Source organism: Nocardioides sp. GXQ0305 (assembly GCF_050880345.1).
In the GTDB taxonomy this organism is placed as follows: Bacteria; Actinomycetota; Actinomycetes; order Propionibacteriales; family Nocardioidaceae; genus Nocardioides.
Window position 1 is genome coordinate 669,505 of sequence record NZ_JBNYXG010000002.1, and the last position, 56,573, is coordinate 726,077.

Genomic DNA, 56,573 nt, shown 5'->3' on the forward strand with positions numbered 1-56,573 from the left:
GGTGGTGCGGACCGCGATGGTGGTTCGCGCCGGGGAGGTCCTCCGGCTCACGCTCGACGAGCTGCAGTCCGCCTTCTCCCTCGACAGCGGTCTGCGCGACCTGGTCGTCCGGGCGTTCCTCGCCCGTCGCGCCATGCGATTCGAGCTGGCGGCTGACATGCGCATCGTCGGTCGAGCCGCCTCGCCGGAGGTCCGGCGACTCCAGTCCTACGCCGACGCCCACCGGCTCACCAGCGTGGTCATGGATCCCGAGAACGATGACGACGGCCACCCGTTCCACGACCTGGCGGGAGTGGGGCCGGAGGACCTGCCCGTCGTGGTGACCAGGGCAGGTGTCGTACTGCATCGCCCCGACGACGCCGAGCTGGACGAGGTGTTCGCCGCCCGGTGACGGCTCGCAGGCGGGGGCCGGTACCCACTCCGTCGTCTGCCCGCTCTCGGGCCGGAGCTGCCTACCGGGTGCCTGCCGCTACGCCTCGGTAGCGGTCGGCGACGACGTCCTGCTGGTCGACCGGGCTGCCCTGCTCGATCGTCCACGCGAGGCGCACGAGGCCGGCGTGCGACCAGACCAGCGGGGTCGCGGCGCGGGTGCCCTCGCCGGCGGGGCAGCAGCTCTCCCCCGTCGGGGGCCGGCCGTCCCACACCTGCTCGGAGATCATGTCGCTCTCCCCCGCGGCGGCCGCCATCGTCGCGAGGTACGGCGCGCCCTCGTCGCCGGCCGTCACGGCGTACTCACCGCGCTCGCCGGTGAGCAGCGGCCAGCCACGGCCGAGCGTGGTGTTCGCGCCGGGGTCGGTGATCTCCCACTGCCCGCCGTCGCGGGTCTCGCCGTAGCCGTCGTGGCTGAACCGGCGCCAGAACTGGCCGTTCGGCGTCGTGAAGCCGAGCTCGTCGTCGATCACCGGGAGCGTCGAGACGACCTCGGGGTCGTCGGGCGCGGTGATCCCGTAGCGCACCAGGTCGAGGAAGCTCGGGTCGACGACCTCGCGCTGGTCGATCGACTCGGGGCCGCCGTCACCCATGGGGTAGGGGCTGGCGGTGTCCGGCCTGCCGTTCTTGGTGAGCCGCAGGAAGTAGGGGTCCTCCGACAGCGGGCCGTTCGTGGTGACCGTCCAGCCCTCGACCTTGCGCTGCCAGCGGTCGGCCTTCTCCAGCCAAGTGCGCGCGAGCGCCCGGTGGCCCCGGTCGCGCGCCATGTCGGCCGCGACGACCAGCCCCGAGATCTGGGCGGCGATGGAGTTGGGCGAGTAGCCCGACTGGTTCTCCCAGCGCTCCTGCGGCGAGTACGGCGCGCGCCGACCGGTCTCCTCGTCCCGGAACCCGACGAGGAACTCGGCCGCCTTCCGCACGCCGCGCCAGGTGCGGCCGTCGTCCTTGCCCACGAGGCCCGCCAGCACGATCGGCAGCGCCACCTCGTCGAGCTGGAGCTCGCCCCACACGGGCGTCCCCTCGACGTCGGAGTTCTGCGGGAACGACCCGTCCGGCTTCTGCTGCACCCCGAACAGCCAGTCGACGGTACGACGGGCCGCGGCCCGGTCGCCCATCGCCCACAGCGCGGTGCCGAACTGGTAGGAGTCGCGGGACCAGACCAGGTGGTAGGCGCCCGACGGCGACGAGAGCCCCTCGACCTCGTCACCCCACACCCAGGGGGCGGAGGGCGAGGCGACCAGGGCGCCGGGGTTGAGCTTGTCCTCGGCGGCGGCGAGCACCAGGGCGGACGCGAGGTACTGGTCCGCCACGCCGGCCGCGCTCGCAGGAACGTCCGCGAGCCGGTCGAGGTAGCCGTGCCAGCCGGCGTCGTACGCCTCCTGGGTCGCGGTCCAGCCGTCCGCGCGTGTCGCCCGCGCGTGGTCGACGGCCGACGGCACCTCGCGGCCGAGCCCGAGCGAGAGCGTCGCCTCCTGCGCCCCCGGCTGCCCGGTGACGCCGCCGAGGCGTCCGAGCTGGACGACGTTGCCCGGGCCGGCCGCGTCCCGGCGGCGGCCGAGCTCGTGGTCGTCGGCCAGGTCGCGCCACGGGTCGCTGTCGGTCCCGGCGAGGCCGTTGCTGCGGGCGCCGAGCCGCGGCTCGGTCACCAGCGACGAGGCGACGCTGCCGTCGCTCGCCACCAGGCGACGGCCGCGGCTGCGCGCACGGTCGTCCATGCCGTCGTTGGTGAGGGCGGGGTCGTGCAGCGCCCACAACTGGTAGGAGCCGCCGTCGAGCGACTCCAGCCGCACCCGCACCGTCACGCTGTCGTGGTCCGGCGAGGTGACGTACTCCTCGGTGAGCCGGTAGCGACCGTCCGGATCGGTGTTGACCTGGGTGAACCGCAGGCTCCGCGGGTCGGGACGCTCGACCGTGGACTCGGTGTGCCGCGAGGTGCGGTCGGTGAAGGTCTCGCCGTCGGTCACCACGAGCTCGAGGCTGCGCACGCTCGGCGTGGAGAGGTCGGGGTAGAAGACCTCGCTCATCCGGCCGTCCTGCAGCGTGAACCACACGTTGCTGGAGCGGTCGCGGGCGGTGCCGAACCCGGTCTTGTCGGCCTCCGTCCAGGTCGACTTCGTCCCCCGGTCGCCGGGTCTGGCGGCGGCCTCACTCCCGGACGCGGTCTGGGTCGACAGGACGAGGAGGCCGGTGACGGCGAGGGCCGTCACCCCCGAGAGGAGCCGAGAGGTCATCCGGGCACCGTAGCAACGTGCTCCGGCAGGCGGCACCCGAGACGGCCCCCCGGGCGCCCGGGGGGCCTGTGCCGGTGACCGCTCGACCTCGGTCCCCGGCGGGATCATCGTCCTCGCCGGAAGCCCGGTCGGCCACGGATTTACGCGGCGTACGGCGTCAGCGCTGGTCGGAGGGAACGCCCCGGACGCCGGCGTCGGTGAGCCGGGCCTCCTCCAGCGCCCGCGCCTCGAGCTCGGCGCGCCGGGTCTGCTCGATCATCTCCCGGGCCTCGTCGTAGGCGCCGGGGCGGGAGACCAGGTCGGCGGCCCCGCCCTGCAGCCGCGCCAGCGCCGATCGCGCGAAGATCTGCTGCTCCGTGGTCGTGCGCTCCGACCGGCCGCGGCCGACGAAGGAGATCACCCAGTGCAGGAAGGCGGTGACCCGGCTCTTGAAGCCGGTGATGTAGATCAGGTGCAGCGCCAGCCACATCAGCCACGCGACGACCCCGGTGAGCCGCAGCTTCCCGATCATCGCCACCGCCCGGAACCGGCTGATGATCGCCATCGAGCCCTTGTCGAAGTAGTGGAACGGCGGCTGTGGCGGCCGCCCCCGCAGCCGGCCGTCGATCTCCTTGGCGGCGTACTTCGCGCCCTGGATCGCCACCTGCGCGACGCCGGGGAGGTTGTCGAGGGCGATCATGTCGCCGACCACGAACACCTCCGGGTGGCCGGGCAGGGTCAGGTCCGGGTTGACGCCGATCCGCCCGGCCCGGTCCAGCGGCGCGCCGGTCTGCTCGGACAGCGTCCGGCCCAGCGCGCTGGCCTGCACGCCGGCGGCCCAGATCTTGGTGACGGCGTCGATCCGCTCGACCCGGCCGGCCTTGAACTTCATCTCGATGCCGCGCTCGTCGACGTCGGTCACCATCGCACCGAGGATGACCTCGACCCCGAGCTTCTCGAGCTCCTGCTTGGTCTTCTCCCCCAGCTTGTGGCCGAACGGCGGCAGCACCTGCGGGGCGGCGTCGAGCAGGATCACCCGGGCGTGCTGGCTGCGGATGGCGCGGAAGTCGCGGCGCAACGTCCGCCGCGACAGCTCGGCGATCTGCCCGGCCATCTCGACCCCGGTCGGCCCGGCCCCGACCACGACGAAGGTGAGGTGGTGGTCGACCTCGTCGCCGCGGGACGCGCCCAGCTCGGCCATCTCGAAGGCGCCGAAGATCCGTCCACGCAGCTCCAGCGCGTCGTCGATGGTCTTCATGCCGGGGGCGAACTCCGAGAAGTGGTCGTTGCCGAAGTAGGACTGGGTCGCCCCGGCCGCCACGACGAGGGAGTCGTACGGCGTCACCGTGTGCCGGCCCAGCACCGTCGAGGTGACCTCGCGCCGGGCGAGGTCGATCCCGGTCACCTCGCCGAGCAGCACCTGGGCGTTCTGCTGGCGGCTGAGCACCTCGCGGGTCGGGGGTGCGATCTCGCCCTCGGAGAGGATGCCGGTGGCGACCTGGTAGAGCAGGGGCTGGAACAGGTGGTGGGTCGTCTTGGCGATCATCGTCACGTCGACGTCGGAGCGGTGGAGCGCCTTGGCGCCGAACAGGCCGCCGAAGCCGGAGCCCACCACCACCACGCGGTGACGTCGGGGGGCGGCGGGGACGGTGTCGGGGGCGGCGTCCATGAGTCCATTGTCCCGCCTCGTGCCCGCTCACGAAACCGTGGCGCCGGTCGGCTTCCTCACACCGCGTGGGGCTCGTGTGTCGTAAGTTGGGGCCCATGTCCGACCCCCGACGTGCGCGGGTCAGCGCTCTGTCGTGCTGCTCGAGGGGTGGCCTGTGCCCCTGAACAGGCCGGCACTGTCGGTGCCCTCGGTCCCCCACAGCGTGCAACAGGCTCGCCGGTGGGTGATCGACGCGATCGAGGACATCGGTCGACCCGAGCTGGTCGACACCGCCGAGCTCGGCGTCTCCGAGCTGGTGACGAACGCCGTCCTGCACGCCACGGACCCGATCTCGGTCCGGGTCCGCGGCACCCAGGAGCACCCGCGGGTCGAGGTGCGCGACGGCTCGACGGAGCCCCCGGTGATGCCCGCGGACCTCACCGCCAGCCTGCCGCCCGACGAGGGCGAGCTGCTGCTGACCTTCGGCCGCGGCCTGGACATCGTCGCCCGCTGCGCCGACGCCTGGGGCGCGGAGATCGAGGACAGCGGCAAGGTGATGTGGTTCGCTCCTGCGGCCACGCCCCGCGACGAGGGCGTTCCCGGCTCCGTCACGGGCCTTCCGGAGCCACCGGCCCGGGCCACCCGGGACACGGTCCTGGTCAAGCTCCTGGGAGCCCCGATCCGCGCGCTCGCCGAGTTCGAGGCCCACTACCGCGAGCTGCGCCGCGAGGTCAGGCTCCTGGCACTGGCCCACGAGGACAAGTACCCGATCGCGAAGTCGCTCGCCGACCTGTTCGGGTCGCTGCAGCGCGAGGTCCAGGAGGGCCTGGACGCCGAACAGCTGCGCAAGGCCCGCCAGGACGGACAGGAGGCGGTCGACCTGGTCGTCCCCGTCTCCCCCGCCCAGGCCGAGACCATGGGCAGGTTCGTGGAGCTGCTCGACTTCGCCGACGACTTCTGCCGCCAGCAGCAGCTGCTCGCGCTGGCGCGCACCCCGCCGCAGGTGCTGTTCCAGACCTGGTTCTTCACCGAGTTCGAGCGTCAGGGCTCCGGCCGCAGCGCCCGCCCCTGGGAGGCCGTCGCCAGCTCGGTGTGAGCTGACACCGCCGGGCGGGGGCCCTAGGCGTAGCCGAGCTCGTGGAGCCGGTCGTCGTCGATCCCGAAGTGGTGGGCCACCTCGTGGACGACGGTGATCCGGACCTCGTCGGCGAGCTGCTCCTCGTCGTCGCAGAACGCGAGCAGGGGGCGCCGGTACACGAAGATCCGGTCGGGCAGCTCGAGGGTCGGCTCGCCGTACCGCTCGGTCAGCGCGATCCCCTCGTAGAGCCCGAGCAGGTCGGGGTCGTCCGACGGGGCGTCGTCCTCGACGAGCACCACGACGTTGCGGATCAGGTCGGCGATCTCCCCGGGGATCCCGTCGAGCGCGGCATCGACGAGCCGCTCGAACTCCTCCCGCCCCATCTCCACCGGCACAGCGCCAGCGTAGTGACCGGCCCCGAACGACGAGCGCCCGCGGACCGTGACGGTCCGCGGGCGCTGGTGGCGACCCCGACGGGACTCGAACCCGCGGCCTCCGCCGTGACAGGGCGGCGCGCTAACCAACTGCGCTACGGGGCCTCGATGTGCACCAGGTGCGGCCTCCCCGGAGGGAAGCGGTGCGACTCTAACCTACCCGCGGCACCGGCTCCCAATCGAGGCGAGGGCGGCGCCGCCGGAGCACCCCGGCAGGATGCGAACGCGCGTGTCGACGCGCGCTGAACACCCGCTCATCACGTGATCGCGGGTCGCTGGTGGGCGCTGCTGTGAGCCCGGACGACCTGAGCGGCCCCCAAACTTCATCACTTCGGATGAGGTTGCCGTCTCTCGCGCTGGGCACCGAGGTGGTGCGCCAGACGGGGTCCTGTGTCCTCACGCACGACACGGGGTCTGGTCTGGTCTCGGGGGGTGATCCCGTCGGTCGGGGGGCGGCGGGGCCGACCACGCCGGCCGCCCGTTCTGGAACGGCCGCAGGTACGACGAAAGGCCCCCAGCTGAACCTGTGGGGTGGTCAGCTGGGGGCCGTCGTCGTCCGGCTTCGTCCCTGCAGGATCGCGGCCTCCGGAGGACGGGTTACGCTCGTGTGGCGCGCGGCTGGTCAGGTCACGCTCCTGCACAGGCCGTGCTGGAGGGTGGTGGTACAGGTGAAACACTTCCGCCGATGGGGTGCCGTCTACCTGCTCCTCATCCTGTTCCTCGGCTCCTGGCTGGGGCAGTTCTTCACTCAGCTGATGCAGTTCCGCAGTGAGCAGCAGACCCACGGGGAGCCTTTCGTGTGGGCTGACTTCTGGGCTCACTTCCTCGCCAGCACCTTCGAGAACTGGCAGAGCGAGTGGTTCCAGCTGATCTTCCAGGCGATCCTGCTGCTGGGCGCGAAGCACTGGCTCTTCCAGGCCGACGCCGAGGACCTGGAGAGGATGGAGAAGAAGGTCGACGCCATCGCCGAGCGCCTGGGTCTGGATCCCGACGAGGCAGTGGAGCCGGACCCGGTCCGAGAGAAGAAGGTCTGAGCGAGGAGACCCCGCGACAGCACCCCCAACGGGATGCGAACCCGTGCTACCGCCGTGCAGCGGAGCGCGGGGTCCGACCCCGCGACAGCACCCCCAACGGGATTCGAACCCGTGCTACCGCCGTGAAAGGGCGGGGTCCTGGGCCGCTAGACGATGGGGGCCGGACTGCCCGGACAGCATAGGGCGACCGGTCTCGGGCGTCCCAATCCGACGGCTCCCCGAATAGGAGGCGCCGGAACCGCTCGGGTATGGTTCCCCTCGCTGTCCGCCCGGCGGGCCGCACCCGGCCAGGTAGCTCAGTTGGTACGAGCGTCCGACTGAAAATCGGAAGGTCGGCGGTTCGACCCCGCCCCTGGCCACCGCAACGCGACCCCAGGGCCGTACCCGTCAGGGTGCGGCCCTGAACTGTCCCGGACCACGCCCGACCCGCACCGTCGAGTCGCTGCGGTCAGCGGTCGCACGAGGGATGATGGACCCATGATCTCGGACCCGAGGCTGTTCCGGTACCTGGCCGAGGCCGGTACCGATGGTCTCTGGCTGCTGGACGGCGAGGGACGCACCATCTGGGCCAACCCCCAGATGGCGCGCCTCCTCGGCCGGACGCCCGAGGACATGGACGCCCTCTCCGCCTACGACGTCCACGACGAGACCGGCAAGGCCCAGTTCGCGGCCCACCTGGCCGAGGCCCGCGCCGGCGCCCCCGGTCACGACGACCTCGAGACCATGTACGTGCGCGCCGACGGCCGGCCGATCTGGCTGCTGGCCAGCTGGCGACCGGTCTTCGACGACGACGGCGAGGTGGTTGGCTACCTGCACCGGTTCAACGACTACACGGAGCGGCACGAGCTGCTCGACGCGCTCCGTGACCGGGAGCGCTCCCTCGCCGAGGCGCAGTCGATCGCCAACATCGGCAGCTGGTCGTGGGACGTGGCCGACGATCGGGTCGCGTGGTCGGAGCAGCTGCACCGGATGTTCGGGGTGCCGCAGGAGGAGTTCGGCGGCGACTACGAGACGTTCATCGGGATGATCCACCCGGACGACCGGGACGGCGTCCAGGCCTCGATCGGCAGCGTCTTCGAGGGCGCCGACGAGTTCGAGTGGAGCGGCCGGATCGTCCGGGGCGACGGGGAGGTCCGCTGGTGCCGCGGGCTGGGCCGGGCCGAGCGCGACGCCGACGGTCGGCTGCTGCGGATGACCGGTACCGGCCAGGACGTCACCGAGAAGGTGCTCGCCGACCACGAGATCCGCGAGGCCACCCGGCGGCTCGCGCTGCTCCGCCAGGTCGCCGTGGTCGCCAACCAGTCCACCGGCCTCGTGGAGACCCTGCTGCGGGCGGCCGAGGCGGTGAGCACCACCCCCGGGTGGGACGCGTTGTGCGCCTTCCTCCCCGAGCACGACGACTCCGGCCTGGTCCCGCTGGTGCTCACCCGCGACGAGCCGCCGCTCGGGGTCGTCGCCGATCCCGGGCTGGCGGCCGAGTGCCACCGCACCGGCGAGGTCCTGGTCGCTCCGGCACCCGGCCACGAGGAGAGCCACTGCCTGGTGGCGCTCCCCATCGCGCACCGGGCGGGGGTGGCGTGCGTGGTGGTGGTGCTGGCCGACGAGGTGCCGCCGGACGCCAACTCCCGCGACATGATCGAGCAGATCGCGGCGATCCTCGGCCAGGTGGCCGAGCGGGAACGGTCAGCGGTCGAGCTGGCCGAGGCCCGCGACCAGGCGATGGAGGCGTCGCGGATGAAGTCGCAGTTCCTCGCGACCATGAGCCACGAGATCCGGACGCCGATGAACGGCGTCCTCGGCCTCACCGACCTGCTGATGCGCACCGAGCTCGACGAGGAGCAGCGCGCCCTGGCCGGCGCCCTCCACGGCGCGGGAACGACGCTCCGGGGGATCATCAGCGACATCCTGGACCTGTCCAAGATCGAGGCCGGGAAGCTGGAGCTCGAGCTGGTCGACTTCAGCGTCCGCAGCGTGCTCGAGCAGACGGTCCCGCTGTTCGCCGGCCAGGCCACGGAGAAGGGGCTCTCGCTCACCACCGAGGTCGCGGACGACGTACCGACCTACCTGCGGGGCGACTCGACCCGGCTGGGTCAGGTGATCGCCAACCTCGGCTCGAACGCGGTGAAGTTCACCGACTCCGGCGAGGTGCGGATCGTCGTGGAGGTGCTGGCCGAGGACGCCGGCCACACCGAGCTCGTCGTCACGGTCGCCGACACCGGACCGGGCATCCCTCGGGACGCGCAGCAGCGGCTGTTCGACGCCTTCCACCAGGTCGACCCGTCGACCACCCGGCGCCACGGAGGGACCGGGCTCGGACTCACCATCGCCCGACAGCTGGTCGCGGCGATGGACGGCCGGATCACGGTGGACAGCGAGCCAGGCCGCGGCAGCACGTTCCGGTTCAGCGCCCGCTTCGCCCGCGCCGCCGGTGACCCGGGCCGCGCCGTCCGGCCGGCCACGGGATCGCCCCCGACCAGGCCGTCCCGACCCCGGGTGCTGGTGGTCGAGGACAACCAGGTCAACCAGATGGTCGCGGTCGGCATGCTCGAGCACGCCGGGTACGACGCCACGGTGGCCGCCGACGGCGTGGAGGCGGTCGACGCCCTCGCCGACGGCCACGAGTTCGCCGCGGTGCTCATGGACTGCCGGATGCCCCGGATGGACGGCTTCGCCGCGACCCGGGCCATCCGGTCCCAGGAGGCGCCGGGCCAGCGGGTGCCGATCATCGCGATGACCGCGTCCGCCCTCGAGGGGGAGCGCGAGCGCTGCCTCGACTCGGGCATGGACGACTTCCTCACCAAGCCGGTCGACTCGACCCGGGTGGAGCGGGTGCTCCACCAGTGGATCGCCGTCGCCGACCCCCCGGCCGGCGACGGTACCGAGGTGCCCGAGGAGACCGTTCCCGACGTCGTCGACGTCGAGCGGTTCGACATGCTGCACTCGATGGTCAAGGAGGGCGTCAGCCTCTTCCAGCGCAGCTCGGGCAACTTCATCGCCCACGCGCACGACCACCTCACGGCGATCCGGGCCGCCGTGGACGACGCCGACGCCGAAGCCCTCAGCGCGACCGCCCACAAGCTCAAGGGCAGCGCCCTCAACCTCGGACTGCCGCGGGTCGGGCACGCCGCCGCCGAGCTCGAGGAGCAGGGACGGGCCGGTCGGCTGGAGGTCTCGCAGGCGGCGTACGCCGACCTCGCCCTGGAGATGGAGCAGGCACTCGTGGCGCTCGCCGACGCCCGCGCCAGCCGCGCCTGACCGCTCCTCCCACCACCGGCCGTGCCGGCTTCGAGGAGGGTCCCGGCACGGCTACGCTTTCCCCACGGGACGCGCCACCCCTGTGTCCCCGTCCGCACCCGCCACCACCCACGTGGCCCCGCGACAGGAAGTGGTTCCATGCCCAGCACCCCGGTCGACGTCTTCGAGCTCGGCGCCGAGCACGAGCAGGTCGTGTTCGCCAACGACCCGGCCTCCGGTCTCCGCGCGATCATCGCGATCCACTCCACCGCCCTCGGCCCCGGCCTCGGCGGCACCCGGTTCTACCCCTACGCCTCGACCGACGACGCGCTGCGCGACGTGCTCAACCTCTCGCGGGGCATGTCCTACAAGGCCGCGCTGGCCGGCCTCGACCTCGGCGGCGGCAAGGCCGTGATCATCGGAGACCCGGCCACCCAGAAGACGGAGGCGCTGCTCCGGGCGTACGGCCGGTTCGTGCAGTCGCTCAACGGGCGCTACTACACCGCCTGCGACGTCGGGACGTTCTCGGAGGACATGGACCACGTCGCGCGGGAGTGCTCCTTCGTCACCGGCCGCACCGTCGCCCACGGGGGCGCCGGCGACAGCTCGGTCCTCACGGCGTACGGCGTGTTCCAGGGCATGCGCGCCGCCGCCGAGGTCGCCTGGGGCGCCCCGACGCTGGCCGGCCGCACCGTCGGCGTCGCCGGCGTCGGCAAGGTCGGCCACCACCTGGTCCGCCACCTCGTCGACGACGGAGCAGCGGTCGTGGTGACCGACCCGGCCCAGCCGTCGATCGACCGGGTGCTGCGCGAGTTCCCGCAGGTCCGCGTGGCCGCCGACACCACCGCGCTCGTCGCCGAGGAGCTCGACGTCTACGCCCCCTGCGCGCTCGGTGGCGCGCTCACCGACGAGGTCGTCGAGACGCTGTCGGCCAAGATCGTGTGCGGGGCCGCCAACAACCAGCTGGCCCATCCGGGTGTCGAGAAGGTGCTGGAGGAGCACGGGATCCTCTACGCCCCCGACTACTGCGTCAACAGCGGTGGGCTGATCCAGGTCGCCGACGAGCTCGAGGGGTTCTCGTTCGAGCGCGCCCAGCAGCGGGCGGGCGGGATCTTCGAGACCACGCGTGCGGTCTTCGAGCTGGCGTCGCGTGAGCAGGTCCCGCCCGCGGTCGCCGCCGACCGGCTGGCCGAGCAGCGGATGCGCGACGTCGGCCGCCTCCGCGGCATCCACCTTCGGTGAACAGCGGCGTGCGAGGAACGAGCGCGCCGCGTGTGGTTCAGCGAGGTTGAGCATGCGCAGCGACCGAGCTGGCGAGGTCGCGAAGCGCGTCGAAACCCGGTGAGCGGAGCACGCCCCGGACGTCGCAACCACAGTCTCGGGGTCTCGAGGCTCGGCCGTGACCGGCCTCGCACCTCAACCTCCGGAGCGGCGGGCCTCCGCGCGGCAGGGCACAGTCGCACAGCGGCGACAGCCGCCGACCGAGACCCCGAGTGGGAGGTGGGTCAGGTCCGGTCGCGCTCGGCGTAGTCCGACCACTCGTCGTGGTCGTCACCGCCGTCGGGGCTCTCGGCCCCGTCCTGCTCGCCGTGCAGCTCTCGTGCCAGCGCCCCGAAGTCCGTCTCGTGAGTGCGGTACTTCAGGTCGCGAGCGACCTTCGTCTGCTTCGCCTTCGCTCGGCCGCGCCCCATAGGGTCAGCCCCCTCGCACACTGGGCCGGGTCACCGGTGGGCCGCACCGTGACTCCGGTCTGATCGGTCTATGTCGTGGGGGCAACGCTACCCGGTGGGTGGCTGTTCCCGCACACCCCCGCTCCGAGACGTGACCGGTTCCTCACGCGGACCTGCTCACCAGCCGGCGTAGGAGCCCGTGAGCCGCACCTGGCCCGTGCCGTGGGCGACCTCGCCGGCCACCCAGGCACGCACGTCGTGGTCGGCAAGCACCGCGAGCGCCCGGTCGACGTCGACGGGCGGCACCAGCGCGACCATGCCGACGCCGCAGTTGAGGGTCTGCTCGAGCTGCTCCAGTGGTACGTCGCCCACCCGGCGCACCAGGTCGAAGACCGGGTGGGGGGTCCAGGTGCCGCGCTCGACGGTGGCGTCCAGCTCGACCGGCATCACCCGCTGCAGGTTGGCCGCGAGCCCACCCCCGGTGACGTGGGACATGGCGTGGGTGTCGGTGGCCGCGGCCAGCGCCAGGCACGCCCGGGCGTAGACGCGGGTCGGCTCGAGGAGCTCCTCGCCGAGCGTGCGTCCGAGGTCGTCGACGTGCCGGTCGAGCTCCCAGCCGGCGCCGGCCAGCAGCACGTGGCGGACCAGGGAGTAGCCGTTGGAGTGCAGCCCGCTGGCCTGCATCGCGACGACCGCGTCACCCGGCCGGACCCGCCCGGGGCCGAGCAGCCGGTCGGCCTCGACCACACCTGTGGTCGACCCGGCGACGTCGTACTCGTCGGGGCCGAGCAGGCCGGGGTGCTCGGCCGTCTCGCCGCCGATCAGGGCACAGCCCGCCTCGACGCACGCCTCGGCGATGCCCTCGACGATGGCGGCGATCCGCTCGGGGACGACCCGCCCGGTCGCGATGTAGTCGGTGAGGAAGAGCGGTTCGGCCCCGCACACCACGAGGTCGTCGACGAGCATGCCGACCAGGTCGAAGCCGATCGTGTCGTGCTTGTCGAGCGCCTGCGCGATCGCGACCTTGGTGCCGACGCCGTCGGCGGAGCTGGCCAGCAGCGGCCGCTCGTAGGTCTTGAGCGCGGACGCGTCGAACAGTCCCGCGAAGCCGCCGATGCCGCCGATCATCTCGGGTCGGCGCGCCTTCTCGACCCAGCCCTTCATCAGCTCGACGGCCTTGTCGCCGGCCTCGATCGAGACACCCGCCTCCTCGTACGCGGTGCCGGAGGAGGGAGTGCGGTCGTCGGTCACGGGTCCTCCGGTCAGGGGTTGTTGAGCACCGGCAGCGCCTCGGTCGTCAGTGACGACTCGAGGAGGTGCTTGCCGAGGAGCTTCTCGTCGGGCAGCGGGATGGGGTACTCGCCGGTGAAGCAGGCGCGGCACAGCCGCTCCTCCGGCTGGCCGGTCGCCTGGACCATCCCGTCGAGGGAGATGTAGCCCAGGGTGTCGGCCCCGACGCTGGCCGCGATCTCGTCGACGTCGAGCCCGTTGGCGATCAGCTCGGCCCGGGTGGCGAAGTCGATGCCGTAGAAGCACGGCCACTTCACCGGCGGGCTGGAGATCCGGACGTGGACCTCGAGGGCGCCGGCCTCGCGGAGCATCCGCACCTGCGCGCGCTGGGTGTTGCCGCGGACGATCGAGTCGTCGACCACGACGATCCGCTTGCCGCGGATCATGTGCTCGAGCGCGTTGAGCTTCAGCCGGATGCCGAGCTGGCGCAGCGACTGGCTGGGCTGGATGAACGTGCGTCCGACGTAGGCGTTCTTGACGAACCCCTGCCCGAAGGGAATGCCGCTCTCCTCGGCGTACCCCGCGGCCGCGGGGGTCCCGGACTCGGGCACCGGCATCACCAGGTCGGCGTCGACCGGGAACTCGCGGGCCAGTCGCCGGCCCATCTCGACCCGGGCCTCGTGCACGCTGCGGCCGCTGATCGTCGCGTCGGGACGGGCGAGGTAGACGTACTCGAACACGCAGCCCTTCTGCTGCGGCTCCGCGAACCGGTGGCTGCGCAGCCCGTTCTCGTCGATGACCACCATCTCGCCCGGCTCGACCTCGCGGACGACGCTCGCACCGATCGTGGCGAGCGCGGCGTCCTCGGACGCCACCACCCAGCCGCGCTCCAGCCGCCCGAGCACGAGTGGCCGGATGCCCTGCGGGTCGCGGGCGGCGTACAGGGTGTCCTCGTTCATCCAGACGAAGCAGAAGGCACCGCGCAGCTGGGTCAGCACCTCCAGCGCGCGCTGCTCCAGCGAGGTGTCGGGGTGGTGCGCCAGCAGGGCGGTCACCAGCCCGGTGTCGTTGGTGGACGTCTCGAGGTCGCGCGCGTGGATGTCGAGCTCGTCGCTCGCGCTCGGCAGCCGGGAGACCAGGCCCCCGAGCTCGTGGGTGTTGATCAGGTTGCCGTTGTGGCCCAGCGCGATCGAGCCGTCGGCGGTGGGCCGGAAGGTGGGCTGGGCGTTCTTCCAGATGCTCGACCCCGTCGTCGAGTAGCGGCAGTGCCCGATCGCGACGTGACCCTTGAGCGACGCCAGCGTGGTCTCGTCGAAGACCTGGGAGACCAGGCCCATGTCCTTGTAGACCAGGATCTGGCGGCCGTTGCTCACGGCGATGCCGGCCGACTCCTGGCCCCGGTGCTGGAGCGCGTACAGCCCGAAGTAGGTGAGCTTGGCGACGTCCTCGCCCGGCGCCCAGACGCCGAACACGCCGCAGGCGTCCTGCGGTCCGCGGTCGAGGGGGTCGAGGTCGTCGCTGAGGTGGCCGTCGCCGGGACGGTTCCAGCTGGCTCGGAGCACGGCACCACCATACAAACCGGAGCAGTTGCGGCATGATCGGGACACGAAGTGGTCTCGTCCGAGACACTGGGGCGGAGGTCCCTCCGTGGGGGAGGGGTCTACGGAGCTATCGAGGAGCTCATGACACCGGACGACGTGGCGCGCCCGGCGACGGCCATCCGTGACGCCGGGCCCGAGGAGATGTTCCGTGGCGCCCTCCAGCTGATCGCCGAGAGCGTCACGGAGCTCGTGGGCTTCCAGCTCGCCTGCATCAGCGTCGTGCGCACGTCCCCCGACGGCACCCAGGAGCTCGAGGTCATCGCCGACGCCGGTGACGACCTCACCGGCGAGATCATCATCGGGCGCCGTACGCCGCTCAAGAGCCTGCTGCTCGAGATCGAGAAGGCCGAGGTGTGGGGCCAGTTCCGGTTCCTGCCCCACGAGCTCCTCGAGACCCAGGAGGTCGGCGAGGAGTACGGCTGGGCCGTCCCCGACATCGAGCCGATCGACGCCCCCGACGCCTGGCACCCGCTCGACCTGCTCGTCGCGCTGCTGCACGACGACCAGGGGACGCTGCGTGGGACGCTGGCGATCGACCTCCCCGACGACGGCCGCCGCCCCGGACCCGAGCAGCGGCGGCTGCTGGAGCGGTTCGCCGCCCAGGCCGGCCGGGCGGTGGTGACCGCGCTGGAGCGGGAGGAGCTCGCCGAGCAGGTCCGGCTGGCCGAGACCGCCCGGACGATCGTCCGCCAGGCCAACGCCCAGGAGGGACTCGACCGGATCCTGCAGGACTGCCAGCAGGGCCTGGTGGAGGGCTTCCGGTCCCGGGGCTCCTGGATCCAGACCTTCGACGAGGACGGCGCCGGCACCGGGGCGATCCACTCCTCGGCCGGGATCGACGTCCGGCTCCCCGACGGGCTGGTCGGGCTCGCCGAGCGTGCCGCGCGCCGGGCCTGGGCCGACCAGAGCGTCGTCGTCGTGACCGGCGACCGACCGGCGCACGACGTCCTCGCCGAGGACGACCACCGCAGGATCGTCGCGTTCCTCGACGCCATCGGCGTCGGCTCGCTGCTCTTCGTGCCCCTCGGGGCCGGGTCGGAGTGCCTCGGCAACCTCGTGCTGACCCGGGCCGACGGCGACCCCGAGTGGTCCGAGCTCGACCGTACGGCGGCCCTCGACATCGGCCACGACCTCGGGCGGGTGGTGCTGAACGCGCGGAACTTCGAGCGCGAGCACCAGCTGGTCGTCGAGCTGCGGGCCCTCGACGCCTACAAGGGACAGCTCATCGGGACGGTGTCCCACGAGCTCAAGAACCCGCTCGCAGCGGTCAGCGGCTACCTCGAGATGCTCCAGTCCTCGCCCGAGCTGGGCCCCGGCTCCCGTTCGGCCGTCGAGGCGATGTCCCGTGGAGCCACCCGGCTGGGCCGGGTCGTCGACGACCTGCTGCTGCTCTCGAAGGTGGGCGACCCGAGCCACGCCATCATCCCCGCGCCGGTCGACCTGGTGCCGCTCGTGGCCGAGGTGGTCGACCTGATCGACGTCCAGGCGCGGCAGAAGGGCATCCCGATCACGACCGAGGTGTCGGGTGGCTGGTTGGTGGCCCACGGCGACGCCTGGGAGATCGACCGGGTCGTGACCAACCTGCTGAGCAACGCGGTCAAGTACACCGCCCCCGGCGGCTCCGTCGGCGTACGCCTCTGGCGCGACGACGAGGGCGTCCACGTCACGGTCAGCGACGAGGGTCTCGGCATCTCCGCCGACGACCAGGAGCACCTGTTCGACGAGTTCTTCCGCTCCACCAACCCCGAGGCGGTCCGCGAGCCCGGGACCGGTCTGGGCCTGGCGATCGTCAGGCGGATCGTCGACCGGCACGACGGCCGGATCAGGGTCGACTCCGAGGTCGGGCGGGGCAGCGTGTTCACCGTGACGCTGCCGGCCCCGCCGGCCTGAGCGCGGTCAGCGGAGCAGCTGGCTCACGAGGAGGTCGCCGAGCCAGGACTCGTAGCGCGCCGGGGTCCATCCCCGCTCGTTGACGAGCAGGCGGTAGGCCTCGATGTTCATCAGCGCCAGCGTGACGTCGAGGGCGCGCCGGACGGTCACGCCCGGCGCGAGATCGTCCTTCACGGTGAGCAGCAGCCTGCGGACCTCGCCCTCGCGAGCGGCCAGGACGCGGCGCAGCGTCCGGGCCATCCCGGCGTCGGCGCGGCCGGCCTCCTGGTAGATGCCGATCACGTCCCAGCCGACCTCCAGCTGGCGCCGGTTGATCGTGGCCAGCAGGCGCACCCGGTCGGCGGCCTCCGGCGCTTCGTGCGACCGCTCGGCCAGGGTTGCGGTGTCGGCGTCCACCATCCACTGGGCCGTGATCCGCTCGAGGATCCGCGCCTTGCTCCCGAGGGCCGAGTAGATCGTCTGCTCGGGGATCCCGGCCTCCTCGGAGATCGCGGCGACCGTCGTCGCGAGGTAGCCACGCTCGGCGAACAGCCGGCGCGCGGTCCGGGCCACCTGCGCCTTGGTCTCCTCGGCCTGGCGCTGTCGATGACCGATCGGGGTCTTGACAGTCACTCGAGCAAGGTAGCACTCTGCTCGTCATAGTTTCACTATGCCGAAAGGGATGAGTGCCATGGCTGCACCCGTGCTCTACTACAAGCCCGGCTGCCCCTTCGGCATCCGGCTGCGCACGGCGCTCACGATGCGGCGCATCCCCCACACCTCCGTCCGGTTCCGCGAGGACGAGGAGGGCGCGGCGCAGGTGCGCGCCGTCAACGGCGGTCTGGAGATCTCGCCCACCGTGCACGTCAACGGACGCTGGCTCACCAACCCGCGCTGGGACGAGGTGCGGCGCGCCATGGCGGCCTGAGGGCGGGCACATCCGCTCCGCAACCCAGCCGGATCGACTCCGGGTCTGCCTCGGTGTCGGCGTAGGCCTTGCGCGTACCTCAGGGGCCGGCGTCACCGGGCCTGTGGGCTACTCCGCCCCGAGTCCGGCCAGCAGCAGGGCCTCCGCCAGGACGACGCGCTCGAACTCCGCGAGGTGCAGCCCCTCGTTGGCGCCGTGGGCGCGGGTGTCGGGGTCCTCGACGCCGGTGACCAGGACCGACGCCTCGGGGAAGGCCTCCAGGAACTCGGCGATGAAGGGGATCGAGCCACCGACACCCATGTCGACCGGCTCGGTGCCGTCCCAGGCCTCGGCGAAGGCGCGCCGCGCCGCGTCGTACGCCGGGCCGGAGGCGTCGATCCGGGTGGCCTCGCCGGTGTCGACGACGGTGAACGTCAGGTCGGCTCCCCACGGGACGTGCTGCTCGCAGTGCCGGCGCAGGCACTCGACCGCGTTGGCCGTGGTGTCGCCGGGAGCGATCCGCAGGCTGAGCTTGGCCCGCGCGGCGGCGACCAGGGTGTTGCTGGCGCCGTCGACCTGGGGAGCGTCGAGGCCGGTGACCGTCAGGGCAGGTCGGGTCCAGAGCCGCTCGACGGCCGAGCCGTCGCCCACCCAGTGCACGCCGGGGAGCGCCCCTGACTCCGCGCGCAGCCGCTCCTCGGGGTAGACGACGTCGGCCGCGGGGCCGTGGTGGAGCCCCGCGACGGCCACGTTGCCGGCGTCGTCGTGGAGGCTGGTCAGCAACCGGCTCAGCGCCATCAGCGCGTCGGGGACCAGGCCGCCCCACATGCCGGAGTGGACGGCGTGGGTGAGGGTGCGGACCTCGACGTCGGCCCGCACCAGCCCGCGCAGGCTGGTGGTGAGGGCCGGGACGCCGATGTCCCAGTTGCCGGAGTCGGCGATCACGATCACGTCGGCGGCGAGGCGCTCGTGGTGCTCCTTCAGCAGGTCGACGAGGGTGTCGGAGCCGACCTCCTCCTCCCCCTCGATGAACAGGGTGACGCCGACCGGCAGGTCGTCGCCGAAGACCCGCAGCGCCGCGAGGTGGGCGACGATGCCCGCCTTGTCGTCGGCGGCGCCGCGGCCGTACAGCCGGCCGTCGCGCTCGGTGGGCTCGAACGGCGGGGAGTCCCACTCGGCGTGGTCGTTCTCGGGCTGGACGTCGTGGTGGGCGTAGAGCAGCACGGTGGGCGACCGGGCGGGCCCGGGCTTGTGGGCGATCACGGCCGGGGCGCCGCCCGAGGCGGTCACCACCTCGGTCCGGCAGCCCTCGGCCTCGAAGAGGGCGCGCACCGCCTCCGCGCTGCGCTGCACCTCCCCCGACCGGGCCGGGTCGGCGCTCACCGACTCGATCCGGACCAGGTCCTCGAGGTCGCGTCGGATGCCGGGCAGCACCTCGGCCACCCGGGTGCGGAGCTGGTCGGAGGAGGGGGGGTGCGCCATGGCCGCCAACGTATCGGTCGGCCCCGGGACACGGCCGGTCGGGCAGGCGCCGGAGCCGGTCCGGCCGCAGTTGTGGCCGATCCGCCACTCGTGCCTCATCATGGCCACATGACCGACCAGATCACCCGCAGCCAGAACGCCACCGCGGCGCACATCGAGCTCACCGAGGGGTACGCGGCCCACAACTACCACCCGCTGCGAGTGGTGCTGACAGAGGGCCAGGGCGCCTGGGTGAGCGACGTCGAGGGGCGCCGCTACCTCGACTGCCTCGCCGGCTACTCCGCCCTCAACTTCGGCCACGGCCATCCGCAGCTGCTCAAGCGGGCCCACGAGCAGCTCGACCGGCTGACCCTGACCTCGCGGGCGTTCTACAACGACCAGCTCGGCCCGTTCGCCCGCGACCTGGCGGCGCTCACCGGCAAGGAGATGATCCTGCCGATGAACTCCGGCGCCGAGGCCGTCGAGACCGCGATCAAGGTGGCCCGCAAGTGGGGCTACCTGGTGAAGGGGGTCCACGAGGAGCGCGCCAACATCGTGGCGATGGAGGGCAACTTCCACGGCCGGACCACCACCATCGTGTCGTTCTCGACCGACTCCGTCGCCACGCAGCACTACGCGCCGTACACCCCCGGCTTCCGGCTGGTGCCGTACGGCGACATCGAGGCGCTGCGTGCCGCCGTCGACGAGGACACCGTCGCGGTGCTGCTCGAGCCGATCCAGGGCGAGGGCGGCGTGATCATCCCGCCCGACGGCTTCCTCCACGACGTCCGCACCCTGTGCAACAGCGAGAACGTGCTGATGCTGGCCGACGAGATCCAGTCCGGCCTGGCCCGCACCGGCCGCACGTTCGCCTGCGACCACGAGGACGTCGTGCCCGACATGTACATCCTCGGCAAGGCGCTCGGCGGCGGCCTCTACCCGGTCTCGGCGGTCGCGGCCAACGGCGACGTGCTCGAGGTCATCACGCCCGGCAGCCACGGCTCCACGTTCGGCGGCAACCCGTTGGCGGCCGCGATCGGCCACGAGGTCGTCAGGATCCTGCAGACCGGCGAGTACCAGTCCCGGGCCGAGAAGCTCGGCGCCCACCTCGCCGCAGGGCTGGAGCCGCTGGTCGGACAGGGCCTCGACGAGGTCCGCGTCCGCGGGCTGTGGGCCGGCATCGACATCGACCCGGAGCTGGCCACCGGCCGCGACGTCACCGAGTCGCTGCTCGACCAGGGCATCCTCGCCAAGGAGGCCCACGGCCAGACCGTCCGGCTCGCCCCGCCGCTCGTCGCGACCGAGGAGGACCTCGACCTGCTGGTGTCGGCGTTCGCGACGTTCGTCGGGCGCTGACGGCTCGCTAGCCCGGCCCGGCGATCACGTTGCGCAGCGGGTGGCCGGCGACGAGGCGCTCGAACTGCTCGCGGACCAGGGCCGACATCCGGGGCAGCATCGCGGTGGTGCCTCCGGCGACGTGCGGGGTGATCAGCACGCCGGGGGCGTCCCAGAGCGGGTGGCCGTCGGGGAGCGGCTCCGGGTCGGTCACGTCGAGCGCGAACCGCAGCCGGCCGGCCTCGGCGATCACCGCCTCGGTGTCGACGACGCCGCCGCGGGCGACGTTCACGACGACCGCACCGTCGGGCAGCGCGGCCAGCAGCTCGGTCCCGACGAAGCCGTGGGTGGCGTCGTCCAGCGGCAGCAGCACGACCACGGCGTGCTGGGCGGGCAGCAGCGCCGGCAGCTCCTCGACCGGGTGGACCGGCCCGACCAGGTCGTCGTCACGGGCCCGGGTGGCGACGGCCGTGACCCGGGCCCCGTGCGCGAGCAGCCGGTGGCCCAGCGCCCGGCCGATCGACCCGTAGCCGAGCACCAGCACGTGGGAGTCGGCCAGCGAGCGCATGCCGACCCGCAGGTCCTGCCAGCTGCCGTGGCCGCGCACCGCCTCGGGCACCCGGCGCAACACCGCCAGCAGCAGGCCCACGGCATGCTCGGCCGTCGCGTCGTCGTGGACGCCCGAGGCGTTGCACAGGGTCACGCCCTCCGGCAGCAGCTCGAGCTGTCCGTCGTACCCCGCCAGCTGGGTCTGCACCACCCGCAGCCGCGGCAGCTCGCCGAGCCGCCGGAAGGTCCGCAGGCTGCGGTAGTCGGGCACGCACACCTCGATCCCCGGGTCGGGCTCGGACCGGCCGTCCCAGACCACGGGCTCGGTCCCGGCGACCTCGCCGACGGCGTCGCGCAGCTCGGCGTCCGGGTACGAGACGATCATCGCTCCTCCTCCAGCAGCGGCAGGTACGCCGACAGGTCGGTGCGCTCGCCGGACGCGCGGACCCGTCCGGCGGCGACGGCCTCGGACCAGCGGGTCACCCCGGTGGCCAGGTCCAGCCAGGTGGCGGCATCGGTCTCCACGACCGCCGGCGGTGTGCCGCGGGTGTGGCGCACCCCCTCGACGACCTGCGCGGCGGCGTACGGGGGCACCCGGACCTCGACCGACCTCCCCGGCGCCCGCTCGGAGAGCACCGCGAGGAAGTGCTTGACCAGCAGCCGGACGTCGGCGGAGTCGCGGCGCTCGAGGGCGTGGGCCACCTCCTCGGCACCGGCGGGGCGCAGGCGGGCAGGCACACGCCGAGCCTAGAGGGGCCGGCGCGGCGACCGGGCGGGGCGTGTCTGGTCACGCTTGTGCGGGGGCGGTCCGCGACCTACATTCCTTGGCAGACAGCGAGCCCGAGGCAGGATGCCGGGCTCTGCGTCCACGGGGGGAGTCACGTGAGCAGCGACGCGACGCGAGCGCGCCTGGCCGGCGGCGCCGCCGTGCTCGGTGCCCTGGTGGTCGCGGCCGCCGGTTGCCAGGTGGAGCCCACGTCCACCGAGCCCGAACCCCGTGCGGGGTCCGAGGTGCGCGACCCCCGGAACGGCTCGGAGGCGCCCGAGTCCCGCATCCCCTCGCCGGGGGCCGAGGCCGTCGGAGGCGCCTACGAGCACGTGGTGGCGTTCGCCGAGATCGGCGCGACGCACGGCAACCGGGCCAGCGGAGAGCCCGGTTACGAGGCCTCGCGCGACTACGTGGTGTCCCGCCTCGAGCGCGCCGGCTACTGGCCGGTCGTGCAGACCTTCGAGTACCCCTACTTCCAGCCCCTCGGGGACGCCAGCGTCGAGCTGACCGACCCCGACGACGTGACCCTCGTGCAGGGCGAGGACTTCTCCCTGATGACCTACTCCGGTGCCGGGCGGGCGTCCGGCACCGTCACCGGCGTCGACCTCGCGCTGGACACGCCGGCCGCCTCCGACAGCGGGTGCGAGGCCTCGGACTTCGCCGAGTTCCCGGACGGCGACATCGCCCTCCTGCAGCGCGGCGGCTGCCCGTTCGGCCAGAAGGTGGGCCACGCGGAGGACGCCGGCGCGGTCGCGGCCATCGTCTCCAACCAGGGCGACTCGACCGACGAGGGCCGTCAGGAGCTGTTCCTCGGAGACCTGCGCGGACCGGTCGCAATCCCCGCCGTCACGGTCAGCTTCCCGACGGCGCAGGACCTGGCCCGGACGAGCCCCGACGCGACGATCGTGACCGACACCGTCTCGGAGGTGCGGACGACGTGGAACGTCCTGGCCGAGACCGAGGACGGCAGCGCCGACAACGTGGTGATGGCCGGCGCCCACCTCGACAGCGTCGAGGCAGGGCCCGGCATCAACGACAACGCGTCCGGCAGCGCCGCCCTCCTCGAGACGGCCGAGGAGCTGGCGACGGCCGACCAGCGGCCCGCGAACCGGATCAGGTTCGCCTGGTGGGGTGCCGAGGAGCTGCGGCTGCTCGGCTCGCGCTACTACGTCAACGACCTGATGGCCAACGACCCCGAGGCGTTCCGCGAGGTCGCGCTCTACCTCAACGCCGACATGGTCGCGTCCCCCAACTACATGCTCGGCGTGTACGACGGTGACCGCTCGGAGTCCGAAGGGGGTTCCGGCAGTCCTCCGCCGGGCGCCGGTGCCATCGAGGAGGCGTTCACGAGGTTCTTCGACGACCACGGCACCGGCTCGGTCCAGACCCGGCTCACCGCCAGCAGCGACCACGCGCCGTTCGTCATGCAGGGGGTTCCCGCCGGTGGCATCTTCACCGGTACCGGGGAGCCCAAGACCTCGGAGGCAGCGTCGATGTTCGGCGGCACCGCCGGCGAGCCCTACGACCCCTGCTACCACGCAGAGTGCGACGGCCTCGACAACGTGAGCCGAGAGGCGCTGGCGGCCAACACGGCGGCCCTGCTCGCGGTGGTGACGGAGCTCGGGCAGTCGACGGAGGCCGTCAACGGCGACGCCACCGGGCACGAACCGCCTGCCACGGGGCTGCGGGTCCGGGAGGACCGGGCACCGCTGGCGCCCCACTACCGGGGCAACTTCTACTGAGGCGGCTCCTCAGGCGAGGTCGCCGAGGAGGCGCAGCGTCTGCTCCCAGGCCGCCGAGGCCGGGTCGATGACCACGAAGTGGTCGCCGTCGACCTCGGTGAGCGTGGCGTCGGCACCGGCCGCGGTCGCGGCGTCGACGTACGCCCGGGACTGCTCGATCGGGACGACGACGTCGTCGGTGCCGTGCACGCACCGGACCGGGACGTCGAGCGGCACCTGCTGCGCCGGGTCGTACGCCGCGTCCTCCGGTCCCGCCGGGTGGCCGAGCAGCCGTCGGACGGCGCCGTCCCCCAGGCCCTCCCGGTCGGCCTGCACCAGGTCGAGCACGCCGGCCTGCGACACCACGCCGGTGACGGGGACCGCGGCGCCGCGGCGGCCGGCCGCCCAGGTCGCCAGGTGGCCGCCCGCGGAGTGACCGAGGGTGAGGACCACCGAGGTGTCCAGGCCGGCGACGTCGGCCAGGCGGTCGGTCCCGGCCGCGACGTCGTCGAAGGTCTCGGGCGTGCCACCGCCGTCGCCGACCCGGCGGTACTCCAGGTTCCAGGCCACCCAGCCCTCCTCGACCAGGCTCGCGGCGAGCGGCCGGCCGAGCGAGAGGTCGTACTCCGCCTTCCAGAAGCCGCCGTGGACCACCACGACCACCCCGCGCGGCCTGCCCGACGGACGGGTCAGCTCGGCGTACTGGCTGGGGTGGTCGCCGTAGCGCACGGTGCGGTAGTTCAGTGACAAGTGGCCCCTGTCAGGACCGCTGGAGGGGCCGTTCGTCACTGGAGTACCGCCGCAGCCGAGCGCCGACCCCGCCAGGCCGAGCGCGCCGAGGGTGAGCACCTGCCGCCGGGCCACGCGCACAGCATCAGCCCAGGGCGGCCGGCAGGGTGCCGGTCCACGCCTCGCGCAGCTCCGCCAGCGGTACGTCGAACCAGCCCTCGACCTCCAGCGTCGAGCCGCCGGTGGCGCCGATCGTGGTCGCGGGTACGCCGAGCGCCTCGGCCATCGTGAGCAGCTGCTGGAGGCCGTCCTCGGTGACGGTCACGACCGCCCGGGCCGCCGACTCCGCGAACAGCCCCACGAAGGCGTCGCCGTCGAGAGCGACCGTGGCGCCGACGTCGGCGCGCAGCACCGACTCGACCAGCGCCTGCGCCAGCCCGCCCTCGGCGAGGTCGTGGGCCGAGGTCAGCAGCCCGGACCGGCCGGCGTCCGCGAGGAGCGTGGCGAGCGCCCGCTCGGCCGGCAGGTCGACCCGCGGCGGCAGCCCGCCGAGGTGGCCGTGGACGACGTGGGCCCACTCCGAGCCGGAGAGCTCCTCCCGCGTCTCGCCGAGCAGCACGATCCGGTGGCCCGCGCCGCCGAAGCCGGTCGGCGTACGACGGGTGACGTCGTCAATCACCCCGAGCACCGCCACGACCGGCGTCGGCAGGATCGCGGTGTCGCCGGTCTGGTTGTAGAGGCTGACGTTGCCGCCGGTGACCGGGATGCCGAGCTCGGCGCAGGCGTCCTTGAGCCCGCGGCACGCCTCGGCGAACTGCCACATCACCCCCGGGTCCTCGGGCGAGCCGAAGTTGAGGCAGTCCGAGACCGCGAGCGGCCGGGCTCCCCCGGTCGCCACGTTGCGGTAGCTCTCCAGCAGCGCGAGCTGGGCGCCGGCGTACGGGTCGAGCAGGGCGAACCGGCCGTTGCAGTCGGTCGACACCGCCACCCCGAGGCCGGTCTCCTCGTCGACCCGCACCATGCCGGCGTCGCTGGGCTGGGCGAGCACCGTGTTGCCGCGGACATAGCGGTCGTACTGGTCGGTGATCCACGACTTGTCGCACAGGTTGGGGCTGGCCGCCAGCCGCAGCAGGGTCTCGCGCAGCCCGGCCCCGTCGTCGGGCCGGGGCAGGTCCTCGGCCCAGTCGGCCTGCAGGGCGTCCTGGGACTCCGGTCGCTCGAACGGGCGGTGGTACGTCGGCCCGTCGTGCGCGACCGACCGGGGCGGGACGTCCACGACCCGCTCGCCGTGCCAGTCGATCCGCAGCCGACCGGTGTCGGTCACCTCGCCGATGTCGGTCGCCTCGACGTCCCACTTCGCGCAGATCTCCAGGAACCGCGGGACGTCGTCGGGCTCGACGACCGCCATCATCCGCTCCTGGGACTCGCTCATCAGGATCTCCTCGGGGGCGAGCGTCGAGTCGCGGAGCGGGACCAGGTCGAGGTCGACGTGCATGCCGCCGTCGCCGGCGCTGGCGAGCTCGGAGGTGGCGCACGACAGGCCGGCGCCGCCGAGGTCCTGGATGCCGGTGACCACGCCGGCCGCGAACAGCTCGAGGGTGCACTCGATGAGCAGCTTCTCCATGAACGGGTCGCCGACCTGGACGCTGGGCCGCTTGGCCGGGCCCCCGGCGCCGGAGGCGCCCTCCGCTGCCGCCTCGAAGGTCTCGCTGGCCAGCACGCTCACGCCCCCGATGCCGTCGCCGCCGGTGCGGGCGCCGTACAGCAGCACCCGGTTGCCGGTGCCGGCCGCCTTGGCGAGGTGGAGGTCCTCGTGGCGCAGCACGCCGACACACAGCGCGTTGACCAGCGGGTTGCCGAGGTAGGTCTCGTCGAAGACCGCCTCGCCGCCGATGTTGGGCAGGCCCAGGCAGTTGCCGTAGCCACCCACACCGGCGACGATCCCGGGCAGCACCCGGTGGGTGTCGTCGGCGTCCAGGGGCCCGAACCGGAGCGGGTCCATGACCGCGACCGGCCGCGCGCCCATGGCGAGGATGTCGCGGACGATGCCGCCTACCCCGGTGGCCGCGCCCTGGTACGGCTCGACGTACGACGGGTGGTTGTGGCTCTCGACCTTGAAGGTGACGGCGTAGCCCTGGCCGATGTCGATGACGCCGGCGTTCTCGCCGATGCCGGCCAGCATCTTGCCGACCGGGGTCTCCTGCGGGATCTCCGAGAACTGCTTCAGGTGGACCTTGGAGCTCTTGTAGGAGCAGTGCTCGCTCCACATGACCGAGTACATCGCCAGCTCGCTGCTGGTCGGGCGCCGGGCGAGGATCTCGCGGATCCGCTGGTACTCGTCGGCCTTGAGCCCGAGCTCCCCCCACGGCTGCTCGTGGTCGGCGTCCTGGGCGGCGTTCGCGACGGTGTCGAGCACGCGCGTCAATCTACCGGTGGTGGTCGCCGACGTCGGCGTACGGTCCGTCCCGCGGCGGCGCGCGAACTACTGCGTTGTAGTTCTCCAGAACCTCTGTGACGGGTGTGACTGATGGGTTTACGGTGTCGTGTCTTCCCCGAACCGCTGGAGCCTCCGATGACCCCGCACCGCCGACTCCGCCGTACGCTCGCCGCCGCCGTGGTGGCCGCCGCCACCGTCGCCGCGACCCTGTCCACCGCCGTCCCGGCCGAGGCCGCCAACCCGGTGACGCCCGGCAACTTCACGGGCCACGGGTTCGACCAGTGCCTCGCCCCGAGCCAGCGCGCGATGGACACCTGGCTGAAGCACTCGCCGTTCCTGGCCGTCGGCATCTACATCGCCGGCGACAGCCGCGGCTGCCGCAACCAGCCGAACCTCACCCCGACGTGGATCAGCACCCAGCTCCGCAAGGGCTGGCGGCTGCTGCCGATCACGCTCGGACCCCAGGCGTCCTGCCACCCGAGCTTCCCCCGGTACCGGGACGACCGCACGATCAATCCGCGTCCGGGCGCGAACGGGAACTACGCCAAGGCCCGCAAGCAGGCCCGGTACTGGGCCGGCCAGACGGTGCGGACGGCGCAGCGGCTCGGCATCGTCAAGCGCAGCACCCTCTGGTACGACCTCGAGGGCTTCGACCTCACCAACACCCGCTGCCGCGAGTCCGCGCTGGCGTTCCTGTCCGCCTGGACGACCAGGCTGCACGCCCTCGACTACGTCTCCGGCGTCTACTCCAGCGCCGGCTCCGGCATCAAGATGCTCGACAACGTGCGGGTCAACCGGCCCGACGCCTTCACCCTCCCCGACCGGATCTGGATCGCCCGCTGGGACGGTCGTGCCAACACCCGGACCGACTACATCCGCGACGACGGCTGGCTGCCTGGCGGCCGGATGAAGCAGTACCGCGGCGGGCACACCGAGACCTGGGGCGGGGTCACCATCAACATCGACAGCAACTGGCTCGACCTCGGCAAGGGGTCGTGGGCAGCGCGCGTCGAGCACTGCGGCAGCACCCGGGTCGACTTCCGCAACTACGCGGCGATCGAACCCGGCAGCGCGCTCGGCGGCCGGGTCTCGGCCCTGCAGTGCTTCCTGAAGGAGTCCGGCGAGTACGGCGGCGCGGTCAACGGCTCGTACAACAACCGGACCCGCGCCGCGGCCGCGCGCTGGCAGCGGGCCCACGGCTACTCCGCCAGCACCACCTGGAGCCGCCGGCACTGGATGGGCCTCACCGCCACCGGCTCGCGCCCGGTCCTCAAGCTCGGGTCGGCCGGCGAGCCGGTCCGCCGCGTGCAGCGGGCGCTCAACGCCGCCTCGGGGTCGGCGGGGCTGAAGGTGACGGGCGTCTTCAACGCCGCGACCGCGTCGGCGCTGAGGAAGTGGCAGGGCCGGGTCGACCACCGCACGTCGGGCATCGTCACCGCGAAGTCGTGGAAGGCGCTGCGCAAGGGCCGCCGCTGAGGTTCGTGTGCGAGTCTGGAGGTTCGTGACGGTTGCTTCCGGCACAAGCCTCCGGTTTCCCCGGCCGGCCGGGGAAACCGCCCACCCCCCTCAGCCGAACGCGCCGACCGCGAGGGAGGTGAAGAAGCCCAGGCCGTCGGTGCCGGAGCCGGTGAGGTCCTCGACGGCGTGCTCGGGATGGGGCATCAGGCCGACGACGTTGCCGCGCTCGTTGGTGACGCCGGCGATGTCGCGCAGGGAGCCGTTGGGGTTGTCGTCGAGGTAGCGCGCCACCACCCGGCCCTCGCCCTCCAGCCGGTCGAGGGTGGGCTCGTCGGCGACGTAGCCGCCCTCGCCGTTCTTGAGCACGATGGTGATCTCGGCGCCGGCCTGGTAGCCCGACGTCCAGGCGGTGCGGTTGTTCTCGATCCGCAGCCGCTGGTCGCGGCACACGAACTTCCGGTGGTCGTTGCGGATCAGCGCGCCGGGCAGCAGGTGCGACTCGCACAGGATCTGGAACCCGTTGCAGATCCCGAGCACGGGCAGGCCGCGGCCCGCCGCCCCCACCACCTCGGCCATCACCGGCGAGAACCGGCTGATCGCACCGCAGCGCAGGTAGTCGCCGTACGAGAAGCCGCCCGGCAGCACCACGGCGTCGACCCCGCGCAGGTCGTGGTCGCCGTGCCAGAGCGGTACGGCGTCGTGGCCGCCGATCCGCACGGCGCGCTGGGCGTCGGCGTCGTCGAGGGACCCGGGGAAGGTGACGACCCCGACCCTCATGCCCGGTCGCCCTCGACGCGCACCGTGAAGTTCTCGATCACCGGGTTGGAGAGCAGCGTCTCGGCCATCTTCCGCACCTCGGCGAGCACCTCGTCGGTGGCCTCGCCCTCGACCTCGAGCTCGAAGCGCTTGCCCTGGCGGACGTCGGAGACGCCCGTGAAGCCGAGCCGTGGCAGCGCTCCGTGGACCGCCTTGCCCTGCGGGTCGAGGATCTCGGGCTTGGGCATGACGTCGACGACGACACGGGCCACGGCGGCGCTCCTTGCGGCGGGGGTCCTGGGGCGCTCGGAGTCTATCCGCGCCGGACGGCCGGGCTCGCCGGGGCACACGGTCCGGGACGGCGGCCGCCGCCCTCACTCCCGTCTCTGCACCCCGACGATGACCAGTGCGACCCCGAGCCCGGCGACGACCGGGCCGATGATCGCCCACGTGGTGGAGCCGGACATCACGCTGCCACCGATGTAGCCGAGGCCCTGGAAGGTCCACAGCCCGCCGACCAGCAGCATCACCACGCCGACGACGACGGCGAGGTTCCGGCCCATCAGGAGAGCTCGCGCTTGAGGATCTTGCCGGTGGCGGTCATCGGCAGCTCGTCGACGAACTGCACGATGCGCGGGTACTTGTGGCCCGCCATCTCCTCCCTCGCCCACGCGACCAGGTCGTCCTCGGTCACGTCGTCGTGGTCCTTCTCCCGGATCACGACGGCCTTGACCTCCTCGCCGTGGCTCTCGTGGGGGACGCCGATGACGGCGGCCAGCGAGACGGCCGGGTGGGTCATCAGCACCTCCTCGACCTCGCGCGGGTACACGTTGTACCCGCCCCGGATGATCATGTCCTTGGACCGGTCGACGATGTAGTAGAAGCCGTCGTCGTCCTTGCGGGCGAGGTCACCGGAGCGGAACCAGCCGTCGTGGATGGCCTCGGCGGTGGCGTCGGGCCGGTCGTAGTAGCCCTTCATCACGTTCGGCCCCTTGATCGCGATCTCGCCCACCTGGTCGGCGCCGGGCGCGATGTCGGACCAGTCCTCGCCGATCAGCTTCATCTCGACGCCCGGGATGGGGGTCCCGATCGACCCGACCCGGACCTCCTCGCCCCGCGGCGAGAAGCTGGCGACGGGGGACGTCTCCGAGAGCCCGTAGCCCTCGAGGATGGTGACGCCGAAGCGACGCGCGAACTCCTTGTGCACCTCGACCGGCAGCGCGGAGCCGCCTGCGGCGGCGATCCGCAGGTCGGCCGCCAGCTGCTTGACGTCGACCTCGGACTCCTCGAGCGCGCCGAGCAGGCCCCAGTACATGGTGGGCACGCCCGCGAAGAACGTCACCCGCTCCTTGGCCATGGTCCGGAGCGCGGGCCCGGCCTCGAAGCGAGGCAGCATCACCACGGTGCCGCCGTACGCGAAGCCGCCGTTCATGATCACCGTCTGGCCGAAGGAGTGGAACAGCGGGAGCACGCACAGGTAGGTGTCCGGGTGGTCCGCGTCGGCGCCGAACAGGGCCTCACCGGTGAGGGCGTTGGAGTGCATGTTGCGGTGGCGCAGCTCGGCGCCCTTTGGCTGGCCGGTCGTCCCGGAGGTGTAGAGGATGACGGCGGTGTCGTCGTCGTCCGTGGCGACTGTCTCGAACGTCGGCGGCTGGTCCTTCATCGACCGGCCGAGCGTCTCCACCCCCTCGATGGGCGACTCCGCCGCCGGGTCGACGGTGATCAGGAAGAAGTCCTCACAGCCGTCGGTCTGCTCGAACCCCTGGTGGCCGGCCTGGCCGATGGGCAGCTCGGCCGTGCCCTCGAAGCAGAAGTAGGCCTTCGCGTCGGAGTCGGCCAGGTGGTAGGCGACCTCGCGTCCCTTCAGGAGCACGTTGAGCGGTACGACGGTCGCGCCGGCCTTGAGGATGCCGTAGTAGACGATCGGGAAGTACGGCAGGTTCGGGCAGCTCAGGGCGACCTTGTCACCGGGCTGGATGCCGCGCGAGACGAGCAGGTTGGCGACCTGGTTGGCGGCGCCGTTCACCTCTGTGTAGGTGAGCCGGACGTCGCCCAGGACGACCGCCTCGCGGTCGCCGTACCGAGAGGCGGAGTCTTCGAGGAGCGAGGCGAGGTTCAGCATGACCCGACCCTAGGTGACCCGCTCCCTCCGACGACAGGGGCGATCAGCGGGGCCGGCGGGTCAGCACGTCGTCGACCCGGCGCAGGTCGTGACCGATGGCCGGGCCGGCCAGGCGGCCCGCGACGGCCACCGGTACCGCCCAGATCCCGGAGCCGGACAGCGAACCCTCCGCCCGGACCCGGCACCCCGTGGGGGTGGTGTCGAAGAACATCGTCAGGTCGGCGCGGATGCCGTGCCAGCGGCCGGTCTCGGCCCAGACCCGCGGCGGGTCGAGGCGGGTGATCTCGAGGCGCGGCCTCAGCAGGGCGAGGGTGTTGTCGCGCCAGGTCATGCCCAGGTGGGGCTCGGAGGTCCGGTCGCACAGCGTGACGGAGAGCAGCGAGGCCTGCCACTCCGGGCGGTTGCGCGGGTCCGCGAGGTAGCCGAACACGGCCTCGCGCGGGTGGTCCAGCTCCACCGTCGCGGTGAAGCCGACGGTGGTCAGAACGCCTCCCCGGTCAGCCGCTCGTAGACCTCGACGTAGCGGTCGCGCGTGCGCTCGACCACCTCGGGCGGCAACGGGGGCGGCGGGGCTCCGGACGCACGGTCCCAGCCGGACTCCGGGGAGAGCAGCCAGTTGCGCACGATCTGCTTGTCGTACGACGGCTGGGTGCGCCCCGGCTGCCACTCGTCAGCGGGCCAGAACCGGGACGAGTCGGGCGTGAGCACCTCGTCGGCCAGCACCATCGTCCCGTCGGCACGGCGGCCGAGCTCGAGCTTGGTGTCGGCCACGATGATGCCCTGCCGGCGCGCGACCTCCTCGGCCCGGGCGTAGACGGCCAGCGTGGTCGCGCGCAGCTCGGCGGCGACGGACTCACCGACGGTGCCGACCACCGCGTCGTACGACACGTTCTGGTCGTGCTCGCCCAGGTCGGCCTTGGTGGCGGGGGTGAAGACGGGCTCCGGCAGCCGGCTGCCGTCCTCGAGCCCGGGGGGCAGCGCGATCCCGCACACCTCCCCCCTCGCGCGGTAGTCGAGCAGGCCCGACCCCGTCAGGTATCCGCGGGCCACGCACTCGACGGGGTACATCTCGAGTCGCTCGCAGACGACGGCGCGGCCGGCGTACTCGGCGGGCACGTCGGTGGACACCACGTGGTGGGGCACGAGGTCGGCGAGCCGGTCGAACCACCACAGCGACATCCGGGTCAGCACCTCGCCCTTGCCGGGGATCTCGGAGTCGAGCACGAAGTCGAAGGCGCTGATCCGGTCGCTGGCCACCATCAGCAGGTTGCCGTCCGGGAGGGCGTAGAGGTCGCGCACCTTGCCGGAGTGGAGGTGCTGGAGGCCGTCGCTCACGCGGCCGATCCTAGAGGCGGACCAGCGCCAAGTCTTTCTCTAGTTACTGACGTGACATACAGTTCTAACGTGGACCCGACGTTCCTGATCATCGGCGCCCCGAAGGCCGGCACCACCGCGTTGCACGCCGCCCTGAGCGCCCACCCCGACGTGTTCGTCAGCTCGCCGAAGGAGCCGAAGTACTGGCTCTGCGACGGCGCACCCCCGCCCGCGTGGTGCGGCCCCGGTGACGCCCACTCGCAGCGCGAGTGGATCTGGCGCCACGACGACTACCAGCGGCTCTTCGACGGCGCCGGCGAGCGCCGGGCGCGGGGCGAGAGCACCCCGTTCTACCTCTGGAGCCGGGGCGCCCACCGCCGGATCGGCGAGGCGCTGCCGGAGGTGAAGCTGATCGCGGTGGTCCGGGACCCGATCGACCGCGCGTACAGCAACTGGATGCACCTGTGGTCCGACGGGCTGGAGCCGGTGGAGGACTTCGAGAGCGCGTTCGCGCTGCAGGACGACCGGGTGCGTCGCGGCTGGGCGCCGTTCTGGCGCTACCGCGACCTCGGCCTGTACGGCGAGCAGCTCCAGCACCTGCAACGCCACGTCGACCCGTCGCGGATCCTGGTGATGCGCTACCGCACCATCGTCGACGAGCCCCGCGCCGCGGTCGACCGGGCCTGCCACTTCCTCGGCATCCGGCAGGGCCAGGTCGCGTCGATCCCGCGGGACAACTCCCGCGACTACGTCGAGCCGGGGTGGCGACCGCGGGTGCTCGGTCCCGTGGTCCGCGCGGGCGCTCGCGCCGGCGCGCTGGTCCCGCCGGAGGTGTGGCGCAAGGCCAGTGGCCCCCTGGTCTCCCAGCTGTCCGGCAGCAACGGGGTGCACCGGCCGCACCTCGCCCCCGACGCCCGGCGGCGGCTGATCCCGAGCTTCGCCGACGACGTGGCGCTGCTGACCGAGCTCACCGGGGAGGACTTCTCCGACTGGCTGTCGACGGAGAGCCGCGGATCGTTCGGTCAGCGCACGCAGGTCACCAGGTCGTGGGCCCCGTCGGGGCGGGCCGCCTCGACGTAGAACCGGGTGCGCCCACCCGGCAGCCGGACGGCGGTCGCGTAGCGGAAGGCGCCGTCGGAGTGGGGTGACGCGATCGGCCGGACCGCCGGGTCGGGCACCAGCCGGTCCCCCTCCCAGCGGGCGACCCCGGTGGTCTCGTACCAGTTGGACTCGGCGTCCGCGCGACCGTCGTAGAGCACCTCGAGCGCGGTGGCGTCGAGCACCGCGGTGACCCGGGCACCGCGCTCGTCCCACTCGCCGGGCCGGCCGCGGAGCACCTCGCCGAGGTCGTGCCAGGTCAGGCCGTCCTCCCCGACCAGCAGCCGCGTCGTCATCCGGTCCTCGTCCCCGGGCTCGGTGAGCGGGTGGCAGCACAGCCACATCCGCCAGCCGTCGGCGTCGCGGGTGACGACCGGGTCCTTGACCGCCGTCCAGTCGTCGCCGGGATGCACCACCGCGCGACGACCAGAGGGCAGCTGCTCCGGGGAGTCCGCGGTCAGGCTGTCGACCCACCAGTGCTTGGAGGCCGGCGTCGCGCAGGACAGGTAGAGCCGCCAGCGGCCGTCGGCGAGCGGCACGAGCGCCGGTCGCTCGAACGACTCGCTGCCGAACGCCTCGCGGCCGACCTCGACGACCGGCTCGAAGCGGACGCCGTCGTCGGAGCGCGCCACCACCACGCTCACACCGCGCCCGTCGGTGAGCGGGCGGCGTACCCGGTAGGCGAGCCAGAAGACCCCGTCGCGGAGCACCACGGTGGCGGCGCCGGACCAGTTGCCGGGGCCGGGGTCGGGCGCGGGGACGACCACCTCGCAGTCGTCGTACGCCGGCAGGGAGCTCACGGGGACAGCCGTCATGTGTCGATCATAGTCGACTAACCCGCTCGACTATAGGTCCCGTCGTTCCAGGAGCGCCTTCAGCCGGGCCAGGTCCCTGGTCGTGGCCCGCCGCATGGACCGCTCCATCACCGGGGCGGTCACCCCGGCGAACCCCGACGGGGTGCCGCGGTTGCGCAGCGTCATCCGGGTCGCGCCCTCGACCACCGGCTCCCAGGTGTAGGTGGTCTCCATGGGGAACGGGCCGTCCGCGGTGCGCATCACCAGCCGCTCGTCGGGCGTCAGCTCGACGACCTCGTAGGTGTAGGCGAGCCGGCGGCCGAGGAACCGGGCGACGAAGTCCATCCGCGAGCCGACCGCGACCGGTGGTGGGGTCTGCCAGGTGACCTCGCGGATGTTGACGTACCACTCCGGGGCATGGGAGGGGTCGCCGGCGTACGCCGCGACAGCGGCCACCGGCCGGGCGATCACGGTCTGCACACGGACGTCGACGGGCACGACCCCAAGCCTAGGGCTCGGCCGTGGTGAGAGGGTGGCCATGATGGAGCAGCACGGGGAGGCACCGGCGACGGCGGCGTACGCCCCCGATCCCCGGCGCTGGCGGGTGCTCGCGGTGACCCTGCTCGTCGGCTTCATGTCGCTGCTCGACGTCACGATCGTGAACGTCGCGGTGCCCTCGATCCGGGCCGGGCTCGACACCTCGGCGGCCACGATCCAGTGGGTGGTCTCCGGCTACGCCCTCGCCTTCGGCATGACCCTGGTCGCCGGTGGCCGGCTCGGCGACGCGCACGGCCGGCGGCGGCTGATGACGATCGGGCTGGTCGGCTTCATCGTCTCCAGCGCCGCGGTGGGGCTGGCCCCGAACGCCGCCGCGATCGTGGTCGCCCGACTGGCCCAGGGAGCCAGCGCGGGCCTGCTGACGCCCCAGAGCTCGGGGCTGATCCAGCAGCTGTTCCGCGGTGACGAGCGCGGCCGGGCGTTCGGGCTGTTCGGTTTCACGGTCGCGGTCGCCTCGGCGACGGGGCCGCTGATCGGGGGCGCGCTGATCCGGCTGCTGGGCGAGGACGAGGGGTGGCGCTCGCTGTTCCTCGTCAACGTCCCGATCGGGCTGGTGGCGCTGGTGCTGATCCGTCGGCTGGTCCCCGACAACGCCGCCGGGCAGGGCGAGCCGGACCGCGACCCCCGCATCGACGTCACCGGCGCGCTGCTGCTCGGGCTGACGGTGGTGGCCGTCCTCTACCCGCTGGTCAGCCTCGAGGGCGGTGCGGGCCTGCCGCTGGTGCTGCTCATGGCGGTACCGCCGCTGGCGTGGGCGTTCGTGCGTTGGGAGCAGCGCACCGTACGCCGCGGCCTCCCGCCGCTGCTCGACGTCTCGCTGCTGCGCACCCTGCCCGGCTACGCCAACGGGCTGCTGGTGGGGACGCTGTACTTCACCGGTTTCACCGGCATCTTCCTGGTGCTGTCGGTGCACCTCCAGGAGGGCGTCGGCTTCTCGCCGCTGCACACCGCGCTGCTGCTGACGCCGTTCGCGATCGGCGCCGCGACCACCTCGCCGGTCGCCGGACGGCTGGTCGGCCGGATCGGCCGCCGGATCACGCTGCTCGCGCTCTCGGTGATGATGACCGGCACGGCGCTGTCGGCGTGGCTGGTCACCTCCCCGCCCGACGCGCTCTGGTGGACGCTCGCGCCGGCGATGTTCCTCGCCGGCGTCGGCGGTGGCGGCGTGATCTCCCCCAACTTCACGCTCACCCTGGCCGAGGTGCCACCGACGATGGGCGGCGCGGCCGGCGGGGCACTGCAGACCGGGCAGCGGATCGGCTCCGCCCTCGGCGCCGCCCTGCTGATGACCGTCTACCAGGCCTCGCTCGCCGTCACCTCCCCCGCCCTCGCGGCGCGCTGGGCCCTGCTCACCGCCCTCGTGGTGCTCGCCGTCGCGCTCGCCGCCGCCGTACGCTCCTGGCGCCTCGGCGACTGACCCCTCATTTCGGATAGTTGGACGCCGAAATCATCATTCGACGGCCCGAACCCATGACTTTGGCGTCCAACTATCCGAAATTCAGAGGATCGCGCCCGGGGAGTACGCCGCGGCGTCGGGGTGCCGGGCGACGACGTCGGCGACGCGGCGGCAGACGGCCTGGGTCTGCGCGACGGCGGCGCCGGTGAAGGTGATCGGGTCGGCGACGAGGGAGTCGAGGTCGGAACGGGACAGGCCGAGCCGGTCGTCGCCGGCGAGTCGGTCGAGCAGGTCGTTGTCGGTGCGTCCCTCGCGCATCTCGAGCGCGACCGCGACCGCGTGCTCCTTGATCGCCTCGTGGCCGGCCTCGCGCCCGACGCCACCGCGGACCGCCGCCATCAGCACCTTGGTGGTGGCGAGGAACGGGAGGTAGCGGTCGAGCTCGCGCTGCACCACGGCCGGGAAGGCGCCGAACTCGTCGAGCACCGTGAGGAAGGTCTGGAACAGCCCGTCGGCGGCGAAGAACGCGTCGGGCAGCGCGACCCGGCGTACGACGGAGCAGGAGACGTCACCCTCGTTCCACTGGTCACCGGCGAGCTCGCCGACCATCGAGAGGTAGCCGCGGGTGACGACGGCCAGGCCGTTGACCCGCTCGCACGAGCGGGTGTTCATCTTGTGCGGCATCGCCGAGGAGCCGACCTGACCCTCGACGAATCCCTCGGTCACCAGCTCGTGACCGGCCATCAGTCGGATCGTGGTCGCGAGGTTCGACGGCGCCGCGGTCAGCTGGACGACGGCGGACAGCACGTCGAGGTCGAGGCTGCGCGGGTAGACCTGCCCGACGCTGGTCAGCACCCGGTGGAAGCCGAGGTGGCGGGCCACCCGCTCCTCCAGGTCGGCGAGCGCGGCCTCGTCGCCGTCCAGCAGGTCGAGCATGTCCTGGGCGGTGCCCATCGGACCCTTGATGCCGCGCAGGGGGTAGCGCACCAGCAGCTCCTCGACCCGCTCGACCGCCACCAGCAGCTCGTCGGCGACCGTGGCGAACCGCTTGCCGAGGGTGGTCGCCTGGGCGGCGACGTTGTGCGAGCGACCCGCCAGCACGGTCGTCTCGTGCTCGGCGGCCAGCCGGGCCAGCCGCGCCAGGGCGGCCACCGCCCGGTCGCGCAGCAGCTCGAGGCTCTGCCGGACCTGCAGCTGCTCGACGTTCTCGGTCAGGTCGCGCGAGGTCATGCCCTTGTGGACGTGCTCGTGCCCGGCGAGTGCCGCGAACTCCTCGATCCGCGCCTTCACGTCGTGGCGGGTGACCCGCTCCCGCGCGGCGATCGACTCGAGGTCGACCTTGTCGACCACGTCCTCGTAGGCCTCGACGACGCCGTCGGGCACGTCGACCCCGAGGTCGCGCTGGGCCCGCAGCACCGCGACCCAGAGCCGGCGCTCCAGCACCACCTTGTGCTCGGGGGACCAGATCGCGACCAGGTCGTCGGCGGCGTAGCGGGTGGCCAGCACGTTCGGGACGGTCACGGCCCCAGCCTATCGAGGGCCCTGTCTACCAAGGGCCCTGCCGACGCGGACCGGTGCGCAGCCGGAGCCGCTGCCCGGGCCGGACCTGGGCGCAGCGGTCGACGTCGTGGTCGTCGACGTAGCCGATCACGGGATAGCCCCCGGTCACCGGGTGGTCGGCCAGGAACAGCACCGGCAGCCCGGACGGCGGGATCTGCAGGGCGCCCCGGAGCATCCCCTCGCTCGGCAGCTCGCCCTCCCGGCGGCGCTCCAGCGCCTCGCCCTCGAGCCGGACTCCGACCCGGTTGCTGTCGCCGCTGACGGCGTACTCCTGGGTGGTGAGCAGCCGCCAGGCGGCGTCGTCGAACCAGTCGCGCCGCGGCCCCTCGGAGACGTGCACCTCGAGCAGGTCGCCCTCGGGCTCGCGTACGGCGGCCAGGTCGATCCCGGGCACGTCGCCGGCGTCGTCGCCGACTCTCAGCCGGTGGCCCGGCTCCAGCTGCGGAGGCCCGAGTCCCCCGAGCACGTCGGTGGCGGCCGACCCGAGCACCGGGTCGACGGCGAACCCGCCGCGCACCGCGACGTAGGTCCGTAGCCCGGAGGCGGGCGCGCCCAGCCGGACCACGTCGCCGGCACGCAGCCGGACCGGCCCGTTGTGGGGCGCGCCCGGGCAGCGCGCACCGGTGGCCACGATCGTGACCTCGTCCTCGGCGCGCAGCACCAGCCCCCCGAAGGTCACCTCCAGCACGGCCGTCCCGGGGTTGTTGCCGACCAGCCGGTTGGCGAGCCGGTACGACGCCCGGTCACACGCGCCGGAGCGGCCGACGCCGATCGCGGCCCGGCCGGCGCGCCCCTCGTCCTGGAGGGTGGCGAGCGGGCCGGTCTCCTCCACGACGACGTGCCTCGTCACGAGCCGGCCTCCACGAACCGGACCCGGGTCTCGGGTGTCAGCAGGGCGGGCGGGTCGCGGTCGAGGTCGAACACCGCGAGGTCGGTGCGCCCGATCAGCTGCCAGCCACCGGGCGTCTCGCGCGGGTAGACCGCGGAGAACTCGCCCGCCAGCGCGACCGACCCGGCCGGCACCTTCTTCCGCGGGCTGTCCCGGCGAGGGATGCTCCACTCGCCCTCGTCGGCCGTGCAGTAGCCGAAGCCGGGCGCGAAGCCGCAGAACGCGACGGTCCACAGGCCGCTGGTGTGGCGGCGGACCACCTCGTCGGTGTCGCAGCCGAGGACCTCCGCCACGTCGCCGAGGTCGTCGCCGTCGTAGACCACCGGCACCTCGACCACCGACGCGCCGTCCCCGGTGCCGGCGTCGCCGCTCCCGGGCTCGAGCCCCTCGACCGCAGCCCGGACCTGGTCCGGCGTCGTGGCGTCCGGGTCGAGCACGAGCAGCACGGTCCGGGCGGCCGGCACCACGTCGACGACGCCGTCGGGCGGGTCGGCCTGCAGCACGCCGTACAGCCCGAGGACCTCGTCGAGGTCGTCGCACTCGAGCAGCAGCCCGGCGCTGCCACTGGGGAGGACGCGCACCTGCTCAGCCCTGGGCCGCGAACGCGCGGATCTCGACCCCGGCCGCCTCGAGGGCGGCGCGGACGGAGCGGGCGATCTCGACGGCGCCCGGGGTGTCGCCGTGGACGCAGATCGAGTCCGGCGCCACCGTGATCGAGCCGCCCTCGACGTCCTCGATCGGCTCACCCGCCGCCATCGCCACGCAACGCTGCGCGATGGTCTCGGCGTCGTGGAGCACCGCCCCCTCGAGCCGCCGCGACACGAGCGTGCCCTCGGGGGTGTACGCGCGGTCGGCGAACGCCTCCTGGACGACGGTGAGGCCGGCGGCCTCCGCCTCGCGCAGCCACACCGAGCCGGGCAGCCCCATCACCGGGAGCGTCCGGTCGTGGAGCACGATCGCCTCCACGACCGCCGCCGCCTGCTCCTCGTGGTGGACGATCGCGTTGTAGAGCGCGCCGTGCGGCTTGACGTACCCCACCCGGCCGCCGGCGGCCCGGGCGAACGCGTCGAGCGCGCCGATCTGGTAGATCACGTCGTTGGTCAGCGCCGCCGGCTCCATGTCGATGAAGCGGCGCCCGAAGCCGGACAGGTCGTTGTAGCTCACCTGCGCCCCGATCACGACGCCGCTCTCGACGGCGCGGTCGCAGACCCGGCGCATGATCGAGGCGTCGCTGGCGTGGAACCCGCACGCGACGTTGGCGCTCGACACGACGCCGAGCAGCGCGTCGTCGTCGCCCAGCTCCCAGTTGCCGAACCCCTCGCCGAGGTCGGAGTTGAGGTCGACTGCGGACATCCGGTTCTCCCTCCGTGGTCAGAACAGGTCGAAGACGGGACCGACCGAGGTCCAGGCCAGGTAGACCGTGACCAGCCACGCGGCGGTGCCGAGGGAGACCAGCCACTTCGGGTAGCGGTAGCCGCCGAGGAGGTCGCGTCGGAACCAGGCCACGAACATCATCACGCCGATGCCGATCGGCAGCAGCAGCCCGTTGAAGGCGCCCGCGAAGATCAGCAGCGTCGTGGGCGCCGCACCGGCCACGACGAAGATCCCCGTCGTCAGCGCGATGAACGCCACCACCAGGCCGGTCCGGACGGCGTCACTGGTGCGGGTGCGCGAGGTGATGAACGAGACGGTCGTGTACGACGCCCCGATCACGCTGGTGATCGCGGCCGCCCACAGGACGATCCCGAACACCCGGAGCCCCACCTCGCCGGCCGCCGCCTGGAACGCGTCGGCCGCCTGGTTCTCCGGGTCGAGCTCGAAGCCCTGGGTGACCACGCCGAGGATGGCGAGGAACAGGATCACCCGCATCACGCCCGTGACGATGATCCCGGTCACCGAGCCCCGGGTGATCTCGCGGAGCCGGTCTGTTCCCTGCACCCCGGAGTCGAGCAGCCGGTGCGCGCCGGCGTACACGATGTAGCCGCCGACCGTCCCCCCGATCAGGGTGGTGGTCGCGAGCCCGGTGCCGTCCTGGATCTCGACGGTGCCGCGCAGCACGTCACCCATCGGCGGTCCGGAGGTGATCGCGATGTAGGTCGTGAGGACGATCATCACCGCGCCGAGGACCAGCACCACCCGGTCGATCGCGAGTCCGGCCTTCTTCGAGAGGAAGATGCCGATCGCGATGGCGGCCGAGAGCGCACCGCCGATGGTGGGGTCGAGGCCGAGCATCGCGTCGGTGCCGAGCCCGGCGCCCGCGACGTTGCCGACGTTGAACACGAACCCGCCGACGAGCAGCAGGGCCGCCATCACGAAGCCCAGGCCCGGGAGCACCCGGTTGCCGAGCTCCTGGGCCCGCATCCCGGAGACGCCGATCACCCGCCACACGTTCAGCTGCAGGGCGATGTCCACCAGGATCGAGACCAGGATCGCGAACGCGAACGCGGCGCCGAGCTCGACGGTGAACGCCGTGGTCTGGGTGATGAAGCCCGGTCCGATGGCGGAGGTCGCCATCAGGAAGATCGCGCCGATGAGCGTGCTGCGGGTTCCCGCGCTCATCCGGCTCTGAGTGGTGGTGGCAGAGGTGCCGGGCGTGGTCTCGGGGGTGGTCATCGCGACTCCAAGGGGTTGTCAGCGGTCGCTCGACCCTAGTAGTTGTTCAACAATGTCTGTCAAGGGTCACGCCCGGATTCGTTGGTGCGCCATGATGGGCCGATGACCGCCGAACGGCTCGGCCACGAGGGCCTCGACGAGGTGCTGCGCCGCCTCGCCGTCCGTCACGACGTCCCCCGTCCGCCGCAGGTCAGCACGGCCGACCACGTCACCGCCGTGCTGAGCCAGGCCATCGTCGAGGGCGAGCTGCCGCCCGGGACGCAGCTGTCCGAGGAGCGGATCGGGCGCTCGCTCCAGGTCTCGCGGAACACCCTCCGCGAGGCCTTCCGGCTGCTCAGCCACGATGGCCTGCTGGTGCACCACCGGCACCGCGGCGTCTTCGTCCCCGAGCTCGACGAGGCCGACCTCACCGACATCTACCGGCTCCGGATCGCCTTGGAGACCGGGGTCCTGCGCTCGCTCGGACGGGCCGACGCAGACCGGCTGCGCCAGCTCGAGGACGCCGTCCGCAGCGGCGAGGAGGCCGCGCGTCGCGGACGGTGGCGCCAGGTCGGCACCGCGAACATGGACTTCCACCAGCACCTGCTGGCCCTGTCCGACAGTCCCCGGATGACCACTGTCGGACGACAGGTGCTCGCCGAGACCCGGCTGGCGTTCCTCAGCCTCCGGCAGCCGCGGACCCTGCACGAGCCGTTCCTCGGCCGCAACCGGGACCTGGTGCGCCTGCTGGGGGCCGGCCGGCTCGCGGAGGCCGCGGAGTTCCTCGAGCGCTACCTCCTCGACTCCCGCGAGCAGCTGCTGGCGACGCTGCGTGCGGACCGCGCCTGACCCTTGCACCTTTGTTCAACAATCACCTAGCGTGGCGAGTCCACCTACTCGGAGGAGGACCCCATGCACCCCCGAACGTCGCTGGGGGTGAGCGCCGTCGCCGTGCTGGCGACCGCCCTCACCGCAGTCCCACTGGCCCTGTCGGCACCCGCGTCCGCCGGCCCGCAGTCGCCCGGGCAGCGGACCGGCTGCTACGACACCTCGCTGCCCACCACGGTCGAGGAGTCCCGGCTCACCGTCCGGACCGCTCCCGACCAGGAGCCGGCGTCCGACCAGCTGCTCCGCGCGGGCGGGTTCGACCGCTACGCCGACCGGTTCGACGCCCAGCTGTGCCAGGCGACCACGCTGAAGGCCGCCCGGCTCAAGGCCGCCCGCCACGGCACCCGGCTGTGGCGCACCGCGGTCGACCGGGCCCACGGCCAGCGACCCGACCTGGGCACCATCGACGCCTACGACGACCGGCCGCTGTACTGGGCCCACCTGCGCGCCACCAAGGCACTGCGCCAGTGGGCGCCCCGCGGGGTCGAGCTGACCCCCGAGCAGCGGACCGACCTGGTGACGACGTTCGTCGAGCACGCCAGGGGGCTCACCGACACGGACTTCCCGCGCGGCAGGGACGTCACCCGGGTCCTCGTCAGCGGCTTCGACCCCTACACCCTGGAGACCGAGCCGCGGCGCTCCAACCCGTCCGGCGTGACGGCCCTGCAGCTCGACGGGACCCGCTACGAGACCGACAAGGGGACGGTGGCCATCGAGTCGGTGGTGTTCCCGGTGACGTGGAGCGGCTTCGACGCCGGCATCGTCGAGGACGCCTTCGGGCCGCACCTCCGGTTGGGCGACCGGCAGCGGGTCGACCTGATCACGACCATCAGCCAGGGCAGCGCCTTCAACATCGAGCAGTGGGCCGGCCGCTGGCGCGGCGGCTCGCCGGACAACAACAACGAGGGTGAGCCCGAGGTGATCCCGGAGAACCCCGCGTGGCCGATGCCGCAGCCGCCGCCGGAGTTCATCGAGACCACGCTCCCCCACGAGGCGATGATCGCGGCCGGCACCGGGCCGTTCCCGGTCCGGCTCAACCCGCGGATCTGCGAGTGGCACCCCGCGACGTCCCCGGCCGACAACGTCTGCCACGACGGTCCGCCCACCCCGGGGTGGCGGGCCTACTCCGGCGGCGGCGGCAACTACCTGTCCAACGAGAGCCAGTACCGCTCCAACCGGGTCCGGATCGGGCTCGGGGCCCTCGACGTCCCGGGCGGCCACCTGCACACGCCGCCGCAGACGTACGCCGCGGACCGCACGGTGCTGCTCGACGAGGAGATGCGGCAGCTCCGCCACGACATCGCCGACCAGGCGGTGGCCCTGGTGAGGGCGGCCGCCGCGGCGGTCCAGGAGGACTGAGCGTGGTGGTCCCGGCCCTCGACGTCCGCGTCCCGCTCGGGCGCCCGCTGCCCGAGCTCGCCGGCTTCGCCCGCCGGTGCGAGGACGCCGGACTGTCGGGGGTCGGGGTCCCCGACCACCACCACGTCGGCCGCGACGCGTACGCCGCCCTGGCGGCCATGGCGGGCGCCACCGACCGGCTGACGCTCTACCCGGCGACCTCCAACGTGGTCACCCGGCATCCCCTGGTGCTGGCCGCCCTGGCCAACTCCCTCGACGAGCTGGCGCCGGGACGAAGCCTGCTGACCGTCGCGCCCGGCTTCCTCTCGGTCGAGAAGGCGGGCGAGCCGCAGGCCCGCCGCGAGCAGCTGGGCCGGGTGGTGCAGGCTCTGCGCCGCCTGCTCGGCGACGGGCGGGCGACGTACGACGGCCACGAGCTGGAGCTGTTCCACCGCCCGGCGACCGGCTCCCGGGTGGTCGTGCTGGCCTCCGGACCGCGGCTGCTGGAGCTGGCCGGCGAGGTCGCCGACAGGTTGCCTGTCGACTCACGGTTCGCTTCCGGTCGCGGTACCAGTGGTCCAGACCGACGAGTGCCTCACGAGCGGGCCGGCCGCGACCCAGCCGAGCTGGAGGAGATCCTGATCGTCCCGTTCGGTCTCGGCGACGCCGCGACCACGCGCGGGTGGGTGCAGGGCTGGTTCCGCGAGGGCCAGCCGTGGCTGCGCTACCCCAGCGCGTCCAACCTGCGCTGGCTGCGCGAGGCCGGGATCGACCTGCCCGACGACTACGACCCGGCCGACGTCGACGACTCGCTCGCCGACCGGGTGCTCGACGCCTACGGCCTGTTCGGCTCGCCGGAGCACTGCGCCGAGCGGCTGCAGCTGGCCTGCGCCGAGCTCGACCCGGCGCGGATGTTCCTGTTCCCGGCACACTCGTGGGAGACGACGTACGACCTGCCCGGGGAGGCGGTGGCCGCCGCCGGCAGCCACCTGGTCCCCGCCCTGGAGGAGCTGTCATGACCGCCACCCACGAGCGCCCCCGCGCCACGCCCCACGAGGCACGGCGACAGTTCCGCGACGGGCTGGTCGCACCGACCACCGGCTGGTGCGACGGCTGGACCCAGGCCAACCTCGTGGTGCTGCCGCGCGACTGGGCCTTCGACATGCTGCTCTTCGCGCAGCGCAACCCGCAGCCGGTCCCGCTGCTCGACGTGACGGAGCCGGGCAGCCGATCGTCGGTCCTCGCCCCGGAGGCCGACCTGGCGACCGACGTCCCCCGCTACCGGGTGTGGCGCGACGGCGAGCTGGTCGACGAGCCGACCGACGTCGCCGACCTGTGGACCGACGACCTGGTCAGCTTCCTCATCGGCTGCAGCTTCAGCTTCGAGACCGCGCTGCTCGAGGCCGGGGTCCCGGTGCGGCACGTCGACCAGGGACGGAACGTCGCGATGTACCGCACCGACGTCCCCTGCCGCTCCGCGGGCCGGCTGTCCGGCGACCTGGTCGTCTCGATGCGGCCCATCCCGGCGAGCCAGGTCACGGCCGCGGTGCAGGTGACCGGGCGGATGCCGCGGGTCCACGGTGCGCCGGTCCACGTCGGGGACCCCGAGTCGATCGGGATCCGCGACCTCGCCGCTCCCGACTTCGGCGACCCGGTGGTGGCGCACCCGGGCGATGTCCCGGTCTTCTGGGCCTGCGGGGTGACCCCGCAGGTGGCGCTGATGGCGTCGCGGCCGCCGTTCGCGATCACCCACGCGCCGGGCCACATGCTCGTGACCGACGCACCCGACCGCGACTACCGCGAGCCCTGAGCCGCTCGTCCGGCTCCACCCGACGGCGCTGGAACCTGGTGGGCGAGTCGCGCGGTCGGCGGCCGATGCTTCCTCCGCGAGGCGCCGGTTTCCCCGCTCGAGCGGGGAAACCGACCGCCCCCCGCTCAGACCCCAGCCGCGATGTCGGTGCGGTGCTGGGCGCCGGGGAAGTCGATCGCGGCGACGCCGGCGTACGCCGCGTCGCGGGCCGCGGCGACGTCGTCGCCGAGCCCCACCACGGCGAGCACCCGGCCGCCGGAGGTGACCAGGTCGCCGTCACGCTCGGCGGTGCCGGCGTGGATCACGTGGACGCCCGGTCGCGACTCGGCGGCCTCGACCCCGGTGATGACGTCGCCGCTCGAGGACGACGCGGGGTAGCCCGCGCTGGCCATCACCACGCCGACCGCAGCACCCGGCTTCCACCGCGGCGGGTCGACCTCGGCCAGCGTCCCGGACGCGGCCGCGCGGAGCAGCGTGCCGAGCGGGGAGTCGAGCAGCGCCAGCAGCGGCTGGGTCTCCGGGTCGCCGAAGCGGGCGTTGAACTCCACCACCCGGACGCCGCCGCTCGTGAGCGCGAGGCCGGCGTAGAGCAGGCCGGCGAAGGGCGTGCCACGGCGCGCCATCTCGTCGACGGTCGGTTGCAGCACGTCGCGCAGCACCTGCTCGACCAGGTCCTCCGGCGCCCAGGGCAGGGGCGTGTAGGCACCCATGCCGCCGGTGTTGGCGCCCTGGTCGCCGTCGTGGATCCGCTTGAAGTCCTGGGCCGGCTGCAGCGGTCGGACGGTGCTGCCGTCGGTGAGGGCGAAGAGCGAGACCTCCGGACCGTCGAGGAACTCCTCGACCACGACCCGCCCGCACGCCGCCGCGTGGGCGAGCGCCGCGTCGCGGTCGTCGGTCACGACCACGCCCTTGCCGGCGGCCAGGCCGTCGTCCTTGACGACGTACGGCGCCCCGAGCTCGTCGAGGGCCGCCTCGGTCTCCGCCGGCGACTCGCAGACGAACGCGCGAGCCGTCGGCACGCCCGCCGCCGCCATCACCTCCTTCGCGAACGCCTTGGAGCCCTCGAGCCGGGCGGCCTCGCGGCTGGGGCCGAAGCAGGCGATACCCCGGGTGCGGACCGCGTCGGCGACGCCGGCGACCAGCGGCGCCTCGGGTCCGACGACGACCAGGTCGGCGCCGAGCCGCTCGGCCAGGTCGGCGACGGCCTCGCCGTCGAGCGGGTCGACCCGGTGGAGCGCGGCGACGGCGGCGACCCCGGGGTTTCCCGGGGCCACGTGGACCTCGGTGACGCCGGGATCGAGGGACAGGGCCCGGGCCAGTGCGTGCTCACGGCCGCCGGTGCCGATCACGAGGGTCTTCACGAGCGGCCAGCCTAACGGCCGTGCCAGAGTGGCTCGACGACGCCCGCATGGCCCAGTTCGGGGGAACGTGTGAAAGCGCTTCCACCAGTTCGGTCACGATTACTCCCGCAACCTTGACAAGGTTGTGTGACGGCTGTCACGGTGATCGGCAACTCGCGGTGGAAGCGCTCTCACAACGCTGGAGGCAGGACAGACCATGACTCGACACACCCGGAACGGACGGCTCGCCCTCGGCGCCCTGGTGGCGCTCTCGCTCGGCGTCGTCAGCGGCTGCGGCTCCGACGACGCCGCCAGCAGCGACGAGGGGCCGGTGACGATCACCGTCGCGACGTTCAACGAGTTCGGCTACGAGGACCTCATCGAGGAGTGGAACGCCGAGCACGACGACATCACGATCAAGCAGGTGAAGGTCGGCACCTGGGACGACGCCAAGGCCAACCTCTACACCAAGCTCGCGGCCGGCTCCGGCCTGTCCGACGTCGAGGCCATCGAGGGTGACGCCATGCCGGCCATCCTCGCCGAGTCCGACGCGTTCGCCGACCTCACCGACCCCGAGCTGGACGGCCGGTGGCTGGACTGGAAGGCCGAGGCCGCCACCGACGCCGACGGCCGGATGATCGGCTACGGCACGGACATCGGTCCGGAGGGCATCTGCTACCGCGCCGACCTGTTCAAGAAGGCCGGGCTGCCGACCGACCGGGCGGAGGTCGCCGGGATGATGGAGACCTGGGACGACTACTTCGCGCTGGGTGAGCAGTTCCTGGCCAAGGTGCCCGACACCGCCTGGTACGACTCCACCGGTGGCACCGCGCAGGCCATGCTCAACCAGGTCGAGAACCCCTTCGAGCAGGACGACAACACGGTCGCGGTCGACAACCCCGAGCTCAGAGCGGTCTACGACACGCTCACCGCCAACGTCGAGAAGGGCCTCTCGACCCGGCTGGCCCAGTGGAGCGACGACTGGGTGGCCTCCTTCCAGAACGACGGCTTCGCCACCATGGCCTGCCCGGGCTGGATGCTCGGCGTGGTCGAGGGCAACGCCGAGGGCGTGAAGGGCTGGGACTTCGCCGACGTCTTCCCGGGCGGCGGCGGCAACTGGGGCGGCTCGTTCCTCACCGTGCCGGCGCAGGGCGACCACATCGAGGAGGCCACCGAGGTGGCCGCCTGGCTGACCGCGCCCGAGCAGCAGGCCAAGGCGTTCGCGGCCAAGGGCACCTTCCCGAGCCAGGTCGAGGCGCTCGACGCACCCGAGGTCAGCGAGGCCACCAACGCCTTCTTCAACGACGCACCGGTCGGCGAGATCCTCGCCAACCGCGCGGAGGCGGTGACGGTGCAGCCGTACAAGGGCCCGAAGTACTCCGACATCCTGCAGGCGTTCCAGGCGGCGCTGCTGCGGGTCGACGACGGGTCGCAGACGCCCGACCAGGCGTGGGACCAGTTCGTGTCCGACGTCGAGGCGCTGGGCTGATCCCGACGCCCGATGATCCGGCTCATCCAGGTCCGCGACGGGGACACCGATACTGGCGCGGTGTCCCCGTCGCCGATCACGACCCGTGACGCCTCACGTCCCCCCGACGCGAGGCCCGGGTTCCGGCAGCGGCTGGCGGCCTGGGACGTCCGGTTCTCGCCGTACCTCTACATCTCCCCGTTCTTCCTGCTGTTCGCGCTGATCGGGCTGTTCCCGCTCGCGTACACGGCGTGGGTCTCCGTGCACGACTGGAGCCTGCTGGGCGGGAAGGGGGAGTACGTCGGCCTCCAGAACTACCAGGACGTCCTCGCCAACCCCTACTTCCTCAAGCAGCTGGTCAACACGATCAGCATCTTCCTGCTCTCCTCGGTCCCGCAGGTCGTGATCGCGGTGACCCTCGCGGCCCTGCTCGACAACCAGCTCCGCGGCCGGACCTGGTGGCGGATGAGCATCCTGCTGCCGTTCGTGGTCTCCCCCGTGGCGGTCGCGATCATCTTCGGCAGCCTGTTCGGCGACCGCTACGGACTGGTCAACCAGCTCCTCGGGGGCATCGGGCTGGACGCGGTCCCGTGGCACACCGACCGGTTCGCGAGCCACGTCGCGATCGCGACCATGGTCAACTGGCGCTGGACCGGGTACAACGCGCTGATCTTCCTCGCCGCGATGCAGGCGGTCCCCCGCGACCTCTACGAGTCCGCCGAGCTCGACGGTGCTGGCCCGGTGCGGCAGTTCCGCCACGTCACGCTGCCGATGATCAAGCCGACGATGATCTTCGTCATCATCACCTCCACCATCGGCGGGCTCCAGATCTTCGCCGAGCCCCGGCTCTTCGACGAGACGAACGCCCGCAACGGCGGCGCGGACCGGCAGTTCGGCACGATCACGATGCTCATCTACGACTTCGGGTGGCAGCTGCGCGACCTCGGACGGGCGTCGGCGACCGCCTGGATGCTGTTCGTGATCATCTGTGGCATCGCCGCCCTCAACTACCTCGCCATCCGGCGGCTGGGGCGGATCGGCGGTGAGCTGCGATGAGCCGGCGCCCCGGGTTCCTGGTCTACGGACTGCTGCTCGCCTTCGCGTTCGGCTCGGCGGCTCCGCTCTACTGGTCGTTCCTCCTCGGCTCCCACACCAAGGAGGTCGCGGCCCAGGGCGTCCCGCCGCTGCTGCCCGGCGGCCACTTCCTCGACAACGCCCAGCGCGCGCTCGACACGGTGCCGTTCTGGAAGGCGCTCGGCAACAGCCTCCTGGTGTCCTCGGTGACCGCGGTGTCGGTGGTGTTCTTCTGCACCCTGGCCGGCTACGCGTTCGCGAAGCTGCGCTTCCGCGGACGCGGCGTGCTGCTCGTCTTCGTGATCGCCACCATGGCGGTCCCGACCCAGCTCGGCGTGGTGCCGCTGTTCATCCTGATGGCGGAGTTCGGCTGGGCCGGCACCGTCTGGGCGGTCGTGATCCCGTGGCTGGTGACGGCGTTCGGCGTCTTCTTCATGCGCCAGTACCTCGTCGACGCCCTGCCCGACGAGCTGATCGAGGCGGCCCGGATGGACGGCTGCTCGCAGATCCGGATCTTCTGGCACGTCGCCGCGCCGGCGGCCCGGCCCGCGGCCGCGATCCTCTGGCTGTTCACGTTCATGCAGGTCTGGACCGACTTCTTCTGGCCGCTGATCGCCCTCCCCGCCGAGAACCCGACCATCCAGGTCGCGCTCAACCAGCTCCAGAGCGGCTTCTTCAAGGACTACAGCCTGGTGCTCGCCGGCACCACGCTGGCGACCGTCCCGCTGCTCGTCCTGTTCATCGCCGCCGGACGCCAGCTGGTGTCCGGCATCATGCAAGGAGCCGTCAAGGGATGACCACGACACTCACGGCCTCCGCCCAGGCCGCCCGGGGACCGGTCCGGTTCCCGTCCGACTTCCGCTGGGGGCTCGCCACGGCGTCCTACCAGATCGAGGGTGCGGTGGCCGAGGACGGCCGGACGCCGTCGATCTGGGACACCTTCTCCCGCGTGCCCGGGGCCGTCGCCGGCGGTGACACCGGCGACGTCGCCTGCGACCACTACCACCGGATGGCCGACGACGTCGCGCTGATGGCGGGGCTCGGCGCCGGCTGGTACCGCTTCTCGGTCGCCTGGCCGCGCGTCCGGCCGGACGGCGGCGCCCCCAACCCGGCGGGCATCGGCTTCTACGACCGCCTGGTCGACGAGCTGCTGGCGCACGAGATCGCGCCCTGGCTGACGCTCTACCACTGGGACCTCCCGCAGGTCCTCGAGGACGCGGGGGGCTGGACCGTCCGCGACACCGTCGACCGGTTCGTCGAGTACGCCGTGACCGTCCACGAGGCGCTCGGCGACCGGGTGCCGGTGTGGACGACCCTCAACGAGCCGTGGTGCTCGGCGTTCCTCGGCTACACCTCCGGCCGGCACGCCCCCGGGCGGCGCGACGGAGCGGCCGGGATGCGGGCGGCCCACCACCTGATGCTCGCCCACGGCCTGGCCACCACCGAGCTGCGCGGCCGGGGCGCCGAGACCCTCGGCGTCACGCTGAACCTCACCGTGGCCGACCCGGCGGACCCCGAGGACCCCGCCGACGTCGACGCCGCCCGACGGGTCGACGCGCTGCACAACCGGATGTTCCTGGAGCCGATCCGCAGCGGCGCCTACCCCGCCGACCTGCTGACCGACACCGAGCACCTCGGGTGGACCGACGTGGTGCGCGAGGGCGACCTGACGGCGATCTCCGCGCCCATCGACGTGCTCGGCGTGAACTACTACCACGGCGACGCCGTCTCCGCGGAGCCCGGCCCGGACCCCGACGGCCGCAGCCCGTTCCCCGGGCTGGAGCAGATGTGGATGCCCAAGCGTGACCTGCCCCTCACCGCGATGGGCTGGGAGGTGCAGCCGGAGGGGCTGACCCGGCTGCTGGTGCGGCTCCACGACGAGCACCCCGGTCTCCCGCTGGTGGTGACCGAGAACGGCGCGGCGTACGACGACGTCGTCGGCCCCGACGGCGAGGTGGACGACACCGAGCGGCTCGCCTACTTCGACTCCCACCTCCGGGCGGTCCACGCGGCCCGCGAGGCCGGCGCCGACGTCCGGGGCTACTTCGCCTGGTCGATGATGGACAACTTCGAGTGGGCGGAGGGCTACGCGAAGCGGTTCGGCCTGGTGCACGTCGACTACCCCACCCAGCGCCGGACCCCCAAGGCCAGCGCACGATGGTACGCCGAGGTCTGTCGCACCGGCCGGCTGCCCGGCGGGGAGGGCTAGCGTGGCGACGGTGAACCCGACCGGCTCGTCCGCGCTGCCGACCCTCGACGAGGTGGCGCGGGTCGCAGGGGTGTCCCGGGCGACCGCGTCGCGCGCCGTCAACGGCGGGCCGAAGGTCAGCGAGAGCGCCCGGCGGGCGGTCGAGGAGGCGGTGCGCACCCTCGGCTACGTCCCCAACCGGGCGGCGAGGGCGCTGGTCACCCGGCGGACCGACTCGGTCGCCGTGGTGGTCCCCGAACCCGACGACCGGGTGTTCAACGACCCGTTCTTCGCCTCGACGCTGCGCGCGGTGACCCGGGTGCTGGGCGAGCGGGAGATGCAGCTGGTGCTGCTGCTGGCGCGCCCCGGGGCGGAGGAGACGCGGATGCTCCGCTACCTCTCCAACCGGCACGTCGACGGCGCCCTGGTGGTCTCCCACCACCGCGACGACCGGCTGGCCGAGCTGCTGCCCGAGATCGGGCTCCCCTGCGTGTTCGGCGGCCGGCCCTGGACCGGCTCGGACCGGGTGCCCTACGTCGACGTCGACAACGTCGCCGGTGGCCGCGACGCCACCGAGCACCTGGTCCGCCGCGGCTGCCGGCGGATCGGCACCATCGCCGGTCCGGCCGACATGACGGCGGCCATCGACCGGCTGACCGGCTGGCACGACGCGCTGCTGGCCGCCGGGCTCCCGTCCGACGCCGTCGTCCACGGCGACTTCACCGAGGAGGGCGGACGCCGGGCGGCCGAGGAGCTGTTCGCGCGGCACCCCCACCTCGACGGGCTGGTCGTGGCCTCGGACCTGATGGCCCGCTCCGCCCTCGCCGTCGCCCGGTCGCGCGGCCTGCGGGTGCCCGACGACCTCGCCGTCGTCGGGTACGACGACCTGGGGGTCGCCGAGACCACCGACCCGCCGCTGACCACCATGAAGAACCCGATCACCGAGATGGCCGCGCGGGCCACCCAGCTGCTGCTGGACCGGATCGACGGCCGCGAGACCGGCGGCCCCTACCGGCTGATCATCCCGAGCCAGCTGGTGGTCCGCGCCTCGGCGTAGCCCCGACGACACGTGTGCCTGGGCGCACGCCCAGGCACATGCCGCGGGCTACGTGGGGGGCACCTCGAGCGTCTGCTCGCGCCCCGGGCCGACGCCGACGCCCCAGATCCGGGTGCGGGACATCTGCTCGACCGTGCGGACGTAGCGCTGGGCGTTGACCGGCAGCTCCTCGAAGCTGCGGCAGCCCGAGATGTCCTCCCACCAGCCGTCGAGGTGCTCGTAGACCGGCTTCACGTGGTGGAACTCGGTCTGGGTCATCGGCATCTCGTCGTGGCGCTCACCGTCGACGTCGTAGGCCACGCAGACCGGGACCTTCTCCCAGCTGGAGAGCACGTCGAGCTTGGTGAGGAAGAGCTCGGTGAGGCCGTTGACCCGGGCGGCGTAGCGGGCGATGACCGCGTCGTACCAGCCGCAGCGGCGGTCGCGGCCGGTCGAGACGCCGACCTCGCCGCCGACCTTCCAGAGCTTCTCGCCGTCGGCGTCGAACAGCTCGGTCGGGAACGGGCCGGAGCCGACCCGGGTGGTGTAGGCCTTGATCACGCCGATCACCCGGTCGACCCGGGTCGGTCCGACACCGGCTCCGACGCAGACGCCGCCGGCGACCGGGTTGGACGACGTGACGAACGGGTAGGTGCCGTGGTCGACGTCGAGCATCGTGGCCTGGGCGCCCTCGAACAGCACCGTGCGGCCGTCGTCGAGCGCCCGGTTGAGCAGCAGCGAGGTGTCGGCGACCATCGGCCGCAACCGGTCGGCATACGACAGCAGCTCGTCGACGACCGCGTCGACCTCGACGGCCCGGCGGTTGTAGACCTTGGCCAGCAGGTGGTTCTTCACCTCGAGCGCGCCCTCGACCTTGGCGGCCAGGATCTTCTCGTCGAAGAGGTCGGCGACCCGGATGCCGAGCCGGTTGACCTTGTCGGCGTACGCCGGACCGATCCCGCGGCCGGTGGTGCCGATCTTGGACTTGCCGAGGAACCGCTCGGTCACCTTGTCGACCGTGGAGTGGTAGGACGCGATCACGTGGGCGTTGGCCGAGACGACGAGTCGCTCCTCGACGCCCTCGACGCCGCGGGCCAGCAACCCGTCGAGCTCGCGGAACAGCGCCTCCGGAGAGACGACGACGCCGTTGCCGATCACCGAGGTCGCCCCGGGGCTCAGGATGCCCGACGGCAGCAGGTGGGTGGCGTACTTCTCACCGTTGACGACGATCGTGTGGCCGGCGTTGTGGCCACCGCTGGTGCGGACCACGAAGTCGATGGTGTCGGTCGTCGCGAGCAGGTCGGTGGCCTTGCCCTTGCCCTCGTCGCCCCACTGGGCGCCGAGGATCATGATGGCCGGCATCGGGGGCCCGCCTTCCACGTCGGGGTCACTGTCGAGGTCGGAAATGCCGCGAGCCCCGGGCGGCAACAACCGCGGCGGGGCTCTTGCGGGCCGAGGCTACCAAGCGACGTCGGCACCCTCCCACCCGTCGGCTAGGGTCCGGGCCGTGGAGTCGTATCTCGTCGTCACCAACGCCGGCGCCGGCACCGCCCACGAGGACCGCCTCCGGTCCGCGCTCGACGTGCTGGAGGAGCGCGCATCGGTCGAGGTCGCCTCGACCGCCGACCCCGGTGAGCTCGACGGCGTGCTGCACCGGGCCGGGTCACGACGCATCGTCGTCGCGGGGGGCGACGGCAGCCTGCACGCCGTCGTGGCCGCGCTCCATCGCCGCAACGAGCTCGCGGACGCCACCCTCGGCCTGATCCCGGTCGGCACCGGCAACGACTTCGCCCGGGGCAACGACATCCCGCTCGACCCCGAGGAGGCGGCCCGGCTGCTGCTCGACGGCGAGCCGCGCCGCGTCGACCTCGTCGTCGACGAGATGGGCGAGGTCGTCGTGAACTCGGTCCACGTCGGCGCCAGCGCCCAGGCCAGCCGGCGGGGCCACCGCTGGAAGCAGCGGCTCGGCGCGATCGGGGTCGGCAAGGTCAACCTCGGCAAGCTGGGCTACCCGATCGGCGCCGTGCACGCCGCGTTCAGGCCACCCCAGCTGCGACTCACGATCAAGGTCGACGGCAACGTCGTCATCGACGTCGACGACCCGGTGCTGATGTTCGCGGTCGGCAACAGCACCAGCGTCGGCGGCGGCACCGAGCTGACGCCGCACGCCGACACCGAGGACGGCCGGGTCGACGTGATGATCTCGCGATCGGTCAGCCTCCCCGCCAAGCTCGGGTACGCCGTCCAGCTGGCGCGCGGCCGCCACCACCGGCGCGACGACGTGCTCTACCTCCGCGCGCGCGAGGTGTCGGTGTCCGGCGAGGCGTTCTACAGCGCAGCCGACGGCGAGATCTCCGGGCCGGAGCGGCAGCGGACCTGGCGGGTGGTGCCGGCGGCGTACTCGATGGTGCTGCCACCCGCCCGCTAGAGCCAGCCGCGGCGTACGGCCTCGACGCCGGCCTGGAACCGCGAGTCGACACCCAGCTCGGTCATGATCGCGGCGATCCGGCGGCGGACGGTGCGCAGGCTGACACCGAGGGTGCGGGCGATCTGCTCGTCCTTGGCGCCCTGCGCCAGCTGGTGCAGCAGCAGCTCGTTGAGGTCCGGGGTGGGCTGGCCCCGGTCGAGGGCCGGGACCGCGACCGCGCGCTCCCACATCGCCTCGAAGTAGCCGACCGCGAGCTCGACCAGTCCCGGCTGGCGCAGCACCAGCCGACGGCGCTCGCCGCTCAGGCCGGGCGGGTCGGGGATCAGCACCCGGTCGCCGATCACCGCGAGCCGGGTCGGGACCTCCGGCACGACCCGGATCAGCTCGCCGATCGAGGCCCGGCCGACCAGGACCTTCGGCGCCTCGCGCAGTGCTCGGGCGGGGTAGATGGCGCGCGCCACGCGTCCGTCCTGGATCGCCGCAGCGACCTCGACCGCCATCTGCGACTCGCTCGGCATCCGCCACTGGTCCGGGCGGAGGAACAGCAGCTCCCCCGAGGTCTCGCGGATCCAGCCGGCGAGCTGGTCGGGGATGTCGCCACCGGCGAGCACCTCCCCGTCGAGCGGCTGCGCCTCCTCCGACGGGGTCATCGGTCCGTCGCCGCGCAGCTCCGGCAACAGCCGGCTCATGGTGCTCAGCTGCTGGCTGCACTCCAGCATCGACCGCGCGTGCTGGGCCAGCACCAGGCCCATCGCGTCGGGTGGGGTGACCACGACGACGTTGCCGTCGGCGTCGACGGTGACCACGCCGATCTGGACGAGGGGACCGAGCTCCTCGAGCAGCTGGTCACTGGTGCGCAGCAGGCCCTCGGCGAGCTGCACGAGCGGCGTACCGGTGGCCGCCAGCACCTGGCGGTAGAGCCGTTCCTGGGCGTTGGAGAGGCCCAGCGCCGCTGCGAGGGCGGTCACAATTGGCATGTTAGTGCCAGCGGCCTTTCGTGGCCATGCTTTGTCCGGGCCGGATGTCAGGATGTCCCCTGCGCACACCTCGGCCGACCACTTCGCGGGGGAGGTTGTCGGGCCGTAGGCAGCCAGATCGGGAGATTGCGGCGGCCATCCGCGCAGGCAAGGGCTCCGGAGTCGCCACAGGGGACGATTCCGGGGCCCTTCGTCGGTCCCGGTAGCGTGAGCCGTCCCGACCTGCCCGTCCCGCGCACGACGACTCCCAGGAGCCCCCGCCCATGGCACGAGGCCAGCAGGGTCCCCCGACCGACTGGGTGACCCGCGCCGCTGACGACGCACTCCGGCACGCGCACGAGGGCGACCACGAGGGCGCCCTGGTGACCTGCTCGTCGGGCGCCTCGCCGTCCGGACCGGTCCACCTCGGCAACCTGCGCGAGTTCCTCACCGTCCACTTCGTCGCCGACGAGCTGGCGCGGCGCGACGCCGCCGTCCGGCACCTGCACGTGTGGGACGACTACGACCGGTTCCGGAAGGTCCCGGCAGGTGTCGACGCGTCGTGGGCCGACCACATCGGCCGGCCGCTGTCGGCCGTCCCCGACCCGTGGGAGTGCCACCCCTCGTGGGCCGACCACTTCAAGAAGCCGCTGCGCGACGCCCTCCACGCCCTCGGGGTCGACATGGAAGAGGTCTCGCAGACCGAGCGCTACCGGTCGGGCCACTACCGCGAGCAGGTGCTGCACGCGGTCCGCCACCGCGACCAGATCGAGCAGGTGCTGGCGCGCTACCGCACCAAGGGGGCGAGGGTCGCCCAGCAGGTCGCCTCGTCCGACCAGGAGGCCGCCGCACTCGAGGACTCGGTGGCCGACGCCGAGGAGGCCGCCGGCGGCACGTCGGAGGACCTCGCCCGGTTCCCCTACAAGCCCTACTGCCGGGGCTGCGGCCGCGACACGGTCACGCTCACGTCGTACGACGACGAGACGACCGACCTGGCCTACACCTGCGCGTGCGGCGACTCCTACGTCACCAACCTCGCCACCCAGGACGAGGGCAAGCTGGTGTGGAAGGTCGACTGGCCGATGCGGTGGGCCGCCGAGCACGTCGACTTCGAGCCGGCCGGCATGGACCACGCGACGCCGGGGTCGTCGTTCACGGTCGGCCA

At 72.8% G+C, this 56,573-nt stretch carries 51 protein-coding genes and 3 tRNA genes (2 of these 54 only partly in view); 24 read left to right on the plus strand and 30 right to left on the minus strand.

The window, feature by feature from the left end:
• A protein-coding gene (gene nhaA, locus ACQ1X7_RS08220) for a Na+/H+ antiporter NhaA (RefSeq protein WP_432477681.1) crosses the window boundary here: on the plus strand, window positions 1–391 show its 3' portion. It extends 2,210 nt beyond the left edge of the window; only the last 391 of its 2,601 coding nucleotides appear in the window; its start codon lies off the left edge, out of view; it ends in the stop codon at window positions 389–391.
• A 61-nt stretch (window positions 392–452) separates the two neighbouring features.
• Here nhaA and ACQ1X7_RS08225 read toward each other — a convergent pair whose 3' ends face one another.
• Both ACQ1X7_RS08225 and ACQ1X7_RS08230 read right to left on the minus strand, forming a co-directional pair.
• A complete protein-coding gene (locus tag ACQ1X7_RS08225) occupies window positions 453–2,660 on the minus strand; it encodes a glycoside hydrolase family 15 protein (RefSeq protein WP_432477682.1) in 2,208 nt (735 codons plus the stop codon).
• A gap of 157 nt (window positions 2,661–2,817) precedes the next feature.
• A complete protein-coding gene (locus tag ACQ1X7_RS08230) occupies window positions 2,818–4,308 on the minus strand; it encodes an NAD(P)/FAD-dependent oxidoreductase (protein WP_432477683.1) in 1,491 nt (496 codons plus the stop codon).
• A 181-nt stretch (window positions 4,309–4,489) separates the two neighbouring features.
• Here ACQ1X7_RS08230 and ACQ1X7_RS08235 point away from each other — a divergent pair, with 181 nt between their 5' ends.
• The gene (locus ACQ1X7_RS08235) at window positions 4,490–5,383 is read left to right on the plus strand and encodes an ATP-binding protein (RefSeq protein ID WP_432477756.1); all 894 of its coding nucleotides are present in this window, start codon (window positions 4,490–4,492) and stop codon (window positions 5,381–5,383) included.
• A 23-nt stretch (window positions 5,384–5,406) separates the two neighbouring features.
• On the opposite strand, the gene ACQ1X7_RS08240 is transcribed toward ACQ1X7_RS08235, so the two are convergent.
• Complete coding sequence (locus ACQ1X7_RS08240) at window positions 5,407–5,760, minus strand: metallopeptidase family protein (RefSeq protein WP_432477684.1); 354 nt, start codon at window positions 5,758–5,760, stop codon at window positions 5,407–5,409.
• 67 nt (window positions 5,761–5,827) lie between these two features.
• Window positions 5,828–5,904: transfer RNA gene (locus ACQ1X7_RS08245), tRNA-Asp, on the minus strand.
• Window positions 5,905–6,467: 563 nt separating this feature from the next.
• Here ACQ1X7_RS08245 and ACQ1X7_RS08250 point away from each other — a divergent pair.
• Window positions 6,468–6,833, plus strand: coding sequence for a DUF6766 family protein (locus tag ACQ1X7_RS08250; protein WP_432477685.1), 366 nt, complete (start codon window positions 6,468–6,470; stop codon window positions 6,831–6,833).
• 88 nt (window positions 6,834–6,921) lie between these two features.
• Here ACQ1X7_RS08250 and ACQ1X7_RS08255 read toward each other — a convergent pair.
• Window positions 6,922–6,994 (minus strand) — tRNA-Glu (locus ACQ1X7_RS08255).
• A 124-nt stretch (window positions 6,995–7,118) separates the two neighbouring features.
• Between ACQ1X7_RS08255 and ACQ1X7_RS08260 the strand changes: the two genes are divergently transcribed.
• From ACQ1X7_RS08260 to ACQ1X7_RS08270, 3 genes are all read left to right on the plus strand, one after another.
• Window positions 7,119–7,192, plus strand: a tRNA-Phe gene (locus ACQ1X7_RS08260).
• Between the two features lie 118 nt (window positions 7,193–7,310).
• On the plus strand, window positions 7,311–10,088 hold the full coding sequence (locus tag ACQ1X7_RS08265; protein WP_432477686.1) for an ATP-binding protein: 2,778 nt from the start codon (window positions 7,311–7,313) through the stop codon (window positions 10,086–10,088).
• 138 nt (window positions 10,089–10,226) lie between these two features.
• Window positions 10,227–11,309: a Glu/Leu/Phe/Val family dehydrogenase gene (locus ACQ1X7_RS08270; protein ID WP_432477687.1), complete on the plus strand. Its 1,083-nt coding sequence runs from the start codon at window positions 10,227–10,229 to the stop codon at window positions 11,307–11,309.
• A gap of 263 nt (window positions 11,310–11,572) precedes the next feature.
• Here ACQ1X7_RS08270 and ACQ1X7_RS08275 read toward each other — a convergent pair whose 3' ends face one another.
• The 3 genes from ACQ1X7_RS08275 to purF form a co-directional block, all read right to left on the minus strand.
• Window positions 11,573–11,758 carry a DUF3073 domain-containing protein gene (locus ACQ1X7_RS08275; RefSeq protein WP_432477688.1) on the minus strand — a complete coding sequence of 62 codons (186 nt, stop codon included), beginning with the start codon at window positions 11,756–11,758 and terminating at the stop codon, window positions 11,573–11,575.
• A gap of 156 nt (window positions 11,759–11,914) precedes the next feature.
• Entirely contained in the window at window positions 11,915–12,988 is a 1,074-nt protein-coding gene (gene purM / locus ACQ1X7_RS08280; RefSeq protein WP_432477689.1) for a phosphoribosylformylglycinamidine cyclo-ligase, read from the minus strand.
• 11 nt (window positions 12,989–12,999) lie between these two features.
• Window positions 13,000–14,529 (minus strand): amidophosphoribosyltransferase, encoded by a 1,530-nt coding sequence (gene purF / locus ACQ1X7_RS08285; RefSeq protein WP_432477690.1) that lies wholly within the window; start codon window positions 14,527–14,529, stop codon window positions 13,000–13,002.
• A 120-nt stretch (window positions 14,530–14,649) separates the two neighbouring features.
• Here purF and ACQ1X7_RS08290 point away from each other — a divergent pair, with 120 nt between their 5' ends.
• The gene (locus ACQ1X7_RS08290; RefSeq protein WP_432477691.1) at window positions 14,650–16,458 is read left to right on the plus strand and encodes a sensor histidine kinase; all 1,809 of its coding nucleotides are present in this window, start codon (window positions 14,650–14,652) and stop codon (window positions 16,456–16,458) included.
• 6 nt (window positions 16,459–16,464) lie between these two features.
• Here ACQ1X7_RS08290 and ACQ1X7_RS08295 read toward each other — a convergent pair whose 3' ends face one another.
• Window positions 16,465–17,070, minus strand: a complete 606-nt coding sequence (locus ACQ1X7_RS08295; RefSeq protein WP_432477692.1) for a TetR/AcrR family transcriptional regulator — start codon at window positions 17,068–17,070, stop codon at window positions 16,465–16,467.
• A gap of 58 nt (window positions 17,071–17,128) precedes the next feature.
• Between ACQ1X7_RS08295 and ACQ1X7_RS08300 the strand changes: the two genes are divergently transcribed.
• Window positions 17,129–17,365, plus strand: coding sequence for a glutaredoxin family protein (locus ACQ1X7_RS08300; RefSeq protein ID WP_432477693.1), 237 nt, complete (start codon window positions 17,129–17,131; stop codon window positions 17,363–17,365).
• A gap of 108 nt (window positions 17,366–17,473) precedes the next feature.
• Here ACQ1X7_RS08300 and ACQ1X7_RS08305 read toward each other — a convergent pair whose 3' ends face one another.
• Entirely contained in the window at window positions 17,474–18,826 is a 1,353-nt protein-coding gene (locus tag ACQ1X7_RS08305) for a dipeptidase (RefSeq protein WP_432477694.1), read from the minus strand.
• Window positions 18,827–18,934: 108 nt separating this feature from the next.
• Here ACQ1X7_RS08305 and rocD point away from each other — a divergent pair, with 108 nt between their 5' ends.
• Complete coding sequence (rocD, locus tag ACQ1X7_RS08310) at window positions 18,935–20,161, plus strand: ornithine--oxo-acid transaminase (protein ID WP_432477695.1); 1,227 nt, start codon at window positions 18,935–18,937, stop codon at window positions 20,159–20,161.
• Between the two features lie 7 nt (window positions 20,162–20,168).
• Here the strand turns inward: rocD and ACQ1X7_RS08315 are convergent, their stop codons facing one another.
• Together ACQ1X7_RS08315 and ACQ1X7_RS08320 are read right to left on the minus strand one after the other, a co-directional pair.
• Window positions 20,169–21,074, minus strand: a complete 906-nt coding sequence (locus tag ACQ1X7_RS08315) for a 2-hydroxyacid dehydrogenase (protein ID WP_432477696.1) — start codon at window positions 21,072–21,074, stop codon at window positions 20,169–20,171.
• Window positions 21,071–21,427 (minus strand): sterol carrier family protein, encoded by a 357-nt coding sequence (locus ACQ1X7_RS08320; protein ID WP_432477697.1) that lies wholly within the window; start codon window positions 21,425–21,427, stop codon window positions 21,071–21,073. The genes ACQ1X7_RS08315 and ACQ1X7_RS08320 overlap by 4 nt, the downstream gene beginning before the upstream one ends.
• Before the next feature lie 144 nt (window positions 21,428–21,571).
• Between ACQ1X7_RS08320 and ACQ1X7_RS08325 the strand changes: the two genes are divergently transcribed.
• Complete coding sequence (locus ACQ1X7_RS08325) at window positions 21,572–23,200, plus strand: M28 family metallopeptidase (protein WP_432477698.1); 1,629 nt, start codon at window positions 21,572–21,574, stop codon at window positions 23,198–23,200.
• Window positions 23,201–23,209: 9 nt separating this feature from the next.
• Here ACQ1X7_RS08325 and ACQ1X7_RS08330 read toward each other — a convergent pair whose 3' ends face one another.
• Together ACQ1X7_RS08330 and purL are read right to left on the minus strand one after the other, a co-directional pair.
• Entirely contained in the window at window positions 23,210–24,043 is an 834-nt protein-coding gene (locus ACQ1X7_RS08330) for an alpha/beta hydrolase family protein (RefSeq protein ID WP_432477699.1), read from the minus strand.
• A gap of 10 nt (window positions 24,044–24,053) precedes the next feature.
• Entirely contained in the window at window positions 24,054–26,324 is a 2,271-nt protein-coding gene (gene purL / locus ACQ1X7_RS08335) for a phosphoribosylformylglycinamidine synthase subunit PurL (RefSeq protein ID WP_432477700.1), read from the minus strand.
• A 156-nt stretch (window positions 26,325–26,480) separates the two neighbouring features.
• Here purL and ACQ1X7_RS08340 point away from each other — a divergent pair, with 156 nt between their 5' ends.
• Window positions 26,481–27,821 carry a glycoside hydrolase domain-containing protein gene (locus tag ACQ1X7_RS08340; RefSeq protein WP_432477701.1) on the plus strand — a complete coding sequence of 447 codons (1,341 nt, stop codon included), beginning with the start codon at window positions 26,481–26,483 and terminating at the stop codon, window positions 27,819–27,821.
• A gap of 90 nt (window positions 27,822–27,911) precedes the next feature.
• Here ACQ1X7_RS08340 and purQ read toward each other — a convergent pair whose 3' ends face one another.
• The 6 genes from purQ to ACQ1X7_RS08370 all read right to left on the minus strand — a co-directional run bounded on the left by purQ (window position 27,912) and on the right by ACQ1X7_RS08370 (window position 32,016).
• A complete protein-coding gene (gene purQ, locus ACQ1X7_RS08345) occupies window positions 27,912–28,580 on the minus strand; it encodes a phosphoribosylformylglycinamidine synthase subunit PurQ (protein ID WP_432477702.1) in 669 nt (222 codons plus the stop codon).
• Window positions 28,577–28,831: a phosphoribosylformylglycinamidine synthase subunit PurS gene (gene purS / locus ACQ1X7_RS08350; RefSeq protein ID WP_432477703.1), complete on the minus strand. Its 255-nt coding sequence runs from the start codon at window positions 28,829–28,831 to the stop codon at window positions 28,577–28,579. The genes purQ and purS overlap by 4 nt, the downstream gene beginning before the upstream one ends.
• Before the next feature lie 102 nt (window positions 28,832–28,933).
• Window positions 28,934–29,122: a hypothetical protein gene (locus tag ACQ1X7_RS08355; protein ID WP_432477704.1), complete on the minus strand. Its 189-nt coding sequence runs from the start codon at window positions 29,120–29,122 to the stop codon at window positions 28,934–28,936.
• Window positions 29,122–30,681 (minus strand): long-chain-fatty-acid--CoA ligase, encoded by a 1,560-nt coding sequence (locus ACQ1X7_RS08360; RefSeq protein ID WP_432477705.1) that lies wholly within the window; start codon window positions 30,679–30,681, stop codon window positions 29,122–29,124. Before ACQ1X7_RS08360 ends, ACQ1X7_RS08355 begins: the two co-directional genes overlap by 1 nt.
• Before the next feature lie 43 nt (window positions 30,682–30,724).
• The gene (locus ACQ1X7_RS08365; protein WP_432477757.1) at window positions 30,725–31,273 is read right to left on the minus strand and encodes an SRPBCC family protein; all 549 of its coding nucleotides are present in this window, start codon (window positions 31,271–31,273) and stop codon (window positions 30,725–30,727) included.
• Window positions 31,162–32,016, minus strand: a complete 855-nt coding sequence (locus ACQ1X7_RS08370; RefSeq protein ID WP_432477706.1) for a phosphoribosylaminoimidazolesuccinocarboxamide synthase — start codon at window positions 32,014–32,016, stop codon at window positions 31,162–31,164. Before ACQ1X7_RS08370 ends, ACQ1X7_RS08365 begins: the two co-directional genes overlap by 112 nt.
• Window positions 32,017–32,085: 69 nt before the next feature.
• Between ACQ1X7_RS08370 and ACQ1X7_RS08375 the strand changes: the two genes are divergently transcribed.
• Complete coding sequence (locus ACQ1X7_RS08375) at window positions 32,086–33,075, plus strand: sulfotransferase family protein (RefSeq protein ID WP_432477707.1); 990 nt, start codon at window positions 32,086–32,088, stop codon at window positions 33,073–33,075.
• Here ACQ1X7_RS08375 and ACQ1X7_RS08380 read toward each other — a convergent pair.
• A complete protein-coding gene (locus ACQ1X7_RS08380) occupies window positions 33,018–33,908 on the minus strand; it encodes a hypothetical protein (protein ID WP_432477708.1) in 891 nt (296 codons plus the stop codon). The genes ACQ1X7_RS08375 and ACQ1X7_RS08380 overlap by 58 nt on opposite strands.
• Before the next feature lie 30 nt (window positions 33,909–33,938).
• Window positions 33,939–34,385 carry an SRPBCC family protein gene (locus ACQ1X7_RS08385; protein WP_432477709.1) on the minus strand — a complete coding sequence of 149 codons (447 nt, stop codon included), beginning with the start codon at window positions 34,383–34,385 and terminating at the stop codon, window positions 33,939–33,941.
• Between the two features lie 43 nt (window positions 34,386–34,428).
• Here ACQ1X7_RS08385 and ACQ1X7_RS08390 point away from each other — a divergent pair, with 43 nt between their 5' ends.
• Window positions 34,429–35,862, plus strand: a complete 1,434-nt coding sequence (locus ACQ1X7_RS08390) for an MFS transporter (RefSeq protein WP_432477710.1) — start codon at window positions 34,429–34,431, stop codon at window positions 35,860–35,862.
• 81 nt (window positions 35,863–35,943) lie between these two features.
• On the opposite strand, the gene purB is transcribed toward ACQ1X7_RS08390, so the two are convergent.
• From purB to ACQ1X7_RS08415, 5 genes are read right to left on the minus strand one after another with little or no spacing between them, the layout of a single operon-like run.
• Window positions 35,944–37,362 carry an adenylosuccinate lyase gene (gene purB / locus ACQ1X7_RS08395; protein WP_432477711.1) on the minus strand — a complete coding sequence of 473 codons (1,419 nt, stop codon included), beginning with the start codon at window positions 37,360–37,362 and terminating at the stop codon, window positions 35,944–35,946.
• Between the two features lie 25 nt (window positions 37,363–37,387).
• On the minus strand, window positions 37,388–38,251 hold the full coding sequence (locus ACQ1X7_RS08400; RefSeq protein ID WP_432477712.1) for a biotin-dependent carboxyltransferase family protein: 864 nt from the start codon (window positions 38,249–38,251) through the stop codon (window positions 37,388–37,390).
• Window positions 38,248–38,871 carry a 5-oxoprolinase subunit B family protein gene (locus tag ACQ1X7_RS08405; protein ID WP_432477713.1) on the minus strand — a complete coding sequence of 208 codons (624 nt, stop codon included), beginning with the start codon at window positions 38,869–38,871 and terminating at the stop codon, window positions 38,248–38,250. Before ACQ1X7_RS08405 ends, ACQ1X7_RS08400 begins: the two co-directional genes overlap by 4 nt.
• Window positions 38,872–38,875: 4 nt before the next feature.
• Window positions 38,876–39,643 carry a LamB/YcsF family protein gene (locus ACQ1X7_RS08410; RefSeq protein WP_432477714.1) on the minus strand — a complete coding sequence of 256 codons (768 nt, stop codon included), beginning with the start codon at window positions 39,641–39,643 and terminating at the stop codon, window positions 38,876–38,878.
• A gap of 18 nt (window positions 39,644–39,661) precedes the next feature.
• On the minus strand, window positions 39,662–40,903 hold the full coding sequence (locus ACQ1X7_RS08415; RefSeq protein WP_432477715.1) for an NRAMP family divalent metal transporter: 1,242 nt from the start codon (window positions 40,901–40,903) through the stop codon (window positions 39,662–39,664).
• Between the two features lie 102 nt (window positions 40,904–41,005).
• Here ACQ1X7_RS08415 and ACQ1X7_RS08420 point away from each other — a divergent pair, with 102 nt between their 5' ends.
• From ACQ1X7_RS08420 to ACQ1X7_RS08435, 4 genes are all read left to right on the plus strand, one after another.
• The gene (locus ACQ1X7_RS08420) at window positions 41,006–41,731 is read left to right on the plus strand and encodes a GntR family transcriptional regulator (RefSeq protein ID WP_432477716.1); all 726 of its coding nucleotides are present in this window, start codon (window positions 41,006–41,008) and stop codon (window positions 41,729–41,731) included.
• Between the two features lie 63 nt (window positions 41,732–41,794).
• On the plus strand, window positions 41,795–43,129 hold the full coding sequence (locus ACQ1X7_RS08425; RefSeq protein ID WP_432477717.1) for a hypothetical protein: 1,335 nt from the start codon (window positions 41,795–41,797) through the stop codon (window positions 43,127–43,129).
• 2 nt (window positions 43,130–43,131) lie between these two features.
• Window positions 43,132–44,127, plus strand: a complete 996-nt coding sequence (locus ACQ1X7_RS08430) for an LLM class flavin-dependent oxidoreductase (protein ID WP_432477718.1) — start codon at window positions 43,132–43,134, stop codon at window positions 44,125–44,127.
• Entirely contained in the window at window positions 44,124–44,918 is a 795-nt protein-coding gene (locus ACQ1X7_RS08435; protein ID WP_432477719.1) for a putative hydro-lyase, read from the plus strand. The genes ACQ1X7_RS08430 and ACQ1X7_RS08435 overlap by 4 nt, the downstream gene beginning before the upstream one ends.
• 125 nt (window positions 44,919–45,043) lie before the next feature.
• Here the strand turns inward: ACQ1X7_RS08435 and purD are convergent, their stop codons facing one another.
• Window positions 45,044–46,279: a phosphoribosylamine--glycine ligase gene (gene purD / locus ACQ1X7_RS08440; protein WP_432477720.1), complete on the minus strand. Its 1,236-nt coding sequence runs from the start codon at window positions 46,277–46,279 to the stop codon at window positions 45,044–45,046.
• A 196-nt stretch (window positions 46,280–46,475) separates the two neighbouring features.
• On the opposite strand from purD, the gene ACQ1X7_RS08445 reads away from it, so the two are divergent.
• The 5 genes from ACQ1X7_RS08445 to ACQ1X7_RS08465 are packed head-to-tail and all read left to right on the plus strand — an operon-like array spanning window position 46,476 to window position 52,045.
• Window positions 46,476–47,747 carry an extracellular solute-binding protein gene (locus tag ACQ1X7_RS08445; protein WP_432477721.1) on the plus strand — a complete coding sequence of 424 codons (1,272 nt, stop codon included), beginning with the start codon at window positions 46,476–46,478 and terminating at the stop codon, window positions 47,745–47,747.
• Between the two features lie 12 nt (window positions 47,748–47,759).
• A complete protein-coding gene (locus ACQ1X7_RS08450) occupies window positions 47,760–48,782 on the plus strand; it encodes a carbohydrate ABC transporter permease (protein ID WP_432477722.1) in 1,023 nt (340 codons plus the stop codon).
• The gene (locus ACQ1X7_RS08455) at window positions 48,779–49,597 is read left to right on the plus strand and encodes a carbohydrate ABC transporter permease (RefSeq protein WP_432477723.1); all 819 of its coding nucleotides are present in this window, start codon (window positions 48,779–48,781) and stop codon (window positions 49,595–49,597) included. The genes ACQ1X7_RS08450 and ACQ1X7_RS08455 overlap by 4 nt, the downstream gene beginning before the upstream one ends.
• A complete protein-coding gene (locus ACQ1X7_RS08460; RefSeq protein WP_432477724.1) occupies window positions 49,594–51,009 on the plus strand; it encodes a GH1 family beta-glucosidase in 1,416 nt (471 codons plus the stop codon). The genes ACQ1X7_RS08455 and ACQ1X7_RS08460 overlap by 4 nt, the downstream gene beginning before the upstream one ends.
• Window positions 51,010–51,019: 10 nt before the next feature.
• Window positions 51,020–52,045, plus strand: coding sequence for a LacI family DNA-binding transcriptional regulator (locus tag ACQ1X7_RS08465; protein WP_432477725.1), 1,026 nt, complete (start codon window positions 51,020–51,022; stop codon window positions 52,043–52,045).
• 48 nt (window positions 52,046–52,093) lie between these two features.
• On the opposite strand, the gene ACQ1X7_RS08470 is transcribed toward ACQ1X7_RS08465, so the two are convergent.
• Window positions 52,094–53,386, minus strand: a complete 1,293-nt coding sequence (locus tag ACQ1X7_RS08470) for an adenylosuccinate synthase (protein WP_432477726.1) — start codon at window positions 53,384–53,386, stop codon at window positions 52,094–52,096.
• A 145-nt stretch (window positions 53,387–53,531) separates the two neighbouring features.
• Between ACQ1X7_RS08470 and ACQ1X7_RS08475 the strand changes: the two genes are divergently transcribed.
• On the plus strand, window positions 53,532–54,452 hold the full coding sequence (locus ACQ1X7_RS08475; RefSeq protein ID WP_432477727.1) for a diacylglycerol/lipid kinase family protein: 921 nt from the start codon (window positions 53,532–53,534) through the stop codon (window positions 54,450–54,452).
• Here ACQ1X7_RS08475 and ACQ1X7_RS08480 read toward each other — a convergent pair.
• The gene (locus tag ACQ1X7_RS08480; RefSeq protein WP_432477728.1) at window positions 54,449–55,420 is read right to left on the minus strand and encodes a LuxR C-terminal-related transcriptional regulator; all 972 of its coding nucleotides are present in this window, start codon (window positions 55,418–55,420) and stop codon (window positions 54,449–54,451) included. The genes ACQ1X7_RS08475 and ACQ1X7_RS08480 overlap by 4 nt on opposite strands.
• A gap of 272 nt (window positions 55,421–55,692) precedes the next feature.
• Here ACQ1X7_RS08480 and lysS point away from each other — a divergent pair, with 272 nt between their 5' ends.
• Window positions 55,693–56,573, plus strand: partial view of a lysine--tRNA ligase gene (gene lysS / locus ACQ1X7_RS08485; protein WP_432477729.1) — the 5' portion only. The gene runs 841 nt beyond the window's last position; only the first 881 of its 1,722 coding nucleotides appear in the window; its start codon is at window positions 55,693–55,695; the stop codon falls past the right edge of the window.

Coding starts and splice junctions, on each gene's coding strand:
- ACQ1X7_RS08360 (WP_432477705.1), bottom strand. CDS start 30,681: ATGCTGAACCTCGCCTCGCTCCTCGAAGACTCCGCCTCTCGGTACGGC.
- ACQ1X7_RS08450 (WP_432477722.1), top strand. CDS start 47,760: ATGATCCGGCTCATCCAGGTCCGCGACGGGGACACCGATACTGGCGCG.
- ACQ1X7_RS08470 (WP_432477726.1), bottom strand. CDS start 53,386: ATGCCGGCCATCATGATCCTCGGCGCCCAGTGGGGCGACGAGGGCAAG.
- ACQ1X7_RS08275 (WP_432477688.1), bottom strand. CDS start 11,758: ATGGGGCGCGGCCGAGCGAAGGCGAAGCAGACGAAGGTCGCTCGCGAC.
- ACQ1X7_RS08290 (WP_432477691.1), top strand. CDS start 14,650: ATGACACCGGACGACGTGGCGCGCCCGGCGACGGCCATCCGTGACGCC.
- ACQ1X7_RS08305 (WP_432477694.1), bottom strand. CDS start 18,826: ATGGCGCACCCCCCCTCCTCCGACCAGCTCCGCACCCGGGTGGCCGAG.
- ACQ1X7_RS08355 (WP_432477704.1), bottom strand. CDS start 29,122: ATGGGCCGGAACCTCGCCGTCGTCGTCGGCGTGGTGATGCTGCTGGTC.
- ACQ1X7_RS08300 (WP_432477693.1), top strand. CDS start 17,129: ATGGCTGCACCCGTGCTCTACTACAAGCCCGGCTGCCCCTTCGGCATC.
- rocD (WP_432477695.1), top strand. CDS start 18,935: ATGACCGACCAGATCACCCGCAGCCAGAACGCCACCGCGGCGCACATC.
- ACQ1X7_RS08340 (WP_432477701.1), top strand. CDS start 26,481: ATGACCCCGCACCGCCGACTCCGCCGTACGCTCGCCGCCGCCGTGGTG.
- ACQ1X7_RS08410 (WP_432477714.1), bottom strand. CDS start 39,643: ATGTCCGCAGTCGACCTCAACTCCGACCTCGGCGAGGGGTTCGGCAAC.
- ACQ1X7_RS08270 (WP_432477687.1), top strand. CDS start 10,227: ATGCCCAGCACCCCGGTCGACGTCTTCGAGCTCGGCGCCGAGCACGAG.
- ACQ1X7_RS08425 (WP_432477717.1), top strand. CDS start 41,795: ATGCACCCCCGAACGTCGCTGGGGGTGAGCGCCGTCGCCGTGCTGGCG.
- ACQ1X7_RS08455 (WP_432477723.1), top strand. CDS start 48,779: ATGAGCCGGCGCCCCGGGTTCCTGGTCTACGGACTGCTGCTCGCCTTC.
- ACQ1X7_RS08420 (WP_432477716.1), top strand. CDS start 41,006: ATGACCGCCGAACGGCTCGGCCACGAGGGCCTCGACGAGGTGCTGCGC.
- ACQ1X7_RS08415 (WP_432477715.1), bottom strand. CDS start 40,903: ATGACCACCCCCGAGACCACGCCCGGCACCTCTGCCACCACCACTCAG.
- purQ (WP_432477702.1), bottom strand. CDS start 28,580: ATGAGGGTCGGGGTCGTCACCTTCCCCGGGTCCCTCGACGACGCCGAC.
- ACQ1X7_RS08390 (WP_432477710.1), top strand. CDS start 34,429: ATGGAGCAGCACGGGGAGGCACCGGCGACGGCGGCGTACGCCCCCGAT.
- ACQ1X7_RS08435 (WP_432477719.1), top strand. CDS start 44,124: ATGACCGCCACCCACGAGCGCCCCCGCGCCACGCCCCACGAGGCACGG.
- ACQ1X7_RS08445 (WP_432477721.1), top strand. CDS start 46,476: ATGACTCGACACACCCGGAACGGACGGCTCGCCCTCGGCGCCCTGGTG.
- ACQ1X7_RS08230 (WP_432477683.1), bottom strand. CDS start 4,308: ATGGACGCCGCCCCCGACACCGTCCCCGCCGCCCCCCGACGTCACCGC.
- ACQ1X7_RS08315 (WP_432477696.1), bottom strand. CDS start 21,074: ATGATCGTCTCGTACCCGGACGCCGAGCTGCGCGACGCCGTCGGCGAG.
- ACQ1X7_RS08225 (WP_432477682.1), bottom strand. CDS start 2,660: ATGACCTCTCGGCTCCTCTCGGGGGTGACGGCCCTCGCCGTCACCGGC.
- ACQ1X7_RS08380 (WP_432477708.1), bottom strand. CDS start 33,908: ATGACGGCTGTCCCCGTGAGCTCCCTGCCGGCGTACGACGACTGCGAG.
- ACQ1X7_RS08460 (WP_432477724.1), top strand. CDS start 49,594: ATGACCACGACACTCACGGCCTCCGCCCAGGCCGCCCGGGGACCGGTC.
- ACQ1X7_RS08265 (WP_432477686.1), top strand. CDS start 7,311: ATGATCTCGGACCCGAGGCTGTTCCGGTACCTGGCCGAGGCCGGTACC.